Source organism: Streptococcus sp. SP8 (assembly GCF_030440045.1).
In the GTDB taxonomy this organism is placed as follows: Bacteria; Bacillota; Bacilli; order Lactobacillales; family Streptococcaceae; genus Streptococcus; species Streptococcus parasanguinis_I.
On record NZ_JAQFJL010000014.1, the window covers coordinates 1 to 57671 of the forward strand.

Here is a 57671-nt window from a genome sequence, read left to right on the forward strand (position 1 = left end):
TGTAAACTATATTGACTATTACAACAACAAACGAATTAAGGTAAAACTAAAAGGACTTAGTCCTGTGCAATACAGGACTAAATCCTTAACTTAAATTATTTGTCTAACTTTTTGGGGTCAGTACAAAGTATGGGAGTTCCATTTCCCTTTTATCCCTTCATACACCACATCAGAGGGTGAATTTAGTACCAAACATTGAACGTCATTAAAAATGTTCTCCTCAGCTAAAACTAACTCTGCTCCCTTAGAACGTCCATAGATTCCAATTCTTTCACTATCTACTTGATGATGCTGACGTAGATAATCCTTTGCTTCCACAAGGCACTCTAAAGGAATACGTTCCAAATGTTTTGGCAACCCCTCTAAACCAAAGTAGGCAACTGCTAGGCAAATATAACCTCTAGAAGATAGAAGCTGAGCTATATTCTGTGCCTTTTCAATCCTTCCTTCACTACCGCTCACAATAATCAATGCTGGTGCTTTTATTGCCTTTTGATCATAAAAGAGTCTCCCTTGAAAATGTTTCCCATAAATATCTTGATGACTAATTTGCAAACTCATGTAATGTCTTGTGAAAGTTCTCTCTGCGACGACAGTATTACCTTGTATAATTTTGATTTCCACAAAAAAGTGATCTAATAAGGGAATTTTAGAAAGAGAGTTTGGAAGTTTCTTTTTCCTATTGGTCAAGGGCTTAGCATTAAAGAATAACCCCATTGTTGCAATATCTTCATAAGAGCCAGAACAAGATGGAGTTTGTGAAATATCAATAATACCATTCTTATCTGATACAAAAGTCGCTGTTGATTTCCATAAAACATTATGAGCTAAAAGCATAGGAGCATTGATACAATAATAATCAGTTAGGTACATCTCGACTCGATATGTTTCTCTTGGTTTTAAGCCATTGATGACAATATTAAAAGATTCGTCTGCTAACTCAGACTCTGAGATCAGTTCAATTTGTATATTCATATCTTCCTCTTTTTTGTTAATGTGATTAACAATGTAGTTTTAAAATTACCGTGATTTTTACCACGGTAATTCTCGCCATACCTGTTCAACATCATCCATCAGTTTCATAACTATTTGAAGGTCCTCATCACTATAGTTTCTTAAAACTGAAAAAATGGCTTTTTCAATATGTTCTTGCTGCTCTTTATGGATGTTAAAAACTTCAACCCCTTTTTTGGATAATATCAGATATTTATTTTTTTCATTATCCTGTACAAATTCAAAAGTAACGAGGTCTTTCTTGGTTAAACGTCTAACACTCTGAGTAATAGCGCTCCTTGATACTTCAAGTAACTCAGATAATTTCACTAGATTCACAGGCTGATTCCGACCTATTAGATCAATCAAATGGACTTCATTAATAGTGATTGATTTATCAATACTATTCCTATGCTGATCCTTTTTCAACCGTTCAAAGTCTAAAATAAAGCTGTTAAAACGATTATTAAACTTATGCAGTTCTTTCTTATTCATAGCTTCCTTCTTTTTGTTAATGATATTAACAAAATATCGTTTTCTTGTCAAGAAGAGTCAAAAATCCTCCAGAACTTAGCTCTGAAGGACTTTTAAATTTATTTCGTTACGATATTTACAAGCTTGGTTGGCTCAAACAGTTTGGGAAACTGTTTGAGGTTGGAAATCAGCAAATAAATTGGTTATTTTACAACAATATTAACCAATTTATTTGGTACCGCAATCACTTTCACAATTTCTTTGCCATCAATCTCTGCTTTGACTTTGTCGTCAGCCAGAGCGACTTCTTGCAATTCTTCGCGTGAAAGGTCTTTTGCGACCATGAGTTTGGCACGGACTTTACCTTTGATTTGAACGACGATTTCGATTTCGTCTTCAACCAATTTACTTTCGTCCCATGTTGGCCAAGCCACATAAGAGATAGACTCGCCTGTTGCTGTGACTGTTTGCCAGAGTTCTTCTGCCAAGTGAGGCGCAAATGGAGCGATCAATTGGATAAAGCCTTTGGCGTAGTCTACATAAAGTTTATCTTCCTTGTTAGCCGCATTGACAAAGACCATGAGCTGAGCAATGGCTGTGTTGAATTTCATAGACTCAATTTGCTCAGTGACAGCCTTAACAGTTTCGTTGTAAACCTTGTCTAGAGCGCCATTGTTTTCCGCAACGATTTCTTTGGTAGTGATCAAACGGTACACACGGTCGAGGAACTTACGGCTTCCTTCCAGACCTTCTTCAGACCAAGCAATAGAAGCATCGAGTGGTCCCATGAACATTTCATAGACACGAAGGGTATCGGCACCGTATTGTTCCACCACATCGTCTGGGTTGACCACATTCTTGAGGGATTTAGACATCTTAGCTGGTGCTTGCTCCAACTCTTCCCCTGTTTCCACATGGAAGAAGGAACCGTCACGTTTTTCAACCTTGTCAGTTGCCACAAGCGCGCCACGGTGGTCACGATAGCTTGTTCCCAAGATCATTCCTTGGTTAAAGAGTTTTTGGAATGGCTCCTTAGTTGGAACGACACCTAAATCATAGAGGAACTTGTGCCAGAAACGAGCGTAAAGCAAGTGAAGCACGGCATGTTCTGCACCACCTACGTAGATATCGACTGGCAACCATTGTTTGAGGAGGTCCTCATCAGCCAATTTCTCTGTGTTGTGTGGATCGATATAGCGGAGGTAGTACCAACTTGAACCGGCCCATTGTGGCATCGTATTGGTTTCACGACGACCTTTGACGCCATCTTCACGAGTCACTTCCAGCCAGTCGGTCAAGTTAGCTAGTGGGCTTTCCCCAGTACCTGAAGGGCGGATGTCCTTAGTTACTGGCAAGACAAGTGGGAGGTCACTTTCTGGAACAGCTGTTGAAGTGCCGTCTTCCCAATGAATGATTGGGATTGGTTCACCCCAGTAACGTTGACGGCTAAAGAGCCAGTCACGGAGACGGTAGGTAACTTTTTCTTGACCGAAGCCTTTTTCTTCCAACCAAGCCACGATTTTAGCAATTGCTTCTTCTTTGTTAAGACCGTTCAAGAAGTCTGAGTTGACGTGAAGGCCATCTTCTGTGTAAGCAGCTTCTGCTACATTTCCACCTTCCAACACTTCTACAATTGGAAGTCCGAATTGTTTAGCAAATTCCCAGTCACGTTGGTCGTGAGCTGGAACAGCCATTACCGCACCTGTACCATAGCTAGCAAGAACGTAGTCCGCAATCCAGATTGGAATTTCTTTACCGTTGACAGGGTTGATAGCATAAGCACCAGTCCAAACCCCTGTTTTTTCCTTAGCAAGGTCTGTACGAGCCAAGTCTGATTTAAGGCTGGCTTGGTGTTTGTAGTCCGCTACAGCTTGGGCCTGTTCTGGACTTGTGATAGCATCTACCAAGTCATGCTCAGGAGCCAAAACAGTGAAGGTCGCACCAAAAAGGGTGTCAGGACGAGTGGTAAAGACTGTGAATTCCTTGTCTGTCCCTTTTACCTTGAAAGTGACATTGGCACCAGTTGATTTCCCGATCCAGTTGCGTTGCATGTCCTTGATAGACTCTGGCCAGTCAAGGTCATCCAAGTCATTGAGCAAGCGCTCTGCATAGGCAGTGATTTTAAGCATCCATTGGCGCATTGGTTTACGGACAACTGGATAGCCACCACGCTCAGATGTTCCATCTGGAAGTACTTCTTCGTTGGCGATAGCTGTTCCCAATTCTTCCACCCAGTTGACTGGCACTTCTGCTTCATAGGCCAAACCTTTTTCGTAAAGCTTAGTGAAGATCCATTGCGTCCATTTGTAGTAGTTTGGATCTGTTGTGTTGACTTCACGGTCCCAGTCGTATGAGAAGCCAAGCGCATTGATTTGGCGTTTGAAGTTAGCAATGTTTTCTGCCGTGAATTCCGCTGGGTCATTTCCTGTATCCATAGCGTATTGCTCTGCAGGCAAACCAAAAGCATCCCAGCCCATTGGGTGAAGGACGTTGTAGCCTTGTGCACGTTTGAAACGGCTGAGGATATCAGTCGCTGTGTAGCCTTCTGGGTGTCCTACGTGAAGACCCGCTCCAGATGGGTAAGGGAACATGTCAAGCGCATAAAACTTAGGTTTTGAGGCATCTGTTCCTGTCTTAAAAGTGTGATGGTCAGCCCAGTATTTTTGCCACTTAGGCTCGATTTCTTTATGATCGTAAAAACTCATAGCGTCTCTCCAATTTTCGTGATGCTCCTATTATACCATTTTTAGGCGATTTTTAAAGGTTCCGGCAAAGAAAAAGAGACTGGGCAAAAACTGTCCAGCCTTCGATGCTTGATAGAAATAACAGTATGACGCAGTGGTTGATTGGCATCTTTGTTCGCTTTTTAAGCTCCAAAGATGACCTAATCAACTGTGCGGGGGTGGGAAAACGAACTCTTTTCATCCAGTCCGAGTTCTTTCCCACTCCCCCTTCCTGTTTTCGCTAAGAAAAGTCTATTTCACATGCTTTTCAAGTTCTTCTTGCGCTTTTTTATTGGATTTTTCTTTTTCTTTCTTCCATTGTTCACGCGCTTTGTCATAGTCTTTCGCCGCTTCGACCTTGTCTTGAACTTCTAAATACTTATAGTTAAAGGTTTGACCCTTGTGGCCTGTCCAAGCAAAGGCTGCAGAGTATGGTACAGTTTTACGAACGACTGGAGAAGCTCCATCTGAATGGATCGGAATCAAGAGGGCACTATCGGTCAACCAAGCTTGAGCGGCAGCATATTTTTCGTAACGCTTGTTCACATCTTTGGTTTCATTGTGCGCATCTTCGATCAATTGATCATATTCATCAAAACCAGCTGCTTTTGCGGCTGCATTATCCGTACCAGCATCGAATCCAAAGTAAGAATTGGCGTTTTCGCCGGATTTACCACTAGTGATGTCGATGTAAGAAGATGGGTCCGTATAGTCTGGTCCCCAACCCAAGTTATTGTTCAAATCCCAGTCTTGTTGCGAAGCACTTTCAGCAAAGTAGGTAACCCGTTGCAGATCATCCTCAGAAATCATATTCAAATCAATGACAATATTTTCTGCTCCCAATGTAGACTCAACTGATTGTTTAAAGGATTGGGCCTGTTTAATTCCTTCCGTATAAGTAGAAGAAGTTGGAAGGTCCAAATGAATTGGGAATTCAACTCCTTGAGCCTGCAAGTCTGCCTTGGCTTTGGCAAACTCTTCTTTGGCCTTGTTTGGATTGTAGAGGGTGTCTTTTCCATCTGCGACAGAGACCCCTTTCCATTCATCCCCATAAGCTTCCAAGTCTTTTTCTACTGCATCACCAAATTGTTTGCCATCGATTTGGACAAAGTTTGGTGGCGTAAAGGTATTACGGATAACCTTATTGGCACCCGCTTCCCCGTTAGTTTGCGCTACATAAGCCTTGCGGTTGAAGGCAAACATAATGGCTTGACGGAAGTCTTTATTTAAGATTGCTTTCTTAGTTGAAGTCTTTTGAGCATCAGTAGTCTTCTTTGTGATTTCATAAGCCTGACGGTCAATATTGAAGGAAAGATTATAGGTTGAGGAACCTTGGTCAGTAAAGACGATATCGTCCTTATGCTTCTTCTCTACACTCTTAAAGTTGGAACCATTTGGGAAAACACGGGCAACTGTATAGTCGCCGTTATCAAACCCACGAATCAAGGATTCTGAGTCTTGTCCATCATAATAGGTCAGCTTCACTTTACTGATCTTAACATTATCTGCATCCCAGTATGTTGGGTTCTTTTCCAATATCGCAGAAGATTTAGAAGTGATGGACTTGATCAAATAAGGACCGCAGTAGAGGATACTAGATGGAGAAGTTCCTTGACCATAGTCATCTCCTTTAGATTTCAGGAATTCTTCATTGACTGGCATCAAGATCCCCATCGTAGTCTTAGAATTCCAGAAACTTTCTGGTTGGCTCAAGGTATATTGAACGGTATAATCATCAATAGCCTTTACTCCAACAGTTGAGAAATCAGATGTTTTCCCTGATACATAATCATCCAAGCCTTTGACAGATTTTTGGACCAAGTAAATCGCTTGTGATTTCTTGTCTGCCGCGTGTTTGAGACCTGTGACAAAGTCTTGGGCTTTGACTTCTCCATATTCTTCCCCTTCAGAAGTCATCCATTTGACCCCTTTACGGAGTTTATAAGTATAGGTCAAGCCATCCTTGGAAACAGTCCAGTCTTTAGCAAGCGATGGGATCAAGTTCCCGTACTTGTCCACTTCCAACAAGCCATCTATCGCATTTCCTGTAAACTCGGAAGTCGATTTTTTATTAGAAATCGAGTAGTCTAAGGTATCTGGATCCTGGGTATAGACATAGCTATAGGTCTGACCACCAGAGCTAGTAGATTTCCCTCCTGAGCAGGCTGCCAGTACACCAGCTGATAAAAGCAGAGCGCTGGTCGCTAAGAGTACCTTCCCTTTGTTCATATAAATCACCTCATTGTAAAAAATGTTATACTCAATTTAAATTATAGCACTTTCTAGGGAAATGTAAACGCTTTTACTGCGAAATTATTCTATTTTTCCTTTATTTTTTCAATTTCTACTTTTTCTAAAATTTTTTCAAGTTGAATCCCTGGCCTGTATGATATAATGGAATCTATGAATTATGTGAGACATTTACACAAACGACTAAAACGCAGCCTCTTGTCCCTCCTTGTAGGAGTCTTGACATTAGGCCCTATTTCCACTGCTTTTGCGGATGACATCTACCAGCAAGAAGATGTCATGAAAATCGCAGCTGATGCTGGACTGGTATTGGACGATTTTTACAAGCCTAAGGCTGACATCGTCATCGACGCCAATACTGGAGCCATTTTGTACGGAGACAATATCGACACGGTCCGGGACTCCGGAAGCATGGCCAAACTCATGAGTGCCTATGTGGTCTTTCGGGCCCTTAAGGAAGGCAAGATCAAATATGATACCGTGGTCACAGCAACAGAGGCAGACCAAGCCATCTCGGAAAACAATCTGTTAAGTAACTCACCTATTGTAGCTGGTGTTGACTACAAGGTATCTGAATTGATCAAGATGCTCTTTGTTCCATCTTCTAGTGCGGCCGTGATTATGCTCGCCAACGCCGTCACTGACAATGATCCCGATAAGTTTTTGGACTTAATGAATCAGTACGCACAAGAAATGGGGATGAGCCATACAAAATGGCACAATCCAAATGGGGCGATGATTTCGGTCCTTCAGGGCTACTACAATCCTCAGCGCTACGATGTCAATGCCAATAACGAAATTACAGCGCGGGACATGTCTATTCTGGCTTATCACATCGTAAACGACCTGCCAGAAATGTTGGAATACACCAAGCAAGCTCATACTACCATCATGGAAGGTACCCCCTACGAGCAAAGCTATGATAACTACAATACTTCCCTCGAAGGTGGAAAGTTCGCCCTTAAAGGAACAGATGGACTCAAAACTGGATCCAGCCCGACTGCTGACTACAACTACACCGCGACAACCAAGCGGGGGAAACAGCGGATTATCGAAGTCATTTTGGGGGTTGGAAACTACGATGTCGAGATCGCCGAAAGTTACCGCAATCAAATCGGGAATACCTTGGCTGAGAAAATGTTCGCAGACTACCAGTATAAAAAAATCCTTTCTGCAGGCGATCATACCATCGACGGGAAGACAATTCACTTGAAGCAAGACTTCTATGCGACCGTTAAGAAGGGGACGAAGCCAGCCCTTAAACTGGAAGACAACCGCCTAGTCGTTCAGAACGGCTTGCAACAGGTATCTCCAAGTATTAAAGCGGGAGTGGCCGTAAGTGAGTCTAAAACAACGACCTCTAGCAGTAAAAGCAAGGGACTCGATGTTATGTGGCTCTTCTGCTTCCTGCCTGCCGGAATTTTATACCTGATCTTTAAACAAACCGATCCAAAAAGAAGAAAATAGAAAAAGAACTCCCATTACCATAAGGTATGGGAGTTCTTGGTTTGTCGACAAAGTCATCTTAGAAACTTTCCTTAGGTGAGTACGGACGTCAGCGAACTTCGAAGAAGTTCCATGACTTAGTTTTGGACCTAAAGTTCCAAAACTCCCGAGTGCTAGAAACAATCGTGTTTCTAGCACTTTTCTCACGGCGGAAAGTTCCTAAGCATTTTTTAATGAGCCTTAAAAAGTATCTAATTTTAATTTTTTAGGCATCCATTAGTTTGTTTGATGTAAAAAATCAGTTTGTCTACATTATCTGTGAATGACAGATATTGATTTAGTCTAAACCTTGAACGTAGGCATCTACTGCTACGATGGCTTGGGCAATATCAGAAGCCTTCACTTCAAATGGCATTTGATGGATGGTTTCTCCTTCGATGGTGGCCTGTTGGCCAACCTTGAGAAGATCTTCATAACTTGCAGTTTCAAGATGCATTTCTTTCAGAGTGGTTGGCATACCGATTTGTTGATAGAAACGAATGTATTTATTCAATTCTTCCTTAGGACGGTTTTCTAAGAACAATTGAACTAACGTTCCGTAGGCTACTTTTTCACCGTGAGTCAAATGGTGGATGTCCCCAGTAAGGGCTGTAAAGCCATTATGGATGGCATGGGCAGCTGCTAATCCACCACTTTCAAACCCAATACCACTAAGAAGGGTATTGGCTTCAATGATGTTTTCAAGAGCAGGGGTTACGACTTTGGCTTCACAAGCAGCCATGGCTTGGAGTCCATCAGCAAATAAGGTTTCTTCACAACGTTGTGCAATGGCGACACCCGCTAAGGTTTGTCGTTGACCCAACATGGTTTTTCCATTGGCTTGCATTACCGCACGCGCTTCGACCCAAGTCGCTAATCCATCTGCGATTCCAGAAGCGAGCAAACGTTTTGGTGCTTGAGAGATGACTTTGCTATCCACCAAGACCAATTCTGGGTTTTTAGAATAGAAAATATAGCGAGCAAAGGCACCTTCATCCGTGTAGATAACTGACAAAGCGGAAACGGGAGCATCTGTAGAGGCAATGGTAGGGGCAATCACAACTGGTGATTTTAAAAGATCGGCAATAGCTTTCGCACTATCGATGGTCTTTCCTCCACCAAGTCCAATGACCAAATCACAGCCATTTTCTTCTGCCAAACTAACCACACGATTGATTTCGTTATCAGAAGCTTCTCCATTAAAGAAGACTGGCAAGACTGTAAATCCATACCGAAGGAGATATTTTTCAAATCGTTCTCCTACGATTTCATAGACTACTGAGTCGCATAGTAATACAGGATGACTCCCCAGTTCTAAAATAGGTTTTGCATTTTCAAATAAGGCATTTTCCCCTTGAATGTAACGTGACGGACTTGCAAAATTTCTCATATACTCCTCCTTTATCAAATTATATTCTGATGATGAATAGCTGACCAATCATTTGCAAAATCATTCACCGCTTTTTCAATTGACGGCATTCCAAAAGCCGCTTCAAAGACATCAGCCCCAGCAGTGATAGCTTGTGCCCCTTCTTTGAATGCTCGATTGACTTGACCGACATTCTTAAAGGATGCTGCTAGAATTTTGCTTGATGAATGATTTTTTTCGATTGAATCTGCCAATTGTGCTATTACCTGTGCTGAATCAATATTCAAGTTCTCCATTCGATTATAATAGGGAGCAAGGTAATCTGCGCCTGCTTCAATAGCCAAAAGACCTTGAAATACAGTATAAATTGCGGTTGCAGTAATTTTATAACCTTCTGATTTTAATGTTTTGATAGCTGCCAACCCCTCAGGAGTAACCGGAACTTTAATAAAAACATTTCCGCCACATTCTTGTCGAATTTTCGCAGCATCTTTTAAAATACCGTCATAATCTTTCGCAACAACTTGCACATGGATAGAAGGAGCTTCACCAATGATCTCCCGAACCTCATGAATCCGTTTAAAGAAATCGATTTCTCCTTCTTTTTTGGCAATTGTTGGGTTAGAGGTTACCCCAGCAAGAGGTAACACTCGAGCCCATTTTTTTATTTCATTTATATTTAAAGTATCAAGCATAAATTCCATATACATACCTCTTTACTATAGAGTATGCTCTGTCCGTCCAATAATATCATCTTGTGTAGCTCTTGATAGTACATTGAAGAAAGCTGAGTAGCCTGCAACACGTACAATTAAGTCACGGTGTTTTTCCGGATGTTTTTGAGCATCTAATAACGTTTCTCTAGAAACCACATTATATTGAATATGGTATCCATGTAGACGATTAAAGAACGTACGGAGTAAAGCAATAAGTTTTAATTTATCTTCTTCTTTGGCTAAAGTTTGTGGGTTTACTTTTTGGTTCAGTAAAACACCACCAACTATTTCATCTGTTGGCAATTTAGAAACTGATTTTAGAACAGATGTTGGGCCATGTTGGTCCATATTGTGGGATGGAGAGCATCCTTCTGCTAGTGGAGTTCCAGCATTACGACCGTCCGGAGTAGCTAATGTTCCACGACCTTGTCCTACATTGGCTGAAATAGAAGATGTACCTGAGTAACGGATACCACCGATTGGCCCACGTCCATAGCGAGTATTTGGATATTTAGCAATTTCATCCACATAAATATCGTATGCTTCTCGAACTAAGCTGTCTGCATAGTCATCATCGTTTCCATACTTCGGTGCATCATGGATAAGCATCTCTTGGATTTCTTTTCCACGTTCGCCCTCGTAATCGGTTTCCAGAGCATGCCATAGCTCTTGTGGTGTTAAGCGCCCTTCTTCAAATACCAGTTTCTTGATCGCTGCAAGCGAATCGGATAAGTTTGCAATACCCACTTGTAAACCAGAAATATAATCGTAGACAGCCCCACCTTCTTTTAGGTGTTTTCCACGTCCAATACAGTCATCTGTCAAAGCTGAACAGAGGATATCTGGCACTTCTCTTTCAAGAGATAGGTCGATAGAGTTTTCTACGATCACACTCATGCGGGTTAAGTGGCGTAAGGTCTTGTCCCATGCTGTTTGCAATTCATCGAAGCTCTTCATGTCTTTAAAATGACCAAAGCTTGGTGCAAAGCGCTTGCCAGAAGCAGGATCGATTCCGTCATTCATCGTAATGAGCAAAACTTTAGGGAAGTTCATATAACTCATACCTGTACAGCGATATCCCCACTTACCTGGAACAGCTGTTTCTACACAACCAATTGCACTGTAATCATAAGCATCTTCTTCAAGCACGCCTTTTGAAATAAAGGATGGAATAATGATCTCATCATTATTGAAAGCAGGCATACCGAATCCGAGCTTCATAACTTCAATACATTCGTTCATGAAGCGGGCATCCAAACCAGCATGGTAACGAACAGTTAAGTTTGGTTGAGGAAGGTGAGTTTGAGCAACAGACTTCAACACTAAATAAGACAATGGGTTAACAGCGTCTTTCTTATCACGCGTTTGACCACCAATCGTAACATTTTGATAAAGCGGACTACCTGCAGATGAGAAGGTATGTGCTTGACTACGTACTTTGTTAATTGTAATAGTCTTAATCCAAAGGTTGGTCAAGCGTTCAACAATACTCTCTTCAGTTTCCCGTCCACTTTCCAAATCAGCTTTAACGTATGGATACATATATTGGTCAAAACGGCCATATGAAAGTGAGTGTCCATTTGATTCAATCTGAAGAATACATTGGATAAACCAAACAGACTGAACAGCCTCTGCAAATGTACTTGCAGGCTCGTATGGAACTTTTGAGCAAATCTCTGCAATTTCAAGCAATTCCTTCTTACGTTCAGGAGTTGCTGTCTCAGCAAGTTGTTTAGCAAGTTCAACAAATCGTTGAGCATAGGTCTTAACAGCATCAACTACGATAAAGATAGAATCGTAAAAATGGTACTTATCAATGCTAGCTGGATCCGTTAGATCTAGGGCTGCTTTAGCTTGGCGGGCTCTTTCTTCAAAACCTTTCAAGCCATATTGCAATAATTTTTGATAATTGACTGCTAAGTGGGCATCTCCTGAATTCATCTTCCCTTCCATACCGAAGAATCCTGTTTCCATATAGACAGATACTTCTTCAGGTAGAAGAGCTCCAGCTCTTGCACGTAAGTTATTATTTTCCCAGAACGGTGCGATACTACGGAGCTGCTCTTTCGTTTCTTCCGTAATATAGAAGACGTCACCATCCCGCTTTTCAAAAAGATCCAATTCCTTCAGAACGAACTCTAAAGTATATTCTGGGAAGATCGGAGCATCTTTATTAGAGGATGCTTGGTTTCCAGCAATCATGGATTCATCCTCAATATAGATTGTCATATTTTCAAGAATCTCTTTCAACATATAGGCACGTTTAAGAACATTTGGTTGTTCCTTATAACGATCATATGCCTTAGTTGCAAGAACGGCACGTTCAGCGTCGATATAAGGCTTCTTGTTTAAGACATCTTCACGATACTTATTCATGCGTTCAGTGAGGCTTCCAAAATATTCTGTTTTAATGCTTGTACTTGCTACTTCTACTTGTTTCATTTTTTCAAAACCTTTCTTTTGAAATTATTTTGTTTTCTTTCGTAACTATAGTAGCATTAAATTTTACGAATTTCAATGAATTATGGATAATACCTATAAATTCTATTCTAGTCGCACATCTGTGCACTCCTAATAAACGCACTATTTTTCAGCTTGTAATTCGTTGTTATAGGCAAGATTATCTTGGAATTTGAAGAATGGGAAATATACGACAGTCGAGGTTGCAAGAACCAGCACTTGAACGAAAGCACCTTGCCAACCTCCAACCATAAATCCAGAAATAATGGCTGGTGTACTCCAAGGAAGGGTCACACCTGAGAATGGATGCATGAACCCAATAGCAATTGAAGTATAAACAATTATCGCTGCTAAAATTGGAACGATAATAAATGGAAGGAACATCACTGGGTTCATTACAATTGGGAAGCCAAATACGACGGGTTCATTAACATTGAAGATTGCAGGAAAAGCTGCAACTTTCCCAAGTGCCTTATATTGTTTTGACTTAGCAGCAAATAACATAGCAATAACCAAACCAAAGGTTATACCTGATCCAGACAAAATAAGGAAACTATCTAGGAATTGTTGAGTTACAATGTGAGCACCATTTTCAACGGATAGCTTCCCAGCTGCCAACATTGATTTATTGGCATCCAGGTTAGAAAGTAGCAAGGCTGTTACTACACCATTGACAACTGATTGTCCGTGCACACCAAACCACCACAAGAACGAAATAAAGAAGGCAATTCCAATCGCTCCGTAAAGTGATCCTGTTAGACCTTGTAGAGGAACCTGAATGACATCATAGATCATTTCAATGAAAGTACCGCCACTTGTCACTACTTTTGATACGATATAGACAATCATTGATAGTAAGAAAATCACGAAAGCAGGAATCATCGCTTCAAATTGTTTGGCAATGGCTTGAGGTACTTGTTCTGGCATTTTAATAACAATGTGTCTTTGGATAAACACAGTATAAATCGCACCAACTACCAGACCTATAATAATAGCCCCGATAATCCCTTGACCACCAAACCATACTTTTGCAATGGCATCACCAATTGGTTCTCCCTTAGCTGGTACATAAGAAGATTTTAACAAGATAAAGTATGAAGATAGGGACAAAACTCCTGCTGGCAAGGGTTCTACTCCACTGTTTTTAGCATATGAATAACCAATGGAGAAGCATGAAATTAAGCCCATGATGGCGAATGTTCCTGAATAAACCTGCATAAATGGCTCTGTCCACGTATCGCCAAATACACTAGCAATAGCCTGATTAAGGCCTTCAAATGGTAATTGCCCAATAATCAGGAACAAACTACCAACTACCGTTAATGGAAGGATCGCTAACATCCCATCTTTAAGAGCAATAATTCCTTTCAAGTTTACAAACCGCATGATTGGAGCGATAATTTTCTGAGAATTAAAATTAGACATGGGAAGCCTCCTTATTTTTCTCCTAGCAATTCTAGAGCTAGATTTAGTACTTTCTTACCATCCAACATCCCATAATCTGCCATAGGGATGACAGCAATAGGAATATGGTTTGCCTCACAAATCGCTTTTGATTTATCCAAAGTATAAGCTACTTGAGGGCCCAACAAAGCGACATCGATTTCAGGAGCAAAATCTGCTAATTTCGCTTGAGAATAGGCATCGATTTCAGCATCAATCCCTAATTCCTTAGCCGCCACCTTCATATTATTTACCAACATTCCTGTTGAAAATCCTGCTGCACAAAACAATCCAATTTTCATCTTCTTTTCCTCCTTATTGTTTCGCTGAAAGTTCTTTACGTAAGTCAATCATTTCTTTGATCAAGTTAATCTCTGTGATTGAAGTCATTAAGTGATCTTGTGAGTGCACAAACAAAGCTGTAATCTCTGTCTTTGTCCCACCTGCTTCCTGGGCTAAAAATTGTGTTTGCAAGTTATGCGCTTCTAGCAATGCTGCATCTGCTTTCGCAATTTCGTCTTCAGAAGATGTAAAATCGCCCTCCTTAGCATATGATAAAGCTTGGTAAATATGCTGTTTAGCATCACCCGCATTTAAAATCAATCCCATAATAATTTGGTCTGCAACAATTATTTCCATGTGCACTACACTCCTTTATCAATCTACTGAAAGCGCTTTTTCTATTGTCAATATACCATTTATATTTTTGCCGGTCAATAAAAATCACAACATTTGATTATTGTTTTTGTTTTTTGCACATTTGTGCTATTCGACTCAAAAAAATAAGGACTGCATTCCTGCTGTCCTATTTTTTAGTAAATTGCTGATCACCATCTAATTCTAAGACTTTTAAGATCGTTGCTTCATCTGTGACTAAATGATTGATATAGTTGGCTTTCAAAACCGATAAAAGTGCTTTTGCTTTCTGATCACCGTAGGCTAAAGAGATGGTGTTTGGTACCTCTCTCAATTCCTCCAATGTGATAGATATTGTTCTTTCCTGTAATTCAGGATAAACGGGGATACCTTCTTGATCAAAGAAACGACAGCATACTTCTCCTACAGCATGTTCTGACTCCAATTTCTTAAAATCATTTGATGTCAGCATATCAAACCACTGAGGATTCTTGCTATCTGCATAGCCACCAATCCCTACAGCCGCAACATCCAAACAACGCCAACTAGCTTTCAAATCCTCAAAATACTTAGAAGATAAGATGCCTTCCGTCACCTCAGAATTTTCTTGAATGACACTCGCGTTTATAAAATGACATTCCCCATGAAATTTACTCGCCATACTGTAGATCAGCGTATTGACATGGTAGCGAGCATGAATATGACTGGGACCTCCAGCTAGGGGATAAAACTGTACACCATCCAAGCGCTTCGTTCCAACTTGTTCTACCATTAATCTGAGAGACTTGCCCCATGAAAATCCGACTGTCATTCCATCTTCAATCAAATTACGAAGCATGACCGCACTTGCTTGCGCCAGTCGCTTTTCAAGGCTTTCTCGAGGTTCATCAACTAGATTCGGTATAATCTCGATAGCTTTTAAGCCATATTTTTGTTTGATATAATTTTCTAAACGGAAGAGGCGAGTATCAAAGTTTTCGATTTCAATTTTTACTACGCCCTCTTTCTTGGCCTCTGCTAGCATTCTGCTGACAGTTGTACGGTAGATTCCAGTTTCTGCTGCGATTTGCGATTGACTTTTGTCTTCAACATAGTATAGATAGGCTAATTTAGCAAGTAACTTTTTCCGTTCATCTTTCAATTGGCTTCTCCTTCTTATACTAAAGTTAAAATTGTTTGTGAATCCTCAAGTTTTTCTTTCGCTTCTTGAGATATATTCTTATCTGTTATGACTCTCGAAACTTGTGAAAGTGCAAATCGTCTGACAGTTCCACATTTCCCAAATTTACTTGAATCTGTTAAGACAATCACTTCTTTAGAAACATCGGACATAGCTTGAACAACTTCACTTCTCATCATATCTTTCCCAGTAAAGCCAAGTTCGTCATCATATCCGTCTACCCCTACAAAAGCAAAGGGAACTCTAAACGAGCGGATTAATTCTTTCAAAAGCGGACCTACAGTCACTCTCGATTCTTTTTGAAATTCACCACCAAGTAGGATGATTTTACAAGAATCATATTCCTGAATATAATCTGCAATAAAGTAAGAATTTGTCACAATCTTGACATTCTTTTTTGTTTGGCAAATTTCTTCCGCTAACAAGGCACATGTAGAGCCCGATTCAATCAAAACCGTGTCGTTATCCTTAATTAATTTAGCAGCTTCCCTGGCTATTCTTTTCTTGGTATCATATTGAAAGGACAGTCGAACATTGATATCATCTCCACTATTTAAAACAGCATAGCCGTGTTCTCTATGCAATAATCCTTTGGATTCTAGCTTGTCCAAATCCTTTCGAATGGTCACTTTAGAGACTTGTAATTTCTCAGACAAACTATTAACATCAATCTTTTCAAATTCCGATACTAATTTCAATATTTCATCTAAACGTTGCATTGTTTTTACCTCTTCTCTATTTTAGCAAATTTCCGAGTGAATTCAAAACAAAATAAACTTTCGTTCGTAATTGAATTAGTTTCTTAAATAATGTATAATGGACTTACTAGATTGATAGGAGAGCAAAAATATGGAACAAAATCGCGGCATAATCTTTAATATCCAACACTTTAGTATCCATGATGGCCCTGGAATCCGAACTACTGTATTTTTAAAAGGATGTCCCCTACGTTGTCCATGGTGCTCCAATCCTGAATCCCAGCGTGCAAATCCTGAAAAAATGTTGGATGCTGTTACTAAAAAGGAAACCATCACAGGAGAAGAAAAAACAGTTACCGAGATCATAGATGATGTCTTAAAAGACGTTGACTTCTACGAAGAATCTGGTGGTGGCCTTACCCTGTCTGGTGGAGAAATCTTCGCTCAATTTGAATTTGCCAAAGCTATCTTAAAAGCTGCGAAAGAAGTTGGACTTCATACTGCAATCGAAACGACAGCTTTTGTTGAACATGAGAAATTTGTCGATCTCATTCAGTATGTTGATTTTATTTATACAGACCTTAAACATTACAATACACTTAAACATAAGAAGGTTGTCGGAGTCAACAATCATCTGATTATTAAAAATATTCATTATGCCTTTACTCAAAACAAAACAATCGTTTTACGTATTCCAGTCATTCCTAATTTCAATGACTCTTTAACTGATGCTGAAGAATTTGCTTCCCTTTTTAATTCTCTCAACATCGATGAAGTACAACTTCTCCCATTTCACCAGTTTGGAGAAAACAAATACAAGCTTTTAGGACGTCGCTATGAAATGGAAGGAATAAAAGCTCTGCATCCAGAAGATTTATATGACTACCAGCAAGTTTTTTTAGATCATGACATTCACTGTTATTTCTAATCCACTCAAAAATCCCCAAAACTAGTTTCAGTAGATTGAAACTTGGCTTTGGGGATTTTTATTTTTTTTACGACCGTCGAGAAAAAGAGAGATTGACTGGTGGGCTGGCCCACATGGTCAATCTCCTATTTTCTTCTCGCTTTTTTTACGGGCTTAGTATCTTAGACTACCAAATGATCACGCGGTCTTCTGGTGCGCGCCACATGCCGTCGCCTTCTTTGACATCAAAGGTTTCAAAGAATTCGTCAAAGTTTGGTAATTGGACATTGGTACGGAGTTTTCCTGGTGCGTGGACATCGACACTTGCGAGAAGTTGCATGTACTCTGTCCGAGCTTTCATGCGCCAGATACGAGCAAAGTTGGTGAAGAATTCTTCTGCTGAGAAATCTTCCTCTTTCTTCGCTGCTTCAAGGGCTGCAGCGATGCCTCCGAGGTCTGCCACGTTTTCAGAAACGGTCAATTTCCCGTTGATCTTGGCACCGTAAGAGTCTTGGCCTTCAAACTGATCGATGACTTTTTGCGTGCGAGCGGTAAAGGCTTCGTAATCTTCTGGTTTCCACCAGTCTTTCAAGCTACCATTTTCATCGAAGGAAGCTCCATTGGTGTCAAAGGCGTGGGAGATTTCATGGGCAATGACTGCACCGATTCCGCCGTAGTTGGCTGATGACGATTGGTGAAGGTCATAGAATGGTGCTTGCAAAATTGCTGCTGGGAAGACGATTTGGTTTTGTTGCGGATCATAGTAGGCATTGACCATATTAGCTGGCATGTGCCACTCACTCCGATCGACTGGTTGGTTCCACTTGCTCCAGCTATGGGCAATGGAAATTTGAGCCAATTTTTGGGCATTTTCTACCAAGTTTTTGCTCTCGTCGATGATCTTTTTGGCGTATGTTTCTGGTAATTTTTCAGGGTATCCGATATGCGGTGTGATGACATTGAGTTTGACAATAGCTTTTTCACGGGTTTCAGGAGCGAGCCAGTCTGCTTTTTCAAGACGATCCTTGTAGACCTCAATCATAGTCGCTACTTTATGCTCTACATCTGCTTTCGCTTCTGGTGAGAATTTTTCACCTGCATACCAGAGTCCAAGCGCTTGGCTATAAGGGCCTTCTGCCAAAGCCAAAGCTGCTTTTTCTTTTGGACGAGGTTCTGGAATCCCTGTAATGGTCCGTCCATACTCACCAGACAAGACACGAATTTCTTCGGTTAAGAAAGACGTCCAATCTAAGGCTGCTCCGAGTTTCAATTTGGCATGAATGGTTTCCCAGTTGGCTGCTGAGTAGTATTTTGGTGCAAATTCCTTCCAGAAACGCTCTTCCGGCACGATGATTTTATCTGGTGTTTGTCCGATGACTTCTGTAAAGAAGGTCTCGAGTGGCAATTCTGGAACCAAGGCTTTGAATTCTGCCCACTCATATGGATGGTAGAGTTTGTTGTACTCAGATTTTTCTTCATTTGATAAAACATACTGAGCTAATTCTGCATCCGCCGCGATGACTTTATCCAGGATGTCTTTGATTTCTGCCTCTGAGAATTCAAATTTTGGCAAGAGTTTTTCCATCATCTGACGCCAGATAGCCAGTAACTCTGGGCCTTTTTCGTTGCCTTCTTCATAGTAGGTCGTATCTGGCAAGATAAGAGCAAGAGATTCTCCCCACAAGACATTCATTTGGGCATTCATAAAGTCTGGTGACACGCTAAATGGCATGAGATTTGGTTTGCCAGCTAGTTCATAGGTCCCCAACTTGCTGGTATAGTCTTCAAAAGAAGACAGAGCCTTAATTTCATTGATCAAGGGCATGACTGGTGCCACACCAGCTGCTTCTCGCGCATCAAAATCTGCCACCATTTTATGGTATTTGACAAAGTTTTGCAGAATGCTATCTTCAGGCAATTCTTCTCCTCTTTGCCATTTTCCGGTAATATCCAACATCAAGTTTTCGATATCTTGGATCAAGTCCATAAAACCACCGGTTGACGGTTTGTCATCTGGAATCACAGCTGTCTCAGCCCATGCCCCATTGACGTAATCATAAAAATCATCTTGTAAACGTACCATGATCTTCTCGCTTTCATTCTTTTGTAATAACCTTATCAAAAATAGGAACTTTTTTCAATGATTTCAAGAGAATTAAGTTGAATTATTTTAAAAATTAACTTGACTTAACTTTTTATTCATGTATAATTATTTTAAAAATTAACTTGACTTAATTTTTTTATTCATGTATATTAATAGTAAAGGAGCAAAATCATGATTCAAATTGAACATCTCAGTGTTGCTTACCAGCAAACACTGGCCTTGGAGGATCTTTCCCTCACCATCCAGGGTCCAACCATCCTAGGAATTCTTGGACCCAATGGAGCAGGAAAATCAACCCTGATCAAGGCCATGCTAGGTCTTCTCCCTCATTCGGGAAAAGTCCAGCTCGATCAAAAAGATCTCAGCCAAGTTCTTCAACGGGTGGCCTACGTCGAACAGAAATCCGCTATTGATTTCCACTTCCCCATCACGGTGAGAGAGTGTATCTCACTGGGTCTTTATCCCCACCTTTCTATCTTCAAGCGAAAAAGCAAAGAGGATCTCCAAAAAGTGGAAAATGCCTTGAAACTTGTCAATCTTCTTGATCTAGCGGATCGCCAGATTGGCCAACTTTCAGGAGGGCAATTCCAACGGGTCCTGATCGCCCGCTGCTTGGTCCAAGAAGCAGATGTCATCTTTTTGGATGAGCCCTTTGTAGGGATTGACTCCGTTAGCGAAGACATCATTATGCAGACACTAAAAACCTTGAAAAAAGAAGGCAAGACCATCCTGATCGTCCATCACGACCTCAGCAAGGTCCCAGCTTACTTTGACCAAGTCCTCCTCCTTCATCGTAAACTGATTGCATTTGGGAAAACAGAGGAAACCTTTACCAAAGAAAATCTGCATGCAGCCTATGGGCATGAACTCTTTATAGGAGGTGGCGTCGGATGATTACAGAATTTATCGATGGATTACAGCAATTCCACTTCTTACAGAATGCCCTGATCACAGCCATCGCCATCGGGATTGTCGCTGGAGCCGTTGGATGCTTCATTATTTTAAGAGGCATGTCTCTCATGGGAGACGCTATCTCACACGCAGTTCTTCCTGGTGTGGCTCTCTCCTTTATCCTGGGCATCAATTTCTTTATTGGCGCTATTGTCTTTGGCCTCCTGGCGTCCGTCCTTATCACCTATATCAAGAGCAACTCCATCATCAAGAGCGACACTGCAATTGGGATTACCTTTTCTTCTTTCCTCGCCTTAGGAGTCATCCTGATTGGAGTCGCTAAAAGTTCCACCGACCTTTTCCACATCCTCTTTGGGAATATCTTGGCCGTCCAAGACCGGGATATGTGGATAACCATCGGTGTTGGTGCTGCGGTCTTGCTGGTGATTGTCCTACTCTTTCGACCCTTACTGCTCACATCTTTTGATCCTGTTCTGGCTCAATCCATGGGCGTCCGGGTCAAGGTCTATCACTACCTCCTTATGGTGCTCTTGACCTTGGTTTCTGTCACTGCTATGCAGAGTGTCGGAACCATTCTCATCGTCGCCATGCTCATTACACCCGCTGCGACGGCCTATCTCTATACCAATAGTCTCTGGTCCATGATGCTCCTTTCATCCGGATTAGGTGCTCTTGCATCCATCCTGGGACTCTTTATTGGCTATAGCTTAAACATCGCCGTCGGGTCTTGTATTGTCCTCACTTCTGCTGTCTTCTTTCTCATCAGCTTCTTTATCGCTCCTAAGCAGAGAAAGAATAAGCACGCTCTTTCATCTCATTAAAGGAGAAACACATGAAAAAAACCGCTTCTATCCTCGCCCTCTTTGTGGCGCTCTTATTTGGTCTGTTGGCCTGTAGCAAAGGCTCTTCTTCTGGAGCTTCTGGTAAATTGAAAGTGGTCACCACCAATTCAATCCTTGCAGATATAACTAAAAATATTGCTGAGGATAAGATCGATCTGCACAGTATCGTTCCTGTCGGCAAAGATCCTCACGAGTACGAACCGCTTCCAGAAGATGTCAAAAAGACTTCGCAAGCAGACCTCATCTTCTACAACGGGATCAACCTCGAAACCGGTGGCAATGCTTGGTTTACTAAATTGGTCAAAAATGCCAATAAAGTTGAAAACAAAGACTATTTCGCAGCTAGCGACGGAGTCGACGTCATCTACTTGGAAGGCCAAAACCAAGCTGGAAAAGAAGACCCTCACGCTTGGCTCAATCTCGAAAACGGGATCCTCTACGCTAAAAACATTGCCAAACAATTGATCGCAAAAGATCCCAAAAATAAGGACTTCTACGAAAAAAATCTAGCAGCCTATACTGAAAAACTTAGTAAGCTCGACCAAGAAGCCAAACAAAAATTCAACAATATCCCAGAAGAGAAGAAGATGATTGTAACCAGTGAAGGCTGCTTCAAGTACTTCTCCAAAGCCTACGGCGTCCCATCTGCCTATATCTGGGAAATCAATACGGAAGAAGAAGGGACACCTGACCAAATCAAAACGCTGGTAGAAAAGCTCCGGCAAACCAAAGTACCGGCCCTCTTTGTCGAATCCAGTGTCGATGAGCGTCCTATGAAAACTGTGTCTAAGGATACCAATATCCCGATCTATGCAAAGATCTTCACTGACTCGATTGCCAAAGAAGGAGAAAAGGGCGATAGCTACTACAGCATGATGAAGTGGAACTTAGACAAGATCGCAGAAGGATTGAGTCAGTAGACCATTCAGATTTCTAAACAAATCAGTGGTCCCTCCACCGGTATTGCGGTACAATAAAAACAAAAAAGGAGTCTTTTTATGGCAACATTTTTAGGAAACCCTGTGACCTTTACCGGATCTCAACTTCAAGTAGGGGAAATGGCCCATGATTTTTCATTGATCACTCCAGCTCTTGAGAAGAAATCTTTAGCTGATTTCGCTGGCAAGAAAAAAGTCCTCAGCATCATCCCATCCATCGACACAGGGATCTGTTCGATGCAAACACGTCACTTCAACAAGACCTTATCGGACTTGGAAGACACTGTCGTCTTGACGGTCTCTGTCGACCTTCCTTTTGCTCAAGGTAAATGGTGCGCTGCTGAAGGGCTCGACAATGCTATCATGCTCTCAGACTACTACGACCATTCCTTCGGAAAAGCCTACGGTCTCTTGATCAATGAATGGCACTTGCTCGCACGCGCTGTCTTGGTCTTAGATGCAGACAACAAGGTGACTTACGTTGAGTACCTCGACAACATCAACAGCGAACCAAATTACGACGCTGCAATCGAAGCCGTCAAGGCACTTGGGTAAACGAAAAAGAGGTCTGCGACCTCTTTTTGTCTGCTATAAAATCCGATGGAGCCCATTCTGGAGGAGGACCCGCCAGCGTAAGCGAGGGATGCCTCTGAGGAAACTTCGCACGCGCTGTGCCACTTGTTGCTTGTAGCTCTTGCCTCCTTGTGCAAAGACTCCTTTTCGACTCCAGTAGCCTTGCTCTCCTCGGTCATTCTTCGGAGCTAGATAGCGAACATCTTGCTGATAGAGGACATGCTTGCGAAAGGCTGGATCCCAAGCTTTGACGGGGTCAATATCTAAGTCCTTATGGATCCGTCCCCTAGCCAGCCCGTAGTTAAAACTAGCCCCATTGACAATGCCATTTTCATAAACTTCTACTGGATCGACTTCATTGAGAAAATGCCCGGCTTGATCGAGAATATACTCCGTATGGAAATTTAACAAGACCTTGAAATTGACTTGTTGGGAGGCCCCTGATGGATAATGAAGGTGACCATCTGGCCCTAGGGAGACCTTATTGTGAAGGCGGGCAGCCGCATAAGCATCCACCGTGACCGCTCTAGCCTTTTGTATGTAAGCTTGTAAGGCCTCCTCGTCAGTCTGTCCAGCTCTGGCCTCATGCGTCCGAATCCACTGGGCTTGGTAACTTGAAAGTAGGTAGCGCAACTGGTGAACCTGGCGTTTCAAGAGCTGATCTCCTGACTGATCTGCTAAGGGATCCTTTTCAAAGGCCACCTGCACGACGCGTGAAAAAGCCTTCCAAAAATCGGAACCTGGCGGACAATCTGGAGCCATCCTACTCAGAAGAAAGGCTGTTTCTTCACAAGTTCCGGACAGGTCACTTGGCATAAGAAGAATTTTCATGACTCCCCTCAGCAAGTCTTGGGCAGCCGTTTCCGTTAGATCCTTGATCTCTTGAAACCACATATTTTGAAACAGAGGACTGGCAAAGAAAAAGACAGACTGGTATTGTTCTTGGTAGGCTTGTGGATCTTTCAATCCCTGCAAGTGCTTCTCTAGATAGGCTAAACTACTCTCTCTCCAGCCTAATCTCACTAATTCCCGTCTGTTCATGATGCCGTCCTTTCTATGCTTCTATACTACCATCTTTTGGAGCTTGAGACAATTCTCATTACTCCACTAGCGTTTTTGAAGATTTTTTTGATATACTAGAAGTGAGCGAAGAAAAGAGGAAAGCATGACACCAAACAAAGAAGATTACCTCAAGTGCATTTATGAAATTGGCACAGAAGTAGACAAAATCAGTAACAAGGAAATCGCGAGTCGCATGCAGGTCTCTCCACCCGCTGTGTCCGAGATGATTAAGCGCATGGTCTCTGAGGGCCTCTTGGTGAAAGATAAAACCCATGGGTATCTACTAACGGATCTAGGATCGCAGTTGGTCTCTGATCTCTACCGCAAGCACCGCTTGATCGAAGTATTTCTTCTGGAAAAACTTGACTATACAACTGAAGAAGTCCATGAAGAGGCAGAAGTTCTCGAGCATACCGTTTCTGAACATTTCATTGACCAGCTGGATCACATGCTTGGAACTCCTAAGACCTGCCCTCACGGTGGGACAATTCCAAAGAAAGGCGAAAGGCTTGTCGAAGCCTACCAAGACCGTCTCAGCGAAGCGACCCAACCTGGTCTGTATATTCTGCAAAGGGTCCATGACACCTATGAATTGCTAAAATTCTTAGACCAGATCCATCTCCAGATTGGGAATACTATCGCGTTTCAACGGTATGATGACTACACAGGCCTCTATCACTTAGTCATCCATGGACAAGAAATTTCTATCAACCAAGTGATCGCCCAACAACTCTATATCGAAAAACATGCAGTCTAATCCGACTGCATGTTTTCTTACTTATGGATTTTTTGTATCTAACAAAATCGTCACTGGACCATCATTGATCAATTCAATCGCCATATCGGCCCCAAAGATCCCTCGTTTGACAGGGACTTCTTTTTCTAATTGATCATTAAAGGCATCATATAACTGACTGGCCATATCTGGCTTGGCAGCCCCTGTAAAAGCAGGACGGTTGCCTTTTTTGGTATCCGCAAAGAGGGTAAATTGAGAGATCGACAAGATTTCCCCTTGGACATCTTTGACCGAAAGATTCATCTTATCTTCCTCATCTGAGAAAATACGCATCTGCGATACCTTGCGGACCGCATAATCCAAATCCTTCTGGTCATCCTCAGGCCCCACTCCCACTAGGAGCAACAAGCCTTGCTGGATCGCATTGTAGACTTGACCATCAATGGAAACTGAGGCACTCTTAACCCGTTGAATCACTAATTTCATTTGATTATCCTATTTTATAAATCCATTTGGCATTCACTACTAACCTTCAAAGAACATCAACTTCAGACAAGGCAGTGAGACGCAGGCAGACTATCCGAAAACCAAAGGCTGTTCAGTTGCTTTTAGGGCAAGGCAGCAAGGCGAGCTAACCAACTAATAAAAGAGTTCTGACCATGTTCTACTTGCTTCAAAGAAAATCGACATCAGACAAGGCAGTGCGATGCAGGCAGACTAGCTGAAAAGCAACGGCTGTTCAGTTGCTTTTAGAGCAAGGCAGCAAGACGAAGACAGTACTGAAGTACGGCGAAGCGAGCTAACGAAGCAATAAAAGATAACTGAGCAGCCGACTAGCCGTTAGTACGCTTAACAGAGTATACCTCCGGCACACTCTTAATCTTATCCACAACCGTTGTCAACATCGATAGGTTCGGAATCCCAAAGGAAATGTGGATATTGGCAAATTTCATGTCTTTGGTTGGTTGGGCATTGACAGTTGAGATCATCTTAGCTGTATTGGAAAGGACTTGGAGTACATCGTTAAGAAGTCCGGCACGGTTGAGTCCGTATATATCGATGTGGGCGATGTAGTCTTTAGTCGTATTGTTATCTTCCCATTCCACATCAATCAAGCGTTGTTCGTAGTTGTCTTGAGCGCGAAGATTCATACAGTCTTGACGGTGGATGGCAACCCCACGTCCTTTGGTAATGTAACCGACAATTTCATCTCCTGGAACTGGGTTACAGCACTTAGCAATCCGAATCAAGAGGCCAGAAGCTCCTTGGATAACCACACCACCTTCATGACGGACCTTCAAGGTGTCTTTTTTATTTTCAACCTTGACCTCGCCACCTTTGACCAGCTCTTCTGCTTCTGCGCGTGCCTTAGCCCGCTCTTCTTCTCGGCGTTCATCCTCCGTCAAACGGTTAAAGATAGAAATAGCTCCCACTTCTCCAAAACCAATCGCCGCAAACAAGGCTTCTTCTGTCTTATAGCTTGATTTTTGTAGTACTTTGTCCATGTGCTTTTTATCCATGAACTTATTGGCTACCAAGTCATGCTCGTGGAATTGGGCCATCAAGAGGTCACGGCCACGGTTAATAGACAATTCCTTGTCTTGATTTTTAAAGAATTGACGGATCTTGTTGCGTGCCTTGCTAGTTTTAACAAGGGTCAACCAGTCACGACTCGGACCAAAGGAATTGGCATTGGTGATAATCTCCACCTGATCTCCCGTCCGAAGTTTGGTATTGAGGGGCACCATCCGGCCATTGACCTTGGCACCAATCGCTTTTTCCCCAACTTTGGTGTGGATTTCATAGGCAAAATCGATTGGTCCAGAATCTTTCGGAAGCGAGCGCACAGTTCCATCTGGAGTGAAGACGTAAATCTCTTCTGCCAAGATGTCTTCTTTTACATTTTCTACGAATTCCTTGGCATCGCCTGACTGGTCTTGGAGTTCCATCATCTCCTTGATCCAGTTCATCCCAATAGCAGATTCCTTGCCGTTAACCTGACCCTTGATCCCTTTTTTGTAAGCCCAGTGAGCGGCAACCCCGTATTCGGCAACCTCGTGCATCTCCTTGGTACGGATCTGGAATTCAATCGGTCCTTTAGGGCCGTATACAGTCGTATGGATGGACTGATAGCCATTGGCCTTCCGGTTGGCAATATAGTCCTTAAATCGACCCGGCATTGGCTTCCAGAGCTCATGGATATAGCCCAGCATGGCATAAACATCACTTGGAGTGTCCAGGATGCAGCGGATGGCAATCAAGTCATAGATTTCATCGAAGCGTTTCTTCTTATCCTGCATTTTGCGATAGATCGAATAGATATGCTTTGGTCGACCATAAATTTTCCCATGCAGATGGCGTTCCCCAGCATAGGTCTCGATCTTGTGGACAACCTCTTCGACCAACTCTTCTCGCTCGCGACGTTTTTCCTTCATCATATGCGAAATCTTGTAGAATTCAACTTCATTCAGATAACGGAAGGACAAATCCTCAAGCTCCCACTTGACGCTGGAAATCCCGAGACGGTGGGCGAGTGGCGCATAGATCTCCATGGTCTCACGCGAAATGCGCTCTTGCTTATCCTTGCGCAAATGCTTGAGGGTACGCATATTATGCAAGCGGTCAGCCAATTTAACCAAAATCACGCGGATATCTTGAGACATGGCCATGAGCATCTTGCGATGGTTTTCCGCCAACTGCTCTTCATGGGACTTGTACTTGACCTTCCCGAGCTTGGTCACCCCATCGACAATCACGCGCACATCATGACCAAATTCGCGCTCTAAATCATCTAAAGTCGCATCCGTATCTTCCACGACATCATGCAAAAAGCCGCAGGCGACCGTCACAGCATCCAGTTTCAGCTTGGCAAGGATCCCTGCTACTTGAATTGGGTGGATGATATAAGGCTCGCCAGACTGACGGAATTGCCCATTATGGCAATCAACCGCATAGACCAAAGCCTTTTGTACAAAAGCAACATCTTCAGGTGATAAATATTTTTTTGTAAGGGCAACGACTTGGTCCCCTGTTAAATTCTCTTCTTTCGGCATGTATTTTCTCCAGTTTCTTGGATACTATTTTAACACTTTTAGAAGCAGATGGGAACCAATGAAGCTACTTTAATATACGGATACTTCTCGAAGATCATTCTGGGATCCACCTTGCTTTCATCATTCTTGTAAAAAAACTAACGAAGCGATTCCTTCACTTCGTTAGTTCATTAATTCTGTGACAACACTCACGGCGCTGAGGGCGTAGAGTGGCGCTGTTTCTGCTCGCAGGATGCGAGGACCAAGTCCTGCAAGAATGGCTCCTTTAACTGTAAAACTTTCAATTTCTGCAGGGGAGAGGCCTCCCTCTGGCCCAAAGATAAAGAGCAATTTGCTTCCAGCTTCCAATCCGGTCAGAGACTGAAGTAAAGCTGCTGCCTCTCCTTCTTTAGCCGACTCTTCATAAGCCACCACGATCCGATCAAACTGTTCTAACTGAGCCAGAAAGTCTGCCTTTTTCTCAAAAAGGGTAATGCTTGGGACCAAATTCCGCTTGCTTTGCTCGGCTGCTCCAAGGGCAATTTTTTCTAGTTTTTCGACCTTTTTACCCAACTTCTTGCCGTCCCACTTGGCAACGGACCAGTCTGCAGGAAAGGCCCAGATTTGGCTAGCACCCAGTTCTGTTACTTTCTGAGTGATGAACTCCAGCTTGTCTCCCTTGGGAAAGCCTGATGCGATGGTCACTTGGACTGGCAGTTCCACATTGTCAGCTAATTCCTCAACCAGCTCCAACTGACGGGCTTCTACATTGACCACGCGCGCCAAGCGCTTGATCCCATCATCAAAGACTAAAGTCACCTCATCATCTTCTTTTAAGCGCATGACCTGAAACATGTGCTTGCTGGTTTCCTTGTCCTCAATGGCGACAGGTGAGCTAGCCAAACCTTTTACAAAATACTGCTGCATGCTAGCCTCCAATCACACCGGAGACATCCTTGGTCTTCTTGAAGACGCAGGCATTCCATTCCCCTTGGATCATGTGGGTTTCAAGGAAGAATCCTGCTGACTCAGCCGACTCGCGCACCATGTCCCACTTGTCCTTGATAATGCCACTCATGATGAGATAACCTTCATCCTTGACCAAGCGATAAGCATCATCTGTCAGATGGATAAGGATATCCGCCAGGATGTTGGCCACGATGACATCTGCCTCAATCTCCACGCCTTTCAGCAAATCGCCTGGGGCTACATGGATGTTTTCCATGCCTGGGTTGAGTTCAATATTTTCCTGAGCGACGCGAACCGCTACGTCATCCAAGTCATAGGCAAAGATTTCCTTGGCACCAAGAAGGGAGCTAGCAATGGAAAGGACACCTGAACCAGTTCCTACATCTAGCACCGTTTCGCCACCACGGAGAACCTGCTCTAAGGCAAAGAGGCTCATCTTGGTTGTCGGGTGGGTTCCTGTTCCGAAGGCCATACCAGGATCCAGCTTGATAATCTTTTCTCCCGCTGTCACCTCATAGTCCGTCCATGACGGCACGATGGTCAAGTCATGAGTGATACGAGCTGGTTCATAGTATTTCTTCCAGTTGTCTGCCCAGTCTTCCTCAGCCAAGGCAGTCGTACCCATCTTGACCTCTCCTAGATCCATAAAATCCGTCAATTCTGCTAAGCGAGCCTGCAAGTCCGCTTCAACCGCTGCTACATCAACCGTTTCCGGGTAGTAGGCCGTCACCACGATTTCTTCTTGCTGCTCGACATCAGGAAAAATCTCACCAAAGCGGTCGACATTTCCCACATAATCCATGCTGTCTTCGATTGCTACCCCTTGGGCGCCTAACTCGATCAAGAGGTTGGAGACTAGTTCCTCACCCTCACGCTTCACTGTAACTTTTAACTCTTGCCATGTTTCCATTTGATTCTCCTTAACAATCCATTGTTTCTTCTAATTCTTTTAAAGTCTTACCGTCCTTATTTTTCCAATCCGTTCGACCATTCGTATTCATGCCTAGTACAAAAGCGGCTGCGTAAGATGGACTGGAGAACAGTTGTTTTTCTTGTAAAACACCATCTTTAATCATATTTGTTTTGATTAACTCTTTACGCAATTCTTTTAGGCTTGCTGGTATTGCGGATGAATCAACCACATCCACTTGACTTCCTTCTAAAACAACAAAGCCTTCTGAAGTCTGTTCACAGATTGCTTCGATCGTTCTATTTGATTTCTTGGTTTTTCGCTTTAGATAGAGATAAGTTGAATTTTCATCAGAAACATTCTGACCTGTTTTCTTGGTCATAGGAACAAACACTCGGTACCCTAAGGTTCCTACAATCATCAAAGTATTTTCTACAACCTCATCCAACTCGGATTGCTTTTCTTCTGTTACATTCCCAGAATTGGGCTCATTCCCATTTTTTACAATGAAGCGCCCCGCGTCCTTTGCTAGTTGTGTAAATTTATTTTCCAAGTAACTAATTTCCGTGGGTCCAAAGGAGTTATTCTGCGTCGTCAAAATAATGACATCATTAAAATAATCTGTATGATTGTCACGAGTATGTTCCTGAACACGTAAAAGGACACCTTCACCATTTTTGCGATTCGTCGCCTGCCCGATGTAGGTAACATCCTTTTGCTTATCCTCATTACGACCAAATAGGAAATAAATGCCACTTTGCTTCATTTCATCACGTGATTTTAAATCTGCCAATTGAATTCGAGGAATTTTATAGATCACCCCTGTCCAATTGGACAAGGTACATTTGATTATACCAGTAACTTCTCCATTAATGAGAAACATATTGATATTCTTACTACGATTTGGCATCTACCTTACTTTCCTCCAAATAATCCCTCAATCTCCCCTGTAGCTGAGGCACTGCTTGTTTAGAATTGAGAAATTCCTCAATAGACATCAGTTTATAGGCCTGTCCTTCATCCCCAAAGGTGATACTGTCAAACTGATCCTGACTTAACTGACCGACCATAAAGACAGACTGCCGACCTTCAAAGAGCACGCTGGGATAGACCTTGCTCCAAAGCAGACAGTCTTCACCTAAATGAATTCCCAGTTCCTCATAAACTTCACGCGCCGCGCACTCGAAAGGACTTTCGTTTCCTTCACGACCACCACCTGGCAACTCCCACATGTTGGGACAAGGGATATCGTCCTTGTCATCACGTAAGATAGTCAAGACCTTATCCCCACAAATCAAGGCAATCTTAGAGCCCGTAAAATCAAACTTTTTATCAATACAATCCAAATTCATAATCATTTCTTCCTAATATCTTGGATAAGGGTAAAATTCTCCTTCTTCCAATCCAACTTTTCCTTCTTCAAAGACCTCTTGGTTCCATTCCATGACGAATTCTTCTGCTTCTGGGTCTTCCAAAAAGTCCATGAGGGCGTCTAGTCCAACCTCTGCAGTATCTTTGAAAAATAGCGCAAAATAAGCTAAGAATTCACGAGAGAAACCTTTTTTAGGTAGATACGGAATAACAGTTAAATAGTCTTCTGCATTAACTGTTGACTTGGCAGGGTTGTAAAAAAGTACCGCTTCTTCAAAAAGGATATCATCTGACGAAACTTCTCCGTCTTCATCTAACATCTCCACTCCTGCAGGATTTTGCGCCTCAAGCAGAAAACTCACTTCAACCGCATGATTGCGCTTGTCCCAGCTAATCTCATAATCAAAAGGAAAGTTCTTGTCCAACTCTTCTTGTAAAACATCTAAAAATCCGTATTTAGACATAGCGTCCTCTTTCTAATTTCCCACTCTTAGAGCGGAATATGATACAATAGTTACTACAATCTTACCATAAAAACCGTCTCTTTGAAAGGAGACAAAGCTAGAAAGGAGAAGGAAATGCCCGACAATCTCGCACTCCGTATGCGACCACGAACGATCGATCAAGTCATCGGTCAACAGCACCTGGTTGGAGAAGGCAAAATCATTCGTCGCATGGTCGAGGCCAATCGTCTGTCCTCTATGATTCTCTATGGACCTCCGGGGATCGGAAAGACCAGTATTGCTTCTGCGATCGCAGGAACGACCAAGTATGCTTTTCGGACCTTTAATGCAACAGTTGACAGTAAAAAACGCCTACAAGAAATCGCAGAGGAGGCCAAATTTTCTGGTGGCTTGGTCCTGCTCTTGGACGAGATCCATCGCCTCGATAAAACTAAACAAGATTTTCTCCTGCCTTTGCTCGAAAGTGGTCTGGTCATCATGATCGGTGCAACGACTGAAAATCCCTTTTTCTCTGTCACACCCGCTATTCGTAGCCGCGTACAAATCTTTGAGCTGGAACCGTTGACGACGGAGGAGGTCAAGCAAGCTCTAAAAACGGCGCTGGACGATCCCGACCGTGGCTTTGATTTTCCAGTCGTGCTCGATGAGGACGCTTTAGATTTCATCGCTACCTCAACCAATGGAGATCTTCGCTCTGCCTTTAATTCTCTCGATCTGGCGGTGCTGTCGACCTCTGAAAATGCAGAAGGAATTCGCCATATTACGCTAGAGATCATGGAAAACAGTCTCCAGCGCAGCTACATCACCATGGACAAAGATGGAGACGGCCACTACGACGTGCTCTCTGCTCTGCAAAAATCTATCCGTGGTTCGGATGTCGATGCTAGTCTCCACTATGCAGCTCGTTTGATCGAAGCCGGAGATCTACCCAGCCTAGCTCGTCGCTTGACTGTCATCGCTTATGAGGATATCGGTCTGGCCAATCCAGATGCGCAGATTCATACCGTGACAGCGTTACAAGCAGCTGAGCGCATCGGCTTTCCTGAGGCCCGCATTCTCATCGCCAACATCGTCATCGATCTAGCCCTTTCGCCGAAATCCAACTCAGCCTACGTTGCCATGGACAAGGCGCTGGCTGATCTTAGAAGTTCTGGCAACCTTCCTATTCCTCGCCACCTCCGCGATGGTCATTATGCTGGAAGCAAGGAACTGGGAAATGCGCAAAACTATAAATACCCTCACAACTACCCTGGCAACTGGGTCAATCAGGACTACTTGCCAGACAAGCTCAAACACGCTTCCTACTTTATTCCCAATGAAAATGGCAAGTACGAGCGTGCTCTCGGAGCCACCAAGGAGAAGATTGATCAATTTAAGAAAAAGTGACATCGGTTTCAAAAAATTGAGATTTTTCCTTGAAATATTTTCAAAATGTGGTATCATATACATATAGAAACGCTGTGGTGTACGACTTCACACTTAAGTGTTGACCGACTATTTTTTGTATTATTAGGGAAACAAAAGACTTCTGGCAGTATGCAGGCCGTTTCACGCGGAAGCAGCTAAGTCAGAGCGAGTTGCCCACCTGCTTAATTGCGCGGGTTCAATACAAATCGTGAAGTATCGGCACCAATACAGCTTTTTATATTTGCCTCCTTAGCTCAGTTGGTAGAGCAGTAGACTCTTAATCTATGGGTCACAGGTTCGAGCCCTGTAGGGGGCATCTACATACAACAGGAAAAAGCCTTGATTTACAAGGCTTTTTTGTTTGTCTATAACTGATTTGCCCCATCATTTGCCCCACATTTTTTTATGAGCAATCTTTCCAGACATCTCTGACTACGAAAAACAAAAAAGCTATCCTACCTTTGCAAATTTAGATAAGATAGCAGAATATTTTAATGCAACTCCAACTCAACTTTTTGGAACAAGTAAGGAGATTGAATTAGAAAAGAGTGTTCTTGAATCGAATGAATACTCTGATAAAGTAAGTGAGATCTTAAAGGCTGTCAAATACATCGAACATTTTCTAGAAACTGATGGACAATACTTAGAGGATTTACTTTACCTAACAAGAGGCAACCAACTATACACAGAAGATGGAGATGAGTTGTATATTGATCCAACTTCTCAGAAAAGAACATTTCATAACCAATATGAACCTGGTTTTATTGTAGCAAGAGATAAATCCCCACTAGAACTCTTAATTGAAAATAAGGACCTATTAGATTAAAAAAGCGAGGATATGTACTGATCCCAAAAGTTAGACAGAAAAAAATCTAACTTTTGGGATCAGTACATTTTCAACTCTCTTATTTATTTTCTTATCTCACATAATTACTTCACATGTCCAGGCTCATCAAATTCATTTTTTTCAATAACATATGCCACATTTGCATCCTTATTGATCAAAGAACATATATCTATTATATTACAAAAAGCTCTCTGACCGCAAAATTCCGTTAATTTACTACCTTATTCCTACTTTCTATTTTCTATTTTACTTTTCTGATAAATAAGATTATAATAAGGGGTATTTATTTTCGGAGGTTTTTATGTCATTTCTATCAAAAAATTGGGCAGGACTGTTAGCCTGTCTGATCATTTCTATCATCTCTTGGGTTTTAGGAGGCTTTCTGCCTGTTGTGGGAGCACCTGTTTTCGCCATTTTTATCGGAATGATTCTCTACCCCTTTCTCACTCCCTATAAACAACTGGATGCTGGTTTGACTTATAGCTCCAAAAAATTGCTTCAGTATGCTGTTATCTTACTTGGTTTTGGACTCAATATCTCTCAAGTTTTCGCAGTTGGAAAATCTTCCCTTCCTGTCATCCTTTCGACTATTTCTATCGCTTTAATTATTGCTTTCTTTTTCCAACGATTTTTTAACATGGATACAAAGCTAGCTACCTTGATTGGGGTAGGCTCTTCTATCTGTGGCGGTTCTGCCATTGCAGCGACTGCTCCTGTTATTCACGCCAAGGAAAAAGAAGTAGCCCAAGCCATTTCTGTTATCTTTTTCTTCAATGTCTTGGCAGCTCTTATCTTTCCAACTCTAGGTTCTTGGCTCCATCTCTCCAACGAAGGTTTTGCTCTCTTTGCGGGTACTGCGGTCAACGATACTTCCTCTGTAACAGCCACAGCTAGCGCCTGGGATAGTCTGTATCATACCAATACTCTAGAATCTGCAACCATTGTCAAACTGACTCGTACCTTAGCTATTATCCCTATTACTCTCTTCCTCTCCTATTGGCAAAGCCGTCAACAAGACAACAACCAAGGAGTAAAGCTTAAAAAAATCTTCCCCGTTTTCATTCTCTACTTCATCCTAGCTTCTCTGCTAACTACCGTCCTTACTTCTTTTGGTGTTAGCAATAGCTTCTTTTCACCTCTCAAACAGCTCTCCAAATTCCTCATCATCATGGCTATGAGTGCTATTGGTCTCAAAACTAACCTCGTTGCTATGATCAAATCCAGTGGAAAATCCATTCTTCTTGGAGCCCTTTGCTGGATTGCTATCATCCTGACTAGTCTTGGCATGCAATTACTCATCGGTATTTTCTAAGAAAAAAGGGAGCCTAAAGGCTACCTCAGAACGTAGACAGACGTCATTTTTGGCGTTTGTCTTTTTGTATGTTCAAAGATATTTTGTCTTATCATCTACTATTCCATCCAAAAATCTGATTTAAAGCAAAATAAAAAGGGATATTCCCTATCCATTTCGATAATTTTTTCATTAATTTGTTTTTCCATTTTATCCTCCGATTAGTCTCGCACTGATATTTATTGATAACAACACTATATTTCTAGTATAGCATAATCATTAGATATTATAGGTTTTCAAACCAAATGAGAGTCATTCGTTTTTGCCCCATTTTTAAATCATGACATTGGAAATACCTAAAAGTACTTCCCTAAAATCACTTATATTTCAATATTTTTAATTACTCTCAATATGAAAATCCTTTCCAAATCCATGCAGGGGGCATCTAAATCAACAGGAAAAAGCCTTGATTTATAAGGCTTTTTTGCTTGTCTATAACTGATTTGCCCCATCATTTGCCCCACATTTTTTTATGAGCAATCTTTCCAGACATCTCTGATTACGAAAAACAAAAAAGCTATCCTACCTTTGCAAATTTGGATAAGATAGCAGAATATTTTAATGCAACTCCAACCCAACTATTTGGAACTAGTAAAGAGATTGAATTAGAAAAGAGTGTTCTTGAATCGAATGAATACTCTGATAAAGTAAGTGAGATCTTAAAGGCTGTCAAATACATCGAACATTTTCTAGAAACTGATGGACAGTACTTAGAGGATTTACTTTACTTAACAAGAGGCAACCAACTATACACAGAAGATGGAGATGAGTTGTATATTGATCCAACTTCTCAGAAAAGAACACTTCATAACCAATATGAACCTGGTTTTATTGAAGCAAGGGATAAATCTCCACTAGAACTCTTAATTGAAAATAAGGAATTGTTTGATAAATAGAAAAAGCGAGGATAACCTCGCTTCAGATTGAAGTTAAAATCTTTAGAAGACACTTTTATAAGGACTTTGTCTTCAATCTGTGAAAAGGAGTGAAAACTCCTTTTCTTTTTGTAAGTCAGACTGAAACTTCCAAATTGTTTATATATTTTATTGACATTTTCTATAAAAATAAGTACAATAGTTTTATTAGCAAACTATACTATATAGGGGGTATTGAAATGAAATTTTCTAATCGTTTACTGCTATTCCTTGCAGGAGTTGTTTTTGTCCTTTTAGGACTTTTCCTATTTACAAACCCAGTAGCTAATCTTGTTGCTTACAGCTGGTGGATTTCATTTGGTTTACTGGTTTCTTCTATAGCAGCTATTTTAGGCTATTTCTCTGCACCAAAAGAGCTTCGCTCACCTGTTTATCTTTTCCAAGGATTTGTTAGTCTTCTCTTAGCTCTTTACCTCGTTGCTTATGGCTTTGTGACCCTGCCGGTCGTCATTCCGACCATTGTAGGAATTTGGTTAATTGTAGAAGCCATTATTGCTTTCTTTAAAGGCAATCGTCTAAGATTGATTTTCCCTATTATTGGTAGCAATATCATGTGGGTAGCCTTGCTTGAATTTTTACTAGGTCTAGTGATTCTGTTCAATCCAGTGGCTACAGGTGTCTTTGTCGTTTATGTCATTGCCTTTTCATTTTTAGTTACTGGCTTCACCTACATTATTGAGGCCTTTCGTAAATAGTCTAGTTGCTATTTCTATCGCATTCAAAAAAGCTGGGAAATCATATTCTCAGCTTTTTCGTCTCTTTAATTATCACTTTTTCGCATTCCATTCTACGTAGAAATTTGTTTTTCCATTTTATTCTCCAATTTGATCTCGCACTGACATTTATTTATAACAAAACTATATATCTAGAATAGCATAATCATTAGGTATTATAGGTTTTCAAACAAAATACGAGTCATTCGTTTTTGCCCCGCTTTTGCCCCATTTTTAAATCCTGACATTGAAAATACCTAAAAGTATTTCCCTAAAATCAGCTATATTTCAACATTTTTGTTTATTTTCAATATGAAAAGTTCTTACAAATCCATGTAGGGGGCATCTAAATCAACAGGAAAAAGCCTTGAGTTCCAAGGCTTTTTTGCTTGTCATTTTGTTTTTTATACCAAATTTTGTACCAAAAAGTTTATATTCACAAAATAAACGAGTCTCATCCAAAGACTCGTTATTTATCTCACACTCGTTTTCGTCGAAAAAACCACCTCGAAGGTGGTTCATTTCTATCAATCGTCCATCACTCCGCCTGTGAGTTGGTACATGAGATAAATGTGCTCCAGGACTTTGACTTTATCCGTATGTTCCACATGTCAATCAAATCCTCTTGGCTCCAGGTTGTGACCAAGAAGACTTAGTTGCCTATTGCCAAGAGCGCGATATCCTTATTGAAGCCTATAGTCCACTAGGTACAGGTGGTATTTTTGGAAATGAAGATGTTGAAGCAGTGGCTGAACGTAACGGTAAATCTGTGGCACAAGTTGCTCTGCGTTGGAGCCTTCAAAAAGGTTTCTTGCCACTACCTAAGTCTGTGACACCTAAAAATATAAAAGCTAACTTGGATATCTTCGGCTTCGACTTATCAGAGGAAGATATGGCGGTCTTGGATAAGATTCAAGGCATCAAAACTCAGGATGATCCTGACAAAGTTAATTTTTAATAGGATTTTAATCAACTCGTCAGGGTTGCTTTTTCAAGTAAATGACAAAAGAAGTCAAGATTTTTACAATTCGCGCCACATGAAATTATTTAAGCATATCCTTTTCTTTCATTACCATTTTCTGTTATAATGTATTGTATTTCTAAAGTAGAAAGATATTAATATGACAACTCTTATTAAGCATAAACGTGTAGAATTTTCAGAACTATTTTATGACCTAGTGTTTGTTTTTGCAATTTCAAAAGCAACTGCTTTAATTCACCCTTTTCATAGCGGTGTTGTGGCTTGGGATTCTTTACTTGATTTCTTCATCTCTGTCATGGTTATCATCAATTCCTGGATGATTCAAACCATTTATACCAATCGCTATGGAACAAACTCGTTATTTAACATGGTAATCATGTTTATCAACATGGGACTTATGCTCTTTATGTCCAATATGATTGGATACAATTGGCAACAATGGTTCTATTATACCTGTTGGGCTGTTGGTACATTGACCCTTACCTTATTTTTTCAATATTTGGTTGAATTTTTTAGAAAATCAACCAATAATACTGATCGGGAAAGTATCAAAGGTTTTCTATGGTTAACAGGTCTAGGAAGTTTAGGAGTCTATCTGGCAGCTCTTTTTCCTATTTACGTTGGAGTCTATATCTTTATTGCTAGTATTCTGCTAACATTTATTGTGCCAATTTTCTTGATTACTAAAGATGAGCATTTCCAGGTAAATCTTCCCCATTTAATCGAGCGCGTCTCCCTTCTTGTGATTATTACGTTTGGAGAGATGGTTATTGGGCTAGCTAGCTTCTTTACAGTCGAGAATTTCTCGATTTATTCGGTTCTCAATTTCGTTATCATGCTTTCCCTGTTCTTGTTTTATTTTGGCGAATTTGACCATGCTATTGATGAAGGATCTAGTCAAAAGGGATTATTTGTAATTTATAGTCACTATCCTATTTTCATCGGGCTTATGTTGATGACAGTTTCGATGGGTTATCTCCTGAATCCCGAGGCTAATCTTCTCGTTGCAATCAGCTTCTTTTATATCGGAATTGGCCTCTTCCAAGCTGCTGTCCTAGCAAATGGGCCCTATAACAAAAACTATCTTCGCTATCCGAGAAGTTACTACTGTGCTCAAGCGACACTCTATCTGGCTGCCTTGATTCTCTCTTTGCTTTTCGCTTCTAATCCTATAACAGTGTTGAGTATTGCAACCATTTTTACTCTAGCTATAGCCATTCATTTTATTTATTTTTATGTGACACAGAATAAAAAATATTCCAAATCTAACTGGGGGTTCTTTTAATGAGTTTATAACATAAAAAAGCTTTGGGAACCAAGGCTTTATATGATATCAATCACCGACCACGAAAATGTTTAGCTTACAGAACTGCTAGTGAAGCTCTAGAGGATGAGTTCGAGTAAATGTTGCACTTATTCTTGCAATTTATCATTTACTTGATGCACGAACTCGATATTTTTTTCGTTAATTTGTTTTTGCCCCACTTTTGCCCCATTTTTAAATCCTGACATTGAAAATACCTAAAAGTATTTCCCTAAAATCAGCTATATTTCAACATTTTTGTTTATTTTCAATATGAAAAGTTCTTAAAAATTCATGTAGGGGGCATTTTTTATGCACAAAAGGCCTTGAAAACAAAGGCTTTTTTGCTTGTCTTAAGAGTATTTAGCTCACTTTTTTAGATACTATAATGTAGCCTACGAAGTTAAATCATTCTGCACCATTGTTATTCCATTTAAAATAAAAACCACCTTTGAACCCTACCAAACATTTGACAGCTCTTCACCGAATCCGCTATGATAAGGGTACTTGAAATTCCGAGTTTTCATAGCATTTAAAATGTAAGGAGTCAAAAATGAAAATCTATTATTCAAAATATGTCGGTGGGGGCTATCTACTCTTTGCATCGGCTATATTCATTCAAATTTTCTTTCTTCTCTTACATGGATTGATCGACTTTTCTCAACTAAATCTTCTCACTGTGATTCCAACCGTCCTCTTTTTCGCTGCTATCTACGCAACAATTGCAGGCATCAAAAGACTGACTAGCCACAGAGTCTCCTTTGAATTCACCTTTGAAGGTATTGAGGTCTATCCCGGACTCTTCTTCTCAAAAGAAATCTTCATTCCCAAAGAAGAATTGTTGCGAGCATCGTATGTTGAAGTGGACGTCAGCGACCCTGATCATGTCAACAGCAAGGCTTGCTATTTAGATTTTAACCTCAGAGAAGTCACCCAGCTAGAAGATATTTCTAAGTCAAACATCATCATCAATACAAGCACCTTGAAATTGCGTCTCGCCCTTAGCCTCTGTCGATTTAGAGAGGAAGAAAAAGCCGAGTTAGCGACCTATCTAAAAGAAAACTACGGCATTGATTTTTTCTATTAGCATGTAATAAAAAAGCCCTCCATTAGAACTTTAGAATAGCAAGATCTTTCCAAGCACTTGAAGGAAGAGTACAGAAGAACCATTTTATAGCAAAGAAAAAGCCTTGAGTTGTTCTCAAGGCTTTTTTATCTGTTCTTAATTCCCCATTTTTCCTTTGGGTACGAGCAGATAGATAAATAGCAAATTCAATCCAAATACGGCAACAAAGAGCGCTATTTGGGTGGCATCAATCGTTTGTTTCTCAGTCAAATCTTGGATCAGCTTTGTATAATAATAGCCTGGGAAAACCCGTTGTAGCTTGCCAACCAAGTCCATAAATCCTCCACTTGCGCCAAGCGTATCAAAGGGAATAATGGTCATGGCGGCCAAAATAATAACAGGAAAGCCAATGGTATCAATCGTCTTGGCATCTACCCTCACCCCAAGTACAAAGCCAATCACACTAAAGTAGATCCCCATCAAGGATAAGAGGAAAAATTGTACCAACAGGTTAGTCGTCACTGGAAAGTGAAAACCTAGGACAGCAACTACTAGCACTGCTAAAAAGATCAAACTGTTCAGAATCAGTTGTACAATCGATTGATCCCATAAATAGTTCTTGACACTATAGTTTGTAAAGTGGGATTCAAAAGAATAAAAACCGATATCTGAGGCGATTCGCTTACTAAAAGTTGCAAGGCTATTGCCAATGACCCCGATAAATACGGCAATGCCTAATAAAATACTTGGTGAAATCCCTTTTTGAAGCTGATAAAAGAAGATATACCAGCCTATGGGTAAAATAATGGTGAATAATACGAAGCGCTTATTTCGTAAAACTTGTTTTAATTGAATCTTTCTCATGCTTGTTCCCCTCCTTTATTCATCTCTTCTCGGAAATACTGCTCAATAGTTTGACCAGCCTGGTGAATATCCTCAACAGCCTTTGTTGCAGCAATTCGACCCTCTTTTAAAATCAGGACTTTTGTAAAAAAGGCATCAATTTGGTTAAAATCATGGGTCACCACAACAGATGTAAACTCTTGCTGCTCCAGCAATTTCCAAAAATTATCAACTGCTTCCAAGTCCATGCCAGTCGTCGGCTCATCTAAAAAAATCAACTTTGGATGATTCAAAATAGTTAACAACAAGGACAAGCGTCTCTTTTGACCACCAGAAAGACTTCCCACCATCTGCTCTCTTGATTCTCTCAATTCAACCATTTCTAAGAGTCCATTGATATCAGCCTGCTTCTGCTGATTCATCCGGCTTTTTAATTCGACGAATTCAGCAACGGTTAGATCCTCGATGAGCAGATCTCCCTGAGGCATCATCCCAATTTCTCTTTGAAAATCAAGAGAAGTCTTTATCGTTCCCGAATCAGCCTGGAGCTGCCCTGCGATAATGTTAAACAGGGTGCTTTTACCTGCCCCATTATTTCCCAGCAAGGCAATTTTGTCTCCTTCTTCTATCGAAAAAGACACCCCCTTTAATACAGCTTTCTCCTTAAATGATTTTGTAATAGATGCTACCTGAAACATAGGATCCCTCTTTTCTTATTGATCTTGTGTCCATTATACTTCAAGGGGAAAACCTTGGAAGCTCTCTGTCAGAATCGGTCAAAAAATCGTCGTGAACAGTCAAAAAAGAGGCTGGGACAAAAGTCCTAGCCTCTCAATTGTCTTTGGATTGTCGAGCAAGACGCAGTGGTTGAGTGGGCTCTACTACGCTGATTTCATCAGCTTTTATAGCCCTACTCAACTGTGCGGAGGTGGGACGACGAAATCGAATTCTAACGAATGACCGATTTCTGTCCCACTCTCTCTTCCATTATTCCTTCCAAAAGGTCAAGCTCTGAGTAAATCGGTAGTTTGAACTCTTGGTAGACACTGTCGTTTTGGGATATTTTTCCAGTAATTGTTGGATCTTGTACAAGCCAAGACCGCGGCCATCTCCTTTACTTGAGTAGTCCTTTTCAAAAATTCTCGCCAGATCTATTTTTTCAGCTTTTGTACTATTTTCAACTATTAAGGTGAGGGAGTTTTCCTCCTGGAGCATGACAAGAGTCAGCTGTGGGTCATCTGATTCAAGATTCGCTTCAATAGCATTGTCACAAAGAATGGATAAGAAGGTGATGAAATCTAAAACCTCGATGAATAAATCACGAACAGGTTCATCGATCTCGACAGAGATCCCAATCCCTTTATTTTGGGCTTCCAACAATTTTGCAGACAGAACACTTTTTACAGCTGGATTTTCGATGTGACTGAGTTTGGCAATATCAAACTTGCTATCGTAAAATTGTTGGCCACTCTCTCGAAGAACATTCTCATAGACTTCCCTGATCGCATTGAGATCTTCATGCTCAATACTTAACTTGAGACTGGTTAAAATATTCAGGTAATCATGACGAAAGGCACGAATCTCCCCATAGAGCATTTCGACGTGTTGACTATAGGTGGCTAACTCCTGCAGTTGCCTATCTTTTTGCTCTAGAATCTCTTGTTTCAATCGTTCTTTGGACACTGCATTGAAATACAAGAGCATCACAAAAAACAAAATCAAATAAATACTATTTAACTGTTCCCGTAAAGCATCTGCATGCGGAATAATATCCTCAAAAACCACCAGACCTACAACACTGAGCAAATACACAAACATGGAAAGATTCATTGGGAGTAAGAAACGATTAAAATACTGCCGTTGAAACCCTACTTTTAAATCTGTAAAATCTAGTTTTAACAATTTAGTGATTCCTATATAAACAGGAAAGACCAACAATTCAAGTAGAGCATCATACCAGCTGACAGATGCCTCATGAACAAGTACAATCCCGAGCATCGGAAAGACATAAAAGGCTAGGAGGCGCCCAATGAGACTCTCCACGACAACCGGGTAGAGCCCATAAAAAATGTTCAAGAGGTGTCGTATGTTACGATTTCGATAGAAACTATAGGCAATAAATACTAAGAAATAGCCAAAAAAGCCTACCGGTGGCACAAGGGTAAAGACGACTGCAAAGAAGAAAGGGCACAAAAAGAGCCAGCGCCAAGCGAACTCTTGTCTACTGATATGACGATAGATCAGCATGCTGACGAAGAACTTTAGGTAAGACATTAGAATATCTAACAGCAATTCTTTCTCCCTTCTATTTTTTCAAAGCTTCCAGTAAGCCTCTATACTTGGTCCGTGAGATCAAGCAATTGTCCCCATTTTCAAAAAAAGCTTTCTTGGCTTCTTTATCAATCTTCGTAATATTTTGTGGATTCACCACAAAGGAGCGGTGGCACCGATACAAGCGGGGATCTGCTTTTTCGATATCGGCAATACTAGCGTAAAATTCCAAGCGCTCATCCTGAGTGTGTAAAATGACCTTGTGAATAGTTGGAGACGTTTCAACATACAAAATCTTATTAAAGGGAACTTGTACACGCGCCATCGCACTCTCAAATGTAAAAGCATCTTGCGCAATCGTGGTCCCAGCTTGCTCCAAGGTATAATCGATGGCTGAGCTGATTCTCTCTCTGAACTCTTCCTCACCCAGCGTTTTATCGATAAAATCCAAGGCAGCTACTTTGTACTGAAAGGTAATGGGCATGAATTCAGAGTGAGTGGTGACAAAGACAATGGTCGCATGGGGGTCTTTCTTACGAATCTCTTTTGCGATCTCTAGACCCTTTTTCTCCTCACCTTTAATCTCGATATCTAAAAAAAATAGGTGATGGGCGCCTCTCTCTGTGACAGCATCCAGCAACTGGCTTGACTTCCCAAACACTTCTGGCGCTTTGCACTGCAGGGATTTTTGACGGATGAGATCCTGCAAGACCGCTTCGATACGCGATTGTTGGATCCATTCATCTTCTAACACAAAAATCTTCAACAAAGTCCTCACTCCTTCCCCTCTACGAATATGTTCTATTTTACCATAAATGATGCCTACTGAGCCACTCTTTCAAAAGAGACTTGATAGGCCTTCTACCTTTTCTCCTAAACAAAAAACTCTCCCGGAGGAATCCGGAAGAGCTTGCGCAAGGGGAATTTGAAAAATATTTTTTAATATGAAAAAGGTCGATAAAATCTATGCTATGTTCAAACTCTCATTTTACTAACAGCGATATTACGATCAAGTTTTATTGTCAATAGACATGTATGTGGGAAGTTCTCCCCTTGCAACAATGTAGACCTGTGATCTACTCTTACTAGTATACACTAGAATTATTACAAAATCAGTTAATTTGTATTGCAATTTGTTGGCAAATATTCCTCCGCCTGAAAACACCACAAACGCTTGATTCCCAAGCATCTACGCAAGTCCTCTTTAATTAGTATTTATCATTTCTGTTACAAAATTTAAAATAAAAATATTATTCCACAACACATGAAAATTCCAAAGCACGATAAAAAAGGAGGAACGATATTTTCCTCCCTTTGAGCTAGTAAGACACTTCGGCAAGGCACCATGGTGCTTGCCATAACAATAAATGCACCTGATAAATTAACCAAGGGGTTACGACGTGAAAAGGGAGGAACGATATTTTCCTCCCTTTGAGCTAGTAAGATGATTAGGTAGGCCGCAACATAGCGGCTACCGTCCAATGATTCGGTGCTTTAGCACCAATCATTGGTATCAGGTTACATCATCCCACCCATCATGCTTGGATCCATTCCTGGTCCTGCTGGGGCTGCTGGTTCTGGTTTGTTGGCTACGACTGCTTCGGTCGTCAAGATCAGACTCGCTACGGAAGCGGCGTTTTGAAGGGCTGAACGGCTCACTTTAACTGGGTCGATGATTCCTGCATCAATCATATTCACCCATTCACCTGTTGCAGCATTGAAACCTGTTCCGACTTCGGCATTTTTCAAGCGATCAATCACAATAGATCCTTCGTAACCGGCATTGTGGGCAATTTGGCGCACCGGCTCTTCCAAGGCACGAAGAACGATATTGCGTCCGGTCGCTTCATCTCCTTCTAATTCAAGGGCTGCGACTGCAGAGATGACATTGACAAGAGCTGTACCACCTCCGGCAACGATCCCTTCTTCAACGGCTGCGCGAGTCGCATTAAGGGCATCTTCGATACGGAGTTTCATTTCTTTCAATTCTGTTTCTGTTGCAGCACCGACCTTGATTACGGCAACACCACCAGACAATTTAGCCAAACGTTCTTGTAATTTTTCACGGTCAAATTCAGAGGTTGTGGTTTCGATTTGTGACTTGATAACCGCAACACGGTTAGCGATCGCTTCTGGGTTACCAGAACCTTCGACAATGACAGTACTGTCTTTATCGACTGACACTTTAGCTGCTTGACCAAGTGCTTCAATGGTTGCATCTTTCAATTCCAAACCAAGATCGTCTGTAATGACTGTACCACCAGTCAAGATGGCAATGTCTTCTAGCATGGCTTTGCGGCGATCACCAAATCCTGGTGCCTTGACAGCTACGACATTAAAGGTACCGCGGATCTTGTTCAAGACAAGTGTTGGAAGAGCTTCGCCATCGACATCATCTGCGATGATCAAGAGTGGACGGTTGCTTTGAAGAATGCTTTCCAACAATGGCAAGATTTCTTGGATATTTGAAATCTTCTTATCAGTGATCAAAATGTATGGATTTTCAAGGTCTGCCACCATTTTTTCATTATCTGTGACCATGTATTGTGAGAGGTAACCACGGTCAAACTGCATACCTTCAACGACTTCCAGTTCTGTTTCCATTCCACGAGACTCTTCAATCGTGATGACCCCATCTTTACCAACTTTTTCCATGGCTTCAGAGATGTACTCACCGACTTTTTCAGAACGAGAAGACACAGCAGCTACTTGAGCAATGGCTTCCTTGCTTGATACTGGGATCGCATTGTTTTTCAAAGATTCTACTGCTGTTGCAACAGCGGTCTCGATCCCACGGCGGATGCCAATTGGGTTAGCACCTGCAGTGACGTTTTTGATCCCTTCACGGACGATGGCCTGAGTCAAGACCGTTGCGGTTGTTGTACCGTCACCTGCGATATCATTGGTCTTAGAAGCCACTTCTGACACCAATTTGGCACCCATATTTTCAAAATGGTCTTCCAATTCGATTTCTTTTGCGATGGTCACCCCATCATTTGTGATCAAAGGTGAACCAAATGATTTTTCAAGAACCACATTGCGACCTTTAGGGCCCAACGTAACTTTCACTGTATCTGCTAAGACATCGACACCACGGACCATTGCAGAACGTGCATCAGATGAAAATTTAATATCTTTTGCCATTTCTCTTACCTCTTTCCTCTCTTACTCTACAATTGCAAGAATGTTTGCTGTTCCAACGATGGTGTAGGTTTCTTCCCCATCTTTCACTTCAATTCCTGCATGGCTTTCAACCAAAACATGGTCTCCTGCTTTTACAGCTGGAGCGATGAGTTCACCACTTAGGGTACGCACACCTTCACCAACGGCCACTACTTCAGCTGTTTTTGTATCAGCCTTGCTCGCACTTGCGAGGACAAAACCTCCAACAGTCTGTTCTTTTTCTTCGACTTTTAAGACCACACGGTCTCCTAATGGTTTTAACATGTTCATTCCTCCATACGTGTTTTTAGCACTCTCTATACGTAAGTGCTAACTTATGTTTCTATTGTATCACTTGGTCAGAAATAGTCAAGAAAAAAACACCTCAAAAATAGATGAGATGTTTCTAAAATATCAATTTAAAATTGTCAATTTTTGATTGAAATCGTCGATCACTTTTTGAAGATTGATCCGCCCGCGGTAGATGCCATATCCAAAAACAATCATGCCTAAAATTCCAACCAAGGCTAGTAAAATCCCGAGGATCAAGAGTGGGAGGAAACTTTTGTGAAAGAGATAGATCAATACCACACCAATACTGGCAATGATAAAGAGTAAGCTGAACCAACGACCAAGGTTTTCAAGCATGTGGCGTTGGTACTTGATTTCTGTTTCATATCCATTGACAAGTTCTTGTTTTGTAACCATGGGATTCCTCCTGATAAAAATTGAGAATGAAGTGCAAGTAAAGGAGGTCCATTCACTTCATTCTCAAAAACTCCTACTAGCAAATTCGTTTTTTTACCTTAGTATTTAAGATGTGGGTCAAAGATACCAAGGGCAACACCGATCAAAGCAACTACAACGAGAAGTAACATAACTTTGTTTGGTGAAATTTTTTTCTTAGACATCAACCACCAGCAAAGAGTGATGAAGGCTGCTGTCAAGAGACCTGGATAAACACCATCGATCTTTTCTTGGATGTTCAAGAAGACTTTTCCTTCAGAATTCTTGAATTGAAGGGCTGTTGTAACAGATACCCAAGTAGCTGCTACGGCACCGATAACCATACCACCGACGACGCTGATCGCTTTACGAAGAGCTTGTCCTTTTGGTCCTACAAGGAATTCAACGGCTTTATCCCCTAATTGGTAACCTTTGAAGAAGGCAAAGCGCATACCAAAGTAGACTAAGAGGTTCCATACGACGATGTAGAAGAGGGCACCAGCGACGTTACCACCTTTAGAAAGTCCAAGGGCAATCCCCAAGAGAACTGGGATCAAGGTACCAACAACCAATGAGTCACCAATACCAGCGATTGGTCCCATCAAACCGGCACGCATACCGTTGATGGTTTCGCCATCCACTGCATCTCCGTTTGCACGCGCTTCTTCCAAACCAGCTGTGATCCCTACAACAAGAGATCCAAGTTGTGGTTCAGTGTTGAAGAAGGCCGTATAGGTTTGCATAGCATCCTTTTGTTCTTCTTTTGTGTCATACATTTCTTCTACGATTGGAAGCATAGAAGTCAAGTACCCGAAGGTTTGCATATGTTCTTGAGAGAAACAAGTCAAATGACCATAATACCAATGATGGAATGCTTTTGCTAATGTTTTCTTTGAAATTTTCTTTCTATCAGCCATTTTAAATATCCTCCTCATCATCGTCTAGGTCCACCACTCCGGCTGGAGCAGCTTTCATCGATTTGATCACTTCAAGTTCATAGTAGATTACTGCAAAGATTAATGAAACAACAGCACTGGATACCAAGTTCAATCCGAGAGATTTTGCCAAGGTAAATCCAACAAAGAATGGAATGAAGTCAGTTGCTTCTGTAACAATTTGTTTCAACAAGATGGCAATACCGACACATGGGAGAAGAGCACCGACTGTAAAGAGGGCTTTCATCCAGTAACCATCCATAGGAAGGTATTGTTTCATCAAATCAACCATGTTTTCACCGTATTTGGTGATAATCATTGTTGGAAGGAAAGAGAAGAGGAAGTGAGAGATCCAAGGGTAAACCCAGTCAACTGCGTAGAGTTTTTTGAAGTTTCCTTCTTCAACGGCTTTCCAACCAATGTGTTGCCATACCAAGTTCATAGTAGCGGTACCGTAGAAAAGAACTGTACCGATTGTCCCAACGGCTGCACCGATTGGAGCTGCAGCTGCGGCGATTCCTGCTTCATCTGTGATGTTATTGGCATGCACAAACAAGATAGCAAGAGGAACACCAATGTAAGAGATGGCACGCACATCGGCAGATACGGTACCACCAGGTGTTACCAAGGCGATATAAACGACTTGAAGGGCAACCCCGACCATAATACCAGTTGTCACATCTCCAAGAATTAAACCTGAAATCAACCCACCGATCAAAGGACGACCGAGTGTATAGTTCCCGATACTGGAACCCCCCATACCAGGCATTGAAGACAAGCTGGCGAAAATACCAAGCAAGATTGCTTGAATCCATGAAATTGTCATAACAAACGCTCCTTTTGTTTGTAAATATATTTACCTAACAGATAGGACTGTTAGTTTTAAAAACCAAATTTTGATTTGAAATCATCCCAATACCCGATGGAAACATCTGGCAACAATTGGAATTTCACCTTGTAGCCTGCTGCTTGAATGGCTTGGAAGGCTTCTGCTTCTTCCTGAGTGATGGATTGGTTATTTCCCAATTTCACAGCTCCAGGACGATCATTTGCAGGGCCAACAATGATTTCTTTAACATCACCTGGGACAAACCCTTGGTCGACCAAAATTTCCTTCATATCGATTGGATTTTTGGTGATCAAGAAGTAACGACTATCTGATTCTGTTACTTTTGCTGATTTTTCCTTAAAGGCTTCCTTTGTCCATACAAAGGTTTTCTTGTCTGATGCGCCTTTGTAAGCTTGGATCAAAACCTTGTTTGATGCTGCTGCATCGTTTACGGCAATCAAACCATCACATGGTTTTTCCTTTGCCCAGCGTGTGACTGTCTGACCGTGAATCATGCGGTCATCAATCCGTACAAATGTTACTACCATAAGGTACCTCCCTATTAAATATCGTCATCATCTTCTTCAGCACCAGTGGCTGAAACTTCAAAAGGCTGTAGTGCAGATCGTGCTTCTGATAAGATGGTGGCTGACAATTCGTCTCCATCCAACACATCCTTCATCACAACTGCCGTCAAGGCCATGGTGAGGTTCATCCCACCAAGGATCAAGGCTCCATCGAGCTTTCCAGCTTCTTCTAGAACCGTGGCTGCAGTGGTTAATGGACTACCACCTACGATATCTGCCAAGACCAAAACAGAATCATCAGCTGTCAATCCTGAAATGCTCTCTCTGAAATCAACTGCGAAGTCATCGACCGATTTTCCTTCTTTGAGTCCAACTGCGATGACCTGATCCAACTTGTCACCAGCAAACATGGCTAGTGATGTTTTTAGACCTTCTGCCAGTCCACCATGACTGACCAAAATGAGGTATTTCATTTTGCTACGCCTCCTTTATTTGACTCTATTGTAGACTATTTGAAAGCGCTTTTACATTGTCAAATGTCACATTCCCAATATGACATTTAGCAATAAAAAAATGACATCTGTCACTTGACAAAATGCCATCTTATTTTACTCTAAACTCCTACCTGTAGACTACTTTCAATCTCCCTCTGAATTTGAGGCAAGCGGTTCTCAACATCTTGATCGCGCAAGGCATTGCCAATCAAGTAATCTAACTTTTCTAACAGCTCTTTTGAGACATTTTTCGGGCTACTTTCAACAGCTTGTTCCATGATGCGGTTCAAGGTCTGATTGGTCAAGGAATCCGTCCCAAAATCATCTACCTGCAGGAGGTCTTTACTAGAGCGACTCTTGACGACCTGTGGCATGACGGAGATCCCTTGGGATTGGGCAAAGAGGGTTTGTTGAATGTCTGGATCCTCTGTCAAAACTTGCATCAGTTCCCAAGCCAACTTGGAATGAGAACTTCGAGCTGACATAGCAAAAGAAGTCGTTGTGACCAAGGTTGCCTTGGTCGTTTTTGACTTAGCAGGCATCGGGATACAGGTCCAGGTGAAGTTTGAATATTTAGAAACGTGGTAAGGATAAGGTTTATAGGTCCGATATTGGGCCAAGGTCATGGGATAGAAGGCGACTTTCCCCTGGTCAAAATCTTTAGAGCTCACCTTGTAATTTTTATTTAGATCTTCCAATTTTTGCAGAAAAGTCAAAGATTCTTTGACTTCTGGAGCTGTCAGCTTGAGCATGCCTCCTTGGAAGAGATGACCTCCATTTGCCGCCAAGGCTTCTTTCCAGGTGTATTCTGTACTCCCAAATTGGTCCAATTGCCCATCCCCATTGGTATCTTTGGTTAGTTTCTTGCAAATCGTATAGAACTCTTCAAGGGTCCAGCCTTCTTTGGGAACCGCGATACCTTCTTTATCCAAGAGATCTTTATTGACACACATCAAAATCGGATTGCTTTCATAAGGTAAGGCATAGGTTTGCCCCTGATAGACACCGGATTCAAAGGCAACGGGATAAAAGGCAGCTTGATCTTTTCGATCCATATAGCCGTTTAACTTTTCTAATACGCCTCGCGCTGCTAATAAGGAAAGATCTTGCTCAGAGACCATAAACACATCTGGCGTCTTTCCTGAGACAATCTTTTCGGAAAGCCAGTCAGAATAATCCGACTGAGGAATCCCATTTTCATACTCTACACGAACGTGGGGATGGGATTTTTCAAATTTTTGAATCGCACGATCCAAGGCATGGGAACGTTGACTGGTCGGCACATCCCAGCTAGAACCTGCATAAACGCCGATATGGAGGACGGTCGGTTGCTGTTTCCACCAATAAAAACCCGCGCTCGCACAGAGCACAACAAGGAGGCCGATCCCCCAACAAAGATGCTTTCGCTTCAATTTCATTCTGTATTTCCTTTAGAAAAATCACGTCTCGTCACTCCTGTTTGGACTGACCAGATCGCTAATTGCGTTCGATCTCGTAGGTTTAATTTCGCCAAAATTGTTGATAAGTAATTGCGCACGGTTCCTTCTGATAAGAAAAGTTTAGCCGCAATTTCTTTATTAGACTCCCCATAGCCGACTTCTTGGATAATGCGCCATTCCGTCGTGCTCAAATCCTTGACATTGTCCTCATCCACAGCAATAGAGAAGTTGGTCTTGGCCATTTGTGAGAAAATTTGAAAGACTTTACTAGCGATATTCGGGTTGATCATGGCTCCGCCTTGATACACCACCTTAATCGCTTCATAGAGTTCCTCTGTCGAGGCTCCCTTTAAAAGATAACCTGAAGCACCATACTTGAGTGCACTATAGATAAATTCATCATCATCAAAGGTCGTTAAAATAATAATTTTGATATCCGGATAGTGCTCTTTGACTTCTTTTGTCGCCAAGACCCCATCCATGCCTGGCATCCGAATATCCATTAAGATCAGGTCAGGATGTGTCTGTGGAATGCTCGACAAGACGTGATTCCCATCTTCCACTGTGGCCACCACTTCAATATCGGGGTGGGCTGACAAAATAATTTTCAGAGATTCTCGAATCAAGGCCTGGTCATCTGCTACCATTACTTTTATCACCATCTCTATCTCCCTTCTTTATATTTCGGTAAACTGACGCGCGTGAAAAATCCATCGCGACTTTCAAATTGAAGCTGTCCTCCTAGGATGGAAATACGCTCCATCATCTGCTTGAGCCCATAGCCATAGGTCAAGGTTTCAAATCCAACCCCATTGTCCTGCAACTCAATCAGGTAATTTTCTTTATCCTCAAAAAAATGAAGGCTCATCTGACTGGCATGACCGTGGCGAACCGCATTGGTCATAGACTCTTGGATCACACGAAAGATCGTATCTTCAATCATGACGTCCATATCGACATCGACCCATTCATAGCGTAAATCAACCTGCAAGTTGGAGAGCGTCTGGTACTCGCGGATCATCTTTTCTAAAGCATCTTTGAGGGTTCGTCCCTCAAGGGCACCTGGACGGAGGCGGTTGAGAGAGCCTCTCACATCCTGGATTCCTTCACGAACCACTTCTGAAACACTTTTCACCTGCTCTTTTGCCCGATTGGGATCGATATCAATCAAGACTCCGACAGCATCTAAACCTGCTGAGATCCCTGTTAGCGCGTGTCCCAAGGTATCGTGAATTTCCCGAGCAATCCGCTTGCGCTCCCGATCCTCTGCAATCTTCTCAGACAAGGCCATATAGTTGTTCAACTCCGTATTGACCTTCGAAACCATGGCCAACTCTTCTTCTACTTCGTGGTTTTCCGCAAGAACATTCATAATATAGAACAAAAGCGAAATAATGAAGAGCACCATATTCAAGGCATAGAGGGAATTCTTCAAGAAAAAGGCCAGAATCCGAATGGAGGCAGGATAAAAATGAATATAGACATCCAGAGAAGGAATCGGAAAGAAAAGCGAAAAGACGTCTGAATTGGTCACAAGAAGCATCAAGAAACTTACTAGGATAAAAGCAAACCAATACTTGCGGTCTCGCTTGGTATTCAACTCTTTGGAACCATAGAAGATATCCGCAAAAACCAAGAGAATGAGCCCGTTATAAGCTACATTTTGGACCCACATCAAGAGCAACATCAGGAGGATCTCCAGAATGTTCCACTTATCAAAAATGGACCATCGACTCGTTTGAGACCGATAACGACTCATGGAAATCAAGGCAATCCCAGCAAATAAGAGTGCAGACAACCAAAAAGTTGTAGAGGGCGCAAAAGGAATGCGCTCTAAGCGTTCTACTAATAGGGAAGCTTGTCGTTGAGCAATGATATAATTGGTTGCTTGAAGATAGATGATACTGTTGAGCATCACAGCGATAAAATTCACGACCATCAGAATGGCCAAACTGTATCTCACACCTCTAAATTTTCTCATTACTGCCACCCATTCACATCAAATTGATCGATGTTTTCCTTTGTCATCATCTGAACCGGAATGGTTATTTCTTTTTGGTAGCTCTTCCCATCAGCCATATCTTGGATGACCTCCATCACGCGGTCTCCCATCTTCAACGGAGACTGGGCAACGGTTCCTACGACATCATCTGTCGAGTGTAGCAAGGCTTTCATATCTGGTGAGCCATCAATCCCATAGATCGCAATGGGATGGGTGATTCCTTGCTCCTTGATCGCCGCTAAAGCTCCTATAGCCGAGCGGTCATTCAAGGAGACTAGAGTATCGACATTCCCCCCTGACTGCAAGAACTTACGGACAGCTGGCATGGCGATCTCCGTCTGCCCCTTGGTTTCTAGTTCCGAGATGATCTGATAAGACCCATGTCCTTTGATGGTATCCTTAAATCCCTGAATCCGCGTATCTGCCGAAACAGTCCCTTTGTGCTCCAAGAGAAGGATCCGAGCATTTGAAGAGCGTTTCATCAACTCTTTCGCAATCAAGACTCCTGCTTGGTAGTTGTCGGAGACAATGCTGGCATCCGGCTTAAAATGCTTGAGCTGGGTATCAACTGCAATGATCTTAATTCCTTGTTTTCTAGCTTTTTTAAGAGCCCTTAAAATCGGCTGACTATCCCCTTTGACCGGATTAATCACAATCACATTTACTTTTTGAGCGCAAAAATCATCGATCTGCTGGCTCTGCCTTTTTTCATCCAATTCCGGATCTCGAACAGATACAAGAGCCCCTCTCTCATCGGCAATCCGACTAATTTCCGAATGAATACTTTTATAGAACTCATTGTTCATGGTCATATAGGTGACACCAATCTTGGTCTGATCCTTGATGCTACTGGTTTGACAAACGGCATAGATCCACAAGAGGAGGCAGGCCACTGGAATCACCAGTAGAACCCGTTTTATCAGCCATTTTAACAGTTCTTTTCTTTCTTCTTTCCTCTTCAAACTCCGTTCCTTTTCTGAAAATTTTGAATATATATTACTTTATTTTACTACTTTTTCAAGAAAAGTGCTGGCTTTTATTGTACAGATGCATATTTTTGATTTATTTTTAAAAGAGTCGTTCCCGAATAAAATCCCTAGCAAGTATCAAAAAAGCTGGTCTATAAACGAACCAGCTTTCTTTTTTGATCCTAAAAGGGAAGATCTTCCTCTTCTAAGATGATATCGGCTAAATCTCCCGTTCCACCATTTTCACGCATCGCTCGCTGAGCGCGGCTCTCTAGCAACTGAAAACTTTGGCAGAGGACCTCTGTCACATACTGCATGACGCCATTTTTCTCGTAGCGGCGCGTCCGAATCTCTCCATCCAAAGAGATCAGGCTCCCTTTGCTAGCATAACTAGCCATGGTTTCAGCCAATTTCCCCCAGACAACGACATTGACAAAATCAGTCTCTCGCTCCCCGTTTTGGTCCTTGTAGCGACGATTGACCGCAACGGTCACTCGGGCAACGGATTTGTCTGTGCTGGTTTTATGCAATTCTGGGGCCGCTACTAGGCGACCGATTAAAATAACTTTATTATACATCATTTACCTCCTATCTATTTATTCGAAAAAATTTCAAAAAATGGAGGTGACAAACCAAAATCAAAAAAATCTAGGATCCAAAACATCCTAGATTCTTCTCTTTATTCGTGCCAGTGACGAGCAGGATCAAAAGGTGTCCCTGCTACTTCTGCGTCATCCAATTCAATAATGCCTCGTTTTTGAGGAGCATTTGGCAAGTGCAATTCGCGCGGACTGCACATCATCCCATAGCTTTTTTCTCCACGAAGGGCCCCTGGGAAAATCAAGCTACCATCCGGCATCATGGCACCTGGAAGAGCGACAATGGTCTTGAGACCCACTCGCGCATTTGGAGCTCCAGCTACGATCTGAACCGTCTTATCTGGTCCAACTGCTACTTGGCAGATATTCAAGTGGTCACTATCTGGATGGGCTACCATTTCAAGGATTTCTCCCACCACAAATTTTGGTTCCCGATCATTGACCAAACGTTCTGCGAAGCCTTCTCTTTCCAATTCTTGATTCAAACGAGCTACTTGCTCATCTGTCAAAAAGACTTGGCCCTTGCCTTCGATGGCGAAGAAAGATGAGGCATCAAAAATATTCCAGGCAACGGTTTCTTGCTTGTCCTCACGGTAAACGCGAGCCACTTTTCCTTTTCTCTCCACCGCGAGCTTTGCTTCTCCACTATTTTTCAAGGTCAGCATCAAGACATCGCCGACTTGTTCTTTGTTGTATGTTACAATCATGTTTTTCTCCTATTTTAATCCTGCTAAGAATGCTGTAAGCTGCGCCTTGGTTTTTCGATCCCGATTGACAAACCGACCGATTTCCTTATCCTTTTCCAGAACCACCAAACTTGGGATCCCATAAACATCCCAGACTTTCGCCAGATCCATATAGGCATCTCGGTCAATCAAGATAAAGGTAAATTCGGGATTTTCAGCTTCAATCTCCGGCAAAAAAGGCTTGAGGTAACGACAATCCCCACACCAATCTGCTGAAAAGACAAACACTTTCTTGCCATCTTGCTCTACATAAGAAGCAATTTCTTCTAGAGAATTTGGTGTAATCATAGTTTTTCCTCTTCATAATGCAAGAGACCGTCCTCATAGACAAAGCGGTAATGGCGCTCATCTTCAAAAATGACGCCTCCTACTAAGCGTTCTTCACTAGACTCGTAGAGTTCCACATACAGGGTCGCAATCGTCCCCATGGCTTCCATTTGCTCCCGTACTTCTGCTACCAACTCTTCTTGGGTACGGAGACGCTTTTGATCTTTGGCGATTTTATAAACACCGGCCGCAAGAGCTCCTGCACTTGCTACAGCCAGACTAGACAAAATAATTTTTTTAGCTTTCATAGTGCCTATTGTAACACAAAATAAGCAGAGGGACAACGGTCTAGGCTGGATCTCTCCCTCTGCTTTTTGAGATTGATTTCCATAATAACGCTACCATCCTTGTAGAAAAAGTGTTAAAATAGCATCAGAAAGAAGGTAACCTATGACTGATTTATTTTCTAAAATCAAAGAAGTAACTGAAATCCCTGCTATCTCAGGTCATGAAGCTCCTGTACGGGATTATTTGCGCCAACAATTGACCCCTCATGTGGACGAAATCGTGACAGATGGTCTCGGTGGGATCTTTGGGGTCAAACATTCAACAGCTGCCGATGCACCTCGTATCTTAGTAGCTGCTCACATGGACGAAGTTGGTTTTATGATCAGCGAAATCAAAGCTGACGGAACTTTCCGTGTTGTCCCAATCGGAGGTTGGAATCCGATGGTCGTCAGCAGCCAACGCTTCAAACTCTTTACACGTGACGGACGTGAATACCCTGCTATTTCAGGATCTGTTCCTCCTCATTTGACACGTGGAACAGGTGGACCAACCGTACCTGCCATTAGTGACATCGTCTTTGATGCAGGCTTTAGCTCTAAAGCCGAAGCTGAAAGCTATGGGGTTCGTCCTGGAGATACCTTGGTCCCAGATAGCTCTGCGATTCTCACTGCTAATGGTAAAAACGTCATCTCCAAAGCATGGGATAACCGCTACGGCGTCTTGATGGTCAGCGAATTGGCTAAGAGCCTTTCTGGACAAGCCTTAAACAACGAACTCTATGTAGGGGCCAACGTTCAAGAAGAAGTGGGACTTCGTGGAGCTCACACTTCAACCACTAAATTTGATCCTGAAATCTTCCTTGCTGTAGACTGTTCGCCAGCAGCTGATGTCTTTGGAGACCAAGGTGCGATTGGGGAAGGAACACTGCTTCGCTTCTACGATCCAGGTCACATCATGCTACCAAATATGAAAGATTTCTTGCTCACTACTGCTGAAGAAGCGGGCATCAAATTCCAATACTATTGTGCCAAAGGTGGTACCGATGCAGGTGCAGCACACTTGAAGAATGGCGGAGTCCCATCAACAACCATTGGTGTCTGTGCACGTTACATCCACTCTCACCAAACCCTCTATGCCATGGATGATTTCTTGCAAGCACAAGCCTTCTTGCAAGCATTGGTTAAGAAATTGGATCGTTCTACAGTTGATTTGATCAAACACTATTAAACAACATCTATCACGAAGCCCCGTAAGGGGCTTTTTTAGGGGGAAAACAAGGTTCTCTTTGAAACTTTCCAGCGTGAGTCACCATTAAACCCTTTGGCATCCACACTCCCCTTAGGAAAGTATCTTAGAATATTTTATCTTCCATCTGTTTTCTGATATAATATGAAAGAATGAAATGGTAGGGAACGGAACACTCATCCTTGGATTTGTGAGGCAGACCCTTCCCTTATATACAGGAGTTTTACATGAAAAAACAAGCTTTTAGTTCTGAAAAGTATTTGAACTTGCAACGTGACCACATTATTGAGCGGATCAACCAATTCGATGGCAAGCTCTACCTTGAATTTGGTGGTAAGATGTTAGAAGACTTCCACGCTGCTCGTGTCCTCCCTGGATACGAACCAGACAATAAGATCAAGTTGCTCCAAGAATTGCGCGACCAGGTGGAAATTGTCATTGCCATCAACGCCAACAACATTGAGCACTCAAAAGCCCGT

At 41.9% G+C, this 57671-nt stretch carries 56 protein-coding genes, 1 tRNA gene, 1 other RNA gene and 2 pseudogenes (1 of these 60 running past the window's edge); 20 read left to right on the top strand and 40 right to left on the bottom strand.

All coding sequences use genetic code 11. The features are described 5' to 3' along the window. On the top strand, positions 1-94 hold a 94-nt coding region (locus PCY11_RS08555; RefSeq protein WP_301362698.1), incomplete at its 5' end, for an IS3 family transposase. A 32-nt stretch (positions 95-126) separates the two neighbouring features. Here the strand turns inward: PCY11_RS08555 and PCY11_RS08560 are convergent. The 4 genes and pseudogenes from PCY11_RS08560 to PCY11_RS08575 all read right to left on the bottom strand — a co-directional run. Beyond that, a pseudogene (locus tag PCY11_RS08560) lies at positions 127-975 on the bottom strand (acyl-CoA thioesterase/BAAT N-terminal domain-containing protein); the annotation flags it as partial. Positions 976-1032: 57 nt separating this feature from the next. Then, positions 1033-1488: a MarR family transcriptional regulator gene (locus tag PCY11_RS08565; RefSeq protein ID WP_070845834.1), complete on the bottom strand. Its 456-nt coding sequence runs from the start codon at positions 1486-1488 to the stop codon at positions 1033-1035. Between the two features lie 182 nt (positions 1489-1670). Further along, positions 1671-4172 (bottom strand): leucine--tRNA ligase, encoded by a 2502-nt coding sequence (leuS, locus tag PCY11_RS08570; RefSeq protein WP_301362684.1) that lies wholly within the window; start codon positions 4170-4172, stop codon positions 1671-1673. Between the two features lie 270 nt (positions 4173-4442). Beyond that, positions 4443-6419, bottom strand: coding sequence for a peptide ABC transporter substrate-binding protein (locus tag PCY11_RS08575; protein ID WP_301362686.1), 1977 nt, complete (start codon positions 6417-6419; stop codon positions 4443-4445). A gap of 165 nt (positions 6420-6584) precedes the next feature. Here PCY11_RS08575 and PCY11_RS08580 point away from each other — a divergent pair, with 165 nt between their 5' ends. Next, complete coding sequence (locus PCY11_RS08580) at positions 6585-7907, top strand: DUF1958 domain-containing protein (RefSeq protein WP_070845840.1); 1323 nt, start codon at positions 6585-6587, stop codon at positions 7905-7907. 316 nt (positions 7908-8223) lie between these two features. Here PCY11_RS08580 and PCY11_RS08585 read toward each other — a convergent pair whose 3' ends face one another. The 8 genes from PCY11_RS08585 to PCY11_RS08620 all read right to left on the bottom strand — a co-directional run bounded on the left by PCY11_RS08585 (position 8224) and on the right by PCY11_RS08620 (position 16448). Further along, on the bottom strand, positions 8224-9315 hold the full coding sequence (locus PCY11_RS08585; RefSeq protein ID WP_049506401.1) for a glycerol dehydrogenase: 1092 nt from the start codon (positions 9313-9315) through the stop codon (positions 8224-8226). Positions 9316-9329: 14 nt separating this feature from the next. Beyond that, positions 9330-9998, bottom strand: coding sequence for a fructose-6-phosphate aldolase (locus PCY11_RS08590; protein ID WP_301362687.1), 669 nt, complete (start codon positions 9996-9998; stop codon positions 9330-9332). Positions 9999-10013: 15 nt separating this feature from the next. Continuing rightward, the gene (locus PCY11_RS08595) at positions 10014-12452 is read right to left on the bottom strand and encodes a glycyl radical protein (protein WP_023027619.1); all 2439 of its coding nucleotides are present in this window, start codon (positions 12450-12452) and stop codon (positions 10014-10016) included. Positions 12453-12593: 141 nt separating this feature from the next. Further along, positions 12594-13895, bottom strand: coding sequence for a PTS sugar transporter subunit IIC (locus PCY11_RS08600; protein WP_247926293.1), 1302 nt, complete (start codon positions 13893-13895; stop codon positions 12594-12596). Between the two features lie 11 nt (positions 13896-13906). Continuing rightward, the gene (locus PCY11_RS08605; protein WP_013904534.1) at positions 13907-14215 is read right to left on the bottom strand and encodes a PTS sugar transporter subunit IIB; all 309 of its coding nucleotides are present in this window, start codon (positions 14213-14215) and stop codon (positions 13907-13909) included. Between the two features lie 13 nt (positions 14216-14228). After that, positions 14229-14552, bottom strand: coding sequence for a PTS lactose/cellobiose transporter subunit IIA (locus tag PCY11_RS08610; protein WP_049486455.1), 324 nt, complete (start codon positions 14550-14552; stop codon positions 14229-14231). A 166-nt stretch (positions 14553-14718) separates the two neighbouring features. Next, positions 14719-15690, bottom strand: a complete 972-nt coding sequence (locus PCY11_RS08615; RefSeq protein ID WP_247926292.1) for a sugar-binding transcriptional regulator — start codon at positions 15688-15690, stop codon at positions 14719-14721. Between the two features lie 14 nt (positions 15691-15704). Further along, on the bottom strand, positions 15705-16448 hold the full coding sequence (locus PCY11_RS08620; protein ID WP_048717589.1) for a DeoR/GlpR family DNA-binding transcription regulator: 744 nt from the start codon (positions 16446-16448) through the stop codon (positions 15705-15707). A gap of 130 nt (positions 16449-16578) precedes the next feature. On the opposite strand from PCY11_RS08620, the gene PCY11_RS08625 reads away from it, so the two are divergent. After that, positions 16579-17355 carry a glycyl-radical enzyme activating protein gene (locus tag PCY11_RS08625; RefSeq protein WP_301362690.1) on the top strand — a complete coding sequence of 259 codons (777 nt, stop codon included), beginning with the start codon at positions 16579-16581 and terminating at the stop codon, positions 17353-17355. 166 nt (positions 17356-17521) lie between these two features. Here PCY11_RS08625 and PCY11_RS08630 read toward each other — a convergent pair whose 3' ends face one another. Further along, on the bottom strand, positions 17522-19417 hold the full coding sequence (locus PCY11_RS08630) for a M13 family metallopeptidase (protein WP_301362692.1): 1896 nt from the start codon (positions 19415-19417) through the stop codon (positions 17522-17524). 192 nt (positions 19418-19609) lie between these two features. Between PCY11_RS08630 and PCY11_RS08635 the strand changes: the two genes are divergently transcribed. From PCY11_RS08635 to tpx, 4 genes are all read left to right on the top strand, one after another. After that, on the top strand, positions 19610-20332 hold the full coding sequence (locus PCY11_RS08635; RefSeq protein WP_003004103.1) for a metal ABC transporter ATP-binding protein: 723 nt from the start codon (positions 19610-19612) through the stop codon (positions 20330-20332). Next, positions 20329-21171: a metal ABC transporter permease gene (locus PCY11_RS08640; protein ID WP_003004302.1), complete on the top strand. Its 843-nt coding sequence runs from the start codon at positions 20329-20331 to the stop codon at positions 21169-21171. The genes PCY11_RS08635 and PCY11_RS08640 overlap by 4 nt, the downstream gene beginning before the upstream one ends. Before the next feature lie 11 nt (positions 21172-21182). Continuing rightward, positions 21183-22112, top strand: a complete 930-nt coding sequence (gene fimA, locus PCY11_RS08645; RefSeq protein ID WP_023919586.1) for a metal ABC transporter substrate-binding lipoprotein/fibrin-binding adhesin FimA — start codon at positions 21183-21185, stop codon at positions 22110-22112. A gap of 78 nt (positions 22113-22190) precedes the next feature. Continuing rightward, positions 22191-22685 carry a thiol peroxidase gene (gene tpx, locus PCY11_RS08650; protein WP_003004242.1) on the top strand — a complete coding sequence of 165 codons (495 nt, stop codon included), beginning with the start codon at positions 22191-22193 and terminating at the stop codon, positions 22683-22685. A gap of 33 nt (positions 22686-22718) precedes the next feature. On the opposite strand, the gene PCY11_RS08655 is transcribed toward tpx, so the two are convergent. Beyond that, on the bottom strand, positions 22719-23744 hold the full coding sequence (locus tag PCY11_RS08655) for a DUF3114 domain-containing protein (RefSeq protein ID WP_003004435.1): 1026 nt from the start codon (positions 23742-23744) through the stop codon (positions 22719-22721). A 124-nt stretch (positions 23745-23868) separates the two neighbouring features. Between PCY11_RS08655 and PCY11_RS08660 the strand changes: the two genes are divergently transcribed. Beyond that, complete coding sequence (locus PCY11_RS08660; RefSeq protein WP_003004464.1) at positions 23869-24522, top strand: metal-dependent transcriptional regulator; 654 nt, start codon at positions 23869-23871, stop codon at positions 24520-24522. 21 nt (positions 24523-24543) lie between these two features. Here the strand turns inward: PCY11_RS08660 and dtd are convergent, their stop codons facing one another. The 7 genes from dtd to PCY11_RS08695 all read right to left on the bottom strand — a co-directional run bounded on the left by dtd (position 24544) and on the right by PCY11_RS08695 (position 31247). After that, positions 24544-24987 carry a D-aminoacyl-tRNA deacylase gene (gene dtd / locus PCY11_RS08665; protein WP_003004672.1) on the bottom strand — a complete coding sequence of 148 codons (444 nt, stop codon included), beginning with the start codon at positions 24985-24987 and terminating at the stop codon, positions 24544-24546. Positions 24988-25334: 347 nt separating this feature from the next. Beyond that, on the bottom strand, positions 25335-27554 hold the full coding sequence (locus PCY11_RS08670) for a bifunctional (p)ppGpp synthetase/guanosine-3',5'-bis(diphosphate) 3'-pyrophosphohydrolase (RefSeq protein ID WP_301362694.1): 2220 nt from the start codon (positions 27552-27554) through the stop codon (positions 25335-25337). A 162-nt stretch (positions 27555-27716) separates the two neighbouring features. Then, positions 27717-28460 (bottom strand): 16S rRNA (uracil(1498)-N(3))-methyltransferase, encoded by a 744-nt coding sequence (locus tag PCY11_RS08675; RefSeq protein WP_070845857.1) that lies wholly within the window; start codon positions 28458-28460, stop codon positions 27717-27719. Position 28461: 1 nt separating this feature from the next. Beyond that, on the bottom strand, positions 28462-29412 hold the full coding sequence (prmA, locus tag PCY11_RS08680; protein ID WP_070845861.1) for a 50S ribosomal protein L11 methyltransferase: 951 nt from the start codon (positions 29410-29412) through the stop codon (positions 28462-28464). Positions 29413-29422: 10 nt separating this feature from the next. After that, positions 29423-30322: a GIY-YIG nuclease family protein gene (locus PCY11_RS08685; protein WP_070845863.1), complete on the bottom strand. Its 900-nt coding sequence runs from the start codon at positions 30320-30322 to the stop codon at positions 29423-29425. Next, positions 30309-30764, bottom strand: coding sequence for an NUDIX hydrolase (locus PCY11_RS08690; protein WP_024054561.1), 456 nt, complete (start codon positions 30762-30764; stop codon positions 30309-30311). Before PCY11_RS08690 ends, PCY11_RS08685 begins: the two co-directional genes overlap by 14 nt. 12 nt (positions 30765-30776) lie before the next feature. Beyond that, on the bottom strand, positions 30777-31247 hold the full coding sequence (locus PCY11_RS08695) for a DUF3013 family protein (protein ID WP_024054562.1): 471 nt from the start codon (positions 31245-31247) through the stop codon (positions 30777-30779). 114 nt (positions 31248-31361) lie between these two features. On the opposite strand from PCY11_RS08695, the gene PCY11_RS08700 reads away from it, so the two are divergent. The 10 genes and pseudogenes from PCY11_RS08700 (at position 31362) to PCY11_RS08745 (ending at position 39872) form a co-directional block, all read left to right on the top strand. Continuing rightward, complete coding sequence (locus PCY11_RS08700; protein WP_037608262.1) at positions 31362-32633, top strand: replication-associated recombination protein A; 1272 nt, start codon at positions 31362-31364, stop codon at positions 32631-32633. A 66-nt stretch (positions 32634-32699) separates the two neighbouring features. Continuing rightward, positions 32700-32892: non-coding RNA, 6S RNA (ssrS, locus tag PCY11_RS08705), on the top strand. 5 nt (positions 32893-32897) lie between these two features. Further along, positions 32898-32970: transfer RNA gene (locus tag PCY11_RS08710), tRNA-Lys, on the top strand. Between the two features lie 96 nt (positions 32971-33066). Then, complete coding sequence (locus PCY11_RS08715) at positions 33067-33480, top strand: helix-turn-helix domain-containing protein (RefSeq protein ID WP_081103087.1); 414 nt, start codon at positions 33067-33069, stop codon at positions 33478-33480. A gap of 322 nt (positions 33481-33802) precedes the next feature. After that, entirely contained in the window at positions 33803-34813 is a 1011-nt protein-coding gene (locus tag PCY11_RS08720; protein WP_031576934.1) for a YeiH family protein, read from the top strand. Between the two features lie 518 nt (positions 34814-35331). After that, the gene (locus PCY11_RS08725) at positions 35332-35748 is read left to right on the top strand and encodes a helix-turn-helix domain-containing protein (RefSeq protein ID WP_083324077.1); all 417 of its coding nucleotides are present in this window, start codon (positions 35332-35334) and stop codon (positions 35746-35748) included. Positions 35749-35966: 218 nt separating this feature from the next. Beyond that, on the top strand, positions 35967-36482 hold the full coding sequence (locus PCY11_RS08730) for an HdeD family acid-resistance protein (protein ID WP_003004261.1): 516 nt from the start codon (positions 35967-35969) through the stop codon (positions 36480-36482). A gap of 619 nt (positions 36483-37101) precedes the next feature. Beyond that, positions 37102-37458: pseudogene (locus PCY11_RS08735) on the top strand (aldo/keto reductase); the annotation flags it as partial. A gap of 163 nt (positions 37459-37621) precedes the next feature. Continuing rightward, a complete protein-coding gene (locus tag PCY11_RS08740) occupies positions 37622-38767 on the top strand; it encodes a low temperature requirement protein A (protein ID WP_301362696.1) in 1146 nt (381 codons plus the stop codon). 571 nt (positions 38768-39338) lie between these two features. After that, entirely contained in the window at positions 39339-39872 is a 534-nt protein-coding gene (locus PCY11_RS08745) for a hypothetical protein (protein ID WP_049474411.1), read from the top strand. A gap of 135 nt (positions 39873-40007) precedes the next feature. Here PCY11_RS08745 and PCY11_RS08750 read toward each other — a convergent pair whose 3' ends face one another. The 19 genes from PCY11_RS08750 to PCY11_RS08840 all read right to left on the bottom strand — a co-directional run bounded on the left by PCY11_RS08750 (position 40008) and on the right by PCY11_RS08840 (position 55967). Further along, a complete protein-coding gene (locus tag PCY11_RS08750; RefSeq protein WP_070845867.1) occupies positions 40008-40715 on the bottom strand; it encodes an ABC transporter in 708 nt (235 codons plus the stop codon). Continuing rightward, positions 40712-41392: an ABC transporter ATP-binding protein gene (locus tag PCY11_RS08755; protein ID WP_070845870.1), complete on the bottom strand. Its 681-nt coding sequence runs from the start codon at positions 41390-41392 to the stop codon at positions 40712-40714. The genes PCY11_RS08750 and PCY11_RS08755 overlap by 4 nt, the downstream gene beginning before the upstream one ends. Before the next feature lie 289 nt (positions 41393-41681). Next, positions 41682-42968, bottom strand: a complete 1287-nt coding sequence (locus PCY11_RS08760; RefSeq protein WP_301362697.1) for a sensor histidine kinase — start codon at positions 42966-42968, stop codon at positions 41682-41684. Positions 42969-42999: 31 nt separating this feature from the next. Further along, the gene (locus tag PCY11_RS08765; protein WP_070448909.1) at positions 43000-43734 is read right to left on the bottom strand and encodes a response regulator transcription factor; all 735 of its coding nucleotides are present in this window, start codon (positions 43732-43734) and stop codon (positions 43000-43002) included. 749 nt (positions 43735-44483) lie between these two features. Then, complete coding sequence (gene groL, locus PCY11_RS08770; protein ID WP_070845872.1) at positions 44484-46109, bottom strand: chaperonin GroEL; 1626 nt, start codon at positions 46107-46109, stop codon at positions 44484-44486. A 21-nt stretch (positions 46110-46130) separates the two neighbouring features. Next, positions 46131-46412, bottom strand: coding sequence for a co-chaperone GroES (groES, locus tag PCY11_RS08775; protein ID WP_070845874.1), 282 nt, complete (start codon positions 46410-46412; stop codon positions 46131-46133). 129 nt (positions 46413-46541) lie between these two features. Further along, positions 46542-46835: a hypothetical protein gene (locus PCY11_RS08780; protein WP_003004348.1), complete on the bottom strand. Its 294-nt coding sequence runs from the start codon at positions 46833-46835 to the stop codon at positions 46542-46544. Between the two features lie 98 nt (positions 46836-46933). Next, on the bottom strand, positions 46934-47788 hold the full coding sequence (locus PCY11_RS08785) for a PTS system mannose/fructose/sorbose family transporter subunit IID (protein ID WP_037585172.1): 855 nt from the start codon (positions 47786-47788) through the stop codon (positions 46934-46936). Further along, positions 47772-48614, bottom strand: a complete 843-nt coding sequence (locus PCY11_RS08790) for a PTS sugar transporter subunit IIC (RefSeq protein ID WP_014712796.1) — start codon at positions 48612-48614, stop codon at positions 47772-47774. The genes PCY11_RS08785 and PCY11_RS08790 overlap by 17 nt, the downstream gene beginning before the upstream one ends. 56 nt (positions 48615-48670) lie before the next feature. Continuing rightward, complete coding sequence (locus PCY11_RS08795) at positions 48671-49165, bottom strand: PTS sugar transporter subunit IIB (protein ID WP_000261775.1); 495 nt, start codon at positions 49163-49165, stop codon at positions 48671-48673. 14 nt (positions 49166-49179) lie between these two features. Further along, positions 49180-49617 (bottom strand): PTS sugar transporter subunit IIA, encoded by a 438-nt coding sequence (locus PCY11_RS08800; RefSeq protein WP_070845876.1) that lies wholly within the window; start codon positions 49615-49617, stop codon positions 49180-49182. A gap of 140 nt (positions 49618-49757) precedes the next feature. After that, entirely contained in the window at positions 49758-51056 is a 1299-nt protein-coding gene (locus PCY11_RS08805; protein ID WP_070845878.1) for an ABC transporter substrate-binding protein, read from the bottom strand. Next, positions 51053-51736, bottom strand: coding sequence for a response regulator transcription factor (locus PCY11_RS08810; protein ID WP_037585171.1), 684 nt, complete (start codon positions 51734-51736; stop codon positions 51053-51055). Before PCY11_RS08810 ends, PCY11_RS08805 begins: the two co-directional genes overlap by 4 nt. Positions 51737-51741: 5 nt before the next feature. After that, a complete protein-coding gene (locus PCY11_RS08815) occupies positions 51742-53058 on the bottom strand; it encodes a sensor histidine kinase (RefSeq protein ID WP_003009809.1) in 1317 nt (438 codons plus the stop codon). Then, positions 53058-54041 carry a substrate-binding domain-containing protein gene (locus PCY11_RS08820; protein WP_003009806.1) on the bottom strand — a complete coding sequence of 328 codons (984 nt, stop codon included), beginning with the start codon at positions 54039-54041 and terminating at the stop codon, positions 53058-53060. Before PCY11_RS08820 ends, PCY11_RS08815 begins: the two co-directional genes overlap by 1 nt. Before the next feature lie 188 nt (positions 54042-54229). Beyond that, a complete protein-coding gene (locus tag PCY11_RS08825) occupies positions 54230-54625 on the bottom strand; it encodes a single-stranded DNA-binding protein (protein WP_003004675.1) in 396 nt (131 codons plus the stop codon). Between the two features lie 101 nt (positions 54626-54726). Beyond that, positions 54727-55353: a YtpR family tRNA-binding protein gene (gene ytpR / locus PCY11_RS08830; protein ID WP_003009800.1), complete on the bottom strand. Its 627-nt coding sequence runs from the start codon at positions 55351-55353 to the stop codon at positions 54727-54729. A gap of 9 nt (positions 55354-55362) precedes the next feature. Beyond that, on the bottom strand, positions 55363-55680 hold the full coding sequence (locus PCY11_RS08835; RefSeq protein ID WP_003009797.1) for a thioredoxin family protein: 318 nt from the start codon (positions 55678-55680) through the stop codon (positions 55363-55365). Continuing rightward, the gene (locus tag PCY11_RS08840; RefSeq protein ID WP_003004245.1) at positions 55677-55967 is read right to left on the bottom strand and encodes a DUF4651 domain-containing protein; all 291 of its coding nucleotides are present in this window, start codon (positions 55965-55967) and stop codon (positions 55677-55679) included. The genes PCY11_RS08835 and PCY11_RS08840 overlap by 4 nt, the downstream gene beginning before the upstream one ends. 142 nt (positions 55968-56109) lie before the next feature. Here PCY11_RS08840 and pepA point away from each other — a divergent pair, with 142 nt between their 5' ends. Continuing rightward, a complete protein-coding gene (pepA, locus tag PCY11_RS08845) occupies positions 56110-57174 on the top strand; it encodes a glutamyl aminopeptidase (RefSeq protein ID WP_014712788.1) in 1065 nt (354 codons plus the stop codon). Positions 57175-57419: 245 nt separating this feature from the next. Further along, positions 57420-57671 carry the beginning of a DUF1846 domain-containing protein gene (locus PCY11_RS08850; RefSeq protein ID WP_021154294.1) on the top strand. The gene runs 1233 nt beyond the window's last position, so 252 of the gene's 1485 nt are visible here — the first part of the coding sequence; the start codon lies at positions 57420-57422; its stop codon lies off the right edge, out of view.

What these genes read in the sequence shown, in the direction of transcription:
- PCY11_RS08655 (WP_003004435.1), bottom strand. Translation starts at nt 23,744, where the DNA reads ATGAACAGACGGGAATTAGTGAGATTAGGCTGGAGAGAGAGTAGTTTA.
- tpx (WP_003004242.1), top strand. Translation starts at nt 22,191, where the DNA reads ATGGCAACATTTTTAGGAAACCCTGTGACCTTTACCGGATCTCAACTT.
- PCY11_RS08780 (WP_003004348.1), bottom strand. Translation starts at nt 46,835, where the DNA reads ATGGTTACAAAACAAGAACTTGTCAATGGATATGAAACAGAAATCAAG.
- PCY11_RS08700 (WP_037608262.1), top strand. Translation starts at nt 31,362, where the DNA reads ATGCCCGACAATCTCGCACTCCGTATGCGACCACGAACGATCGATCAA.
- PCY11_RS08630 (WP_301362692.1), bottom strand. Translation starts at nt 19,417, where the DNA reads ATGGTACGTTTACAAGATGATTTTTATGATTACGTCAATGGGGCATGG.
- PCY11_RS08825 (WP_003004675.1), bottom strand. Translation starts at nt 54,625, where the DNA reads ATGTATAATAAAGTTATTTTAATCGGTCGCCTAGTAGCGGCCCCAGAA.
- PCY11_RS08675 (WP_070845857.1), bottom strand. Translation starts at nt 28,460, where the DNA reads ATGCAGCAGTATTTTGTAAAAGGTTTGGCTAGCTCACCTGTCGCCATT.
- ytpR (WP_003009800.1), bottom strand. Translation starts at nt 55,353, where the DNA reads ATGATTGTAACATACAACAAAGAACAAGTCGGCGATGTCTTGATGCTG.
- PCY11_RS08575 (WP_301362686.1), bottom strand. Translation starts at nt 6,419, where the DNA reads ATGAACAAAGGGAAGGTACTCTTAGCGACCAGCGCTCTGCTTTTATCA.
- PCY11_RS08600 (WP_247926293.1), bottom strand. Translation starts at nt 13,895, where the DNA reads ATGTCTAATTTTAATTCTCAGAAAATTATCGCTCCAATCATGCGGTTT.
- groES (WP_070845874.1), bottom strand. Translation starts at nt 46,412, where the DNA reads ATGTTAAAACCATTAGGAGACCGTGTGGTCTTAAAAGTCGAAGAAAAA.
- PCY11_RS08580 (WP_070845840.1), top strand. Translation starts at nt 6,585, where the DNA reads ATGGAATCTATGAATTATGTGAGACATTTACACAAACGACTAAAACGC.
- PCY11_RS08795 (WP_000261775.1), bottom strand. Translation starts at nt 49,165, where the DNA reads ATGGTAGTAACATTTGTACGGATTGATGACCGCATGATTCACGGTCAG.
- PCY11_RS08840 (WP_003004245.1), bottom strand. Translation starts at nt 55,967, where the DNA reads ATGAAAGCTAAAAAAATTATTTTGTCTAGTCTGGCTGTAGCAAGTGCA.
- PCY11_RS08720 (WP_031576934.1), top strand. Translation starts at nt 33,803, where the DNA reads ATGTCATTTCTATCAAAAAATTGGGCAGGACTGTTAGCCTGTCTGATC.
- PCY11_RS08610 (WP_049486455.1), bottom strand. Translation starts at nt 14,552, where the DNA reads ATGGAAATAATTGTTGCAGACCAAATTATTATGGGATTGATTTTAAAT.
- PCY11_RS08815 (WP_003009809.1), bottom strand. Translation starts at nt 53,058, where the DNA reads ATGAGAAAATTTAGAGGTGTGAGATACAGTTTGGCCATTCTGATGGTC.
- PCY11_RS08660 (WP_003004464.1), top strand. Translation starts at nt 23,869, where the DNA reads ATGACACCAAACAAAGAAGATTACCTCAAGTGCATTTATGAAATTGGC.
- PCY11_RS08740 (WP_301362696.1), top strand. Translation starts at nt 37,622, where the DNA reads ATGACAACTCTTATTAAGCATAAACGTGTAGAATTTTCAGAACTATTT.
- PCY11_RS08670 (WP_301362694.1), bottom strand. Translation starts at nt 27,554, where the DNA reads ATGCCGAAAGAAGAGAATTTAACAGGGGACCAAGTCGTTGCCCTTACA.
- groL (WP_070845872.1), bottom strand. Translation starts at nt 46,109, where the DNA reads ATGGCAAAAGATATTAAATTTTCATCTGATGCACGTTCTGCAATGGTC.
- PCY11_RS08605 (WP_013904534.1), bottom strand. Translation starts at nt 14,215, where the DNA reads ATGAAAATTGGATTGTTTTGTGCAGCAGGATTTTCAACAGGAATGTTG.
- PCY11_RS08730 (WP_003004261.1), top strand. Translation starts at nt 35,967, where the DNA reads ATGAAATTTTCTAATCGTTTACTGCTATTCCTTGCAGGAGTTGTTTTT.
- PCY11_RS08620 (WP_048717589.1), bottom strand. Translation starts at nt 16,448, where the DNA reads ATGCAACGTTTAGATGAAATATTGAAATTAGTATCGGAATTTGAAAAG.
- PCY11_RS08760 (WP_301362697.1), bottom strand. Translation starts at nt 42,968, where the DNA reads ATGTCTTACCTAAAGTTCTTCGTCAGCATGCTGATCTATCGTCATATC.
- prmA (WP_070845861.1), bottom strand. Translation starts at nt 29,412, where the DNA reads ATGGAAACATGGCAAGAGTTAAAAGTTACAGTGAAGCGTGAGGGTGAG.
- PCY11_RS08640 (WP_003004302.1), top strand. Translation starts at nt 20,329, where the DNA reads ATGATTACAGAATTTATCGATGGATTACAGCAATTCCACTTCTTACAG.
- PCY11_RS08590 (WP_301362687.1), bottom strand. Translation starts at nt 9,998, where the DNA reads ATGGAATTTATGCTTGATACTTTAAATATAAATGAAATAAAAAAATGG.
- PCY11_RS08595 (WP_023027619.1), bottom strand. Translation starts at nt 12,452, where the DNA reads ATGAAACAAGTAGAAGTAGCAAGTACAAGCATTAAAACAGAATATTTT.
- PCY11_RS08785 (WP_037585172.1), bottom strand. Translation starts at nt 47,788, where the DNA reads ATGAGGAGGATATTTAAAATGGCTGATAGAAAGAAAATTTCAAAGAAA.
- PCY11_RS08685 (WP_070845863.1), bottom strand. Translation starts at nt 30,322, where the DNA reads ATGCCAAATCGTAGTAAGAATATCAATATGTTTCTCATTAATGGAGAA.
- pepA (WP_014712788.1), top strand. Translation starts at nt 56,110, where the DNA reads ATGACTGATTTATTTTCTAAAATCAAAGAAGTAACTGAAATCCCTGCT.
- PCY11_RS08585 (WP_049506401.1), bottom strand. Translation starts at nt 9,315, where the DNA reads ATGAGAAATTTTGCAAGTCCGTCACGTTACATTCAAGGGGAAAATGCC.
- PCY11_RS08625 (WP_301362690.1), top strand. Translation starts at nt 16,579, where the DNA reads ATGGAACAAAATCGCGGCATAATCTTTAATATCCAACACTTTAGTATC.
- PCY11_RS08695 (WP_024054562.1), bottom strand. Translation starts at nt 31,247, where the DNA reads ATGTCTAAATACGGATTTTTAGATGTTTTACAAGAAGAGTTGGACAAG.
- dtd (WP_003004672.1), bottom strand. Translation starts at nt 24,987, where the DNA reads ATGAAATTAGTGATTCAACGGGTTAAGAGTGCCTCAGTTTCCATTGAT.
- PCY11_RS08745 (WP_049474411.1), top strand. Translation starts at nt 39,339, where the DNA reads ATGAAAATCTATTATTCAAAATATGTCGGTGGGGGCTATCTACTCTTT.
- PCY11_RS08565 (WP_070845834.1), bottom strand. Translation starts at nt 1,488, where the DNA reads ATGAATAAGAAAGAACTGCATAAGTTTAATAATCGTTTTAACAGCTTT.
- PCY11_RS08690 (WP_024054561.1), bottom strand. Translation starts at nt 30,764, where the DNA reads ATGAATTTGGATTGTATTGATAAAAAGTTTGATTTTACGGGCTCTAAG.
- PCY11_RS08750 (WP_070845867.1), bottom strand. Translation starts at nt 40,715, where the DNA reads ATGAGAAAGATTCAATTAAAACAAGTTTTACGAAATAAGCGCTTCGTA.
- PCY11_RS08805 (WP_070845878.1), bottom strand. Translation starts at nt 51,056, where the DNA reads ATGAAATTGAAGCGAAAGCATCTTTGTTGGGGGATCGGCCTCCTTGTT.
- leuS (WP_301362684.1), bottom strand. Translation starts at nt 4,172, where the DNA reads ATGAGTTTTTACGATCATAAAGAAATCGAGCCTAAGTGGCAAAAATAC.
- fimA (WP_023919586.1), top strand. Translation starts at nt 21,183, where the DNA reads ATGAAAAAAACCGCTTCTATCCTCGCCCTCTTTGTGGCGCTCTTATTT.
- PCY11_RS08790 (WP_014712796.1), bottom strand. Translation starts at nt 48,614, where the DNA reads ATGACAATTTCATGGATTCAAGCAATCTTGCTTGGTATTTTCGCCAGC.
- PCY11_RS08800 (WP_070845876.1), bottom strand. Translation starts at nt 49,617, where the DNA reads ATGAAATACCTCATTTTGGTCAGTCATGGTGGACTGGCAGAAGGTCTA.
- PCY11_RS08835 (WP_003009797.1), bottom strand. Translation starts at nt 55,680, where the DNA reads ATGATTACACCAAATTCTCTAGAAGAAATTGCTTCTTATGTAGAGCAA.
- PCY11_RS08635 (WP_003004103.1), top strand. Translation starts at nt 19,610, where the DNA reads ATGATTCAAATTGAACATCTCAGTGTTGCTTACCAGCAAACACTGGCC.
- PCY11_RS08755 (WP_070845870.1), bottom strand. Translation starts at nt 41,392, where the DNA reads ATGTTTCAGGTAGCATCTATTACAAAATCATTTAAGGAGAAAGCTGTA.